Below are 57,671 nucleotides of genomic sequence, written 5' to 3'. Positions count from 1 at the left end.
GTAATTCCGGCGATGCCCGCGTATTCTACGAGCTCGACCAGCTGCACAAGAAGCTGAACACTCCGCCAGATCTTAGACTGGAATTAATGAACGCGAATACAGAACTCATCGTTCAGAGGGACGACTTGTATTTGGAATTTGTAACACTGCACAATACGCTTAAACGGCATGAGGATGCACTAAGACTGATCGAGGATCGAATCTTCCATCCATGGGAAGGCGGTGAAGGCAAAGTTACCGGGCAATATGTACTAGCAAAGGTGGAACTGGCCAAACTGGCAATCGCCGTCGGACAATATGTGAAAGCAGTAGAGAGTCTGAGAGAGGCAACCGTCTATCCTCTTAATCTGGGAGAGGGCAAATTAGCAGGTGCTCAAGAAAACCACATTTATTATTACCTAGGCTGTGCCTATGAATCCCTAGGCTTAACTAAAGAAGCGGAAGAAGCCTTTGCTGCTGCAGCTTACGGTCTTGATGAGCCTGCGAGTGCGATGTACTATAATGATCAGCCGCCAGAAATGATTTATTATCAAGGACTAGCGTGGAATAAGCTCGGAAATGTTAAAGAGGCTGCACGACGTTTCCATAAGCTGATCAATTATGCAGAGAAGCATTTGTTTGATGATGTGAAGATCGATTATTTTGCCGTTTCGCTGCCTGACTTTCTAGTCTTTGATGATGATCTGAACCGGCGCAATGTTATTCATTGCCGATATATGAGAGCATTAGGCTTACTAGGATTGAATAGGGTACCAGAAGCAGCCGAGGATTTCCGGAAGGTGCTGGAGCTGGATCCCAACCATCAAGGAGTATTGTTCCATGGGGAGGTAAATATATGAAACTGCTTACACTCAAGCTTAAATCGGAAGCGAAGCCCATTCATTCGGGCAGGTTGGGAGATTGCAAGGGAATTAATCCTAAGGGTGAGAGTTTTGGTTTTACGAATTACTATATGACAAAAGACGGGCGACCGGCTATACCTGTTGTGGGAGAATTTCATTTCTCACGTTTCTCCTCTCTTCACTGGGAGGAGGAACTGCTTAAGATGAAGGCAGGCGGCATAAACATCGTCGCGACCTATGTGTTCTGGAACCACCACGAAGAGGAGGAAGGTGTCTTCGAATGGGGAGGAGAGCGTGATTTACGCCATTTCATTGACTTGTGTTCAAAAATCAGGTTACCGCTCATCATCCGGATTGGTCCTTTTTGCCATGGTGAAGTGCGTAATGGAGGGATACCGGATTGGGTGTTTCACAAGCCGCTTGAAGTTCGCTCAAACGACCCTGAGTATCTAGCACTAGCGCGCAGGCTGTACCGTGAAATCGCGAAGCAGGTGAAAGGCACCTTGTTCCAGGATGGCGGACCGATTATTGGGATCCAGCTGGAGAATGAATATATGCATGCCGGAGCCCCACTAGACGCATGGGGATATAAGACAGGCGTGTTTCTGAGCGCAGGAAAAGAAGGCAATCAGCATCTTGCTGAGCTTCGCAGGCTCGCTGAGGAAGCAGGTATGAAGCCGATGTTCTTTACGGCCACAGCGTGGGGCGGGGCTGCTGTTCCAGAGAGCGGAACGCTTCCGATGCTTGCTGGTTATGCATATACACCGTGGATTCCGAATCAGCCGCCGAGCGGAGAATACATTTATCGGGATTTACATGCGACTCCTATGGAGTCCGTGGGGTACGATACGCTCCAGTACCCAGTCGCATACTGTGAGATGGCTGGGGGAATGCAGGTAAGCTACACGGCTAGGCCGAATGTGTCTCCAGACAGTGTGGAGGCGATGACACTGGTGAAGCTGGCAAGCGGAAGCAATATTCTAGGCTATTATATGTATCATGGGGGATCGAATCCTAAGGGTAAACATACGTATTTAAACGAACACGGACTTCCCAAAATCTCTTATGACTATCAGTCTCCACTAGGTGAATTTGGCAGAGTCGGAGAATCATACGATCGTATTCGGACACTTGCACTCATGCTGGATGCCTTTGGCGAGAGTATTGCCCCCCTCGGAACGGAGCTGCCCCCAGGTCAATCCGAAATCCTCCCTGAAGATACAGAAACGATTCGTTGGTGTGTACGCCAAAGGGATGGCAGCGGCTTTCTATTCTTGAACAATTTTCAGGATCATGTGGAGACGAAGGAACATTCCGATGTACGTATTGAGCTCGACACGGGCAGAGGCGTTGCTGCATTTCCTCGTGAGGGCGCGCTTACGATGAATCGTGGGATGGGCGCGGTCCTTCCGTTTCATATGACCATACATGGTATCCGAATTGTAACCGCTACCGTACAGCCGCTGACCAAGCTGGATAACGAAGCGTCGCCGCTGGTTGTCTTTCAGGCACTGAATGACATCAAGCCAGAGCTCGTGTTGGATAAACAGACAGCAGTTCGCATATCTGAAGAAGGCGGACAAGTAATTGAGGAGGAATCGGTTTGGATTATAAGGCCTGCCGTAGGCAAGGAATATACGATCGATGTTCTGAAGCCGAATGGAGAAACCGTTAAAATCGCAGTATTCTCCAGGGAAGAGGCGCTTCAGACGTATAAGCTTGACCTATGGGATCAAGAGAGGCTTATGGTCAGCAGCAGCCGATTGTATGTAAAAGACGGGCGTCTCGTCTGCAGCTCTGAAGGAGCAGAGCATTGGCAGGTTGCCGTCTATCCTGCATTATCGTCTGACCTGCAAACTACGGTTGGTTCTATTACCTCTTCCTCTCTAGGCAGCTTTGACCTAATTGAAGTGAACGTACCTTCTTATCGTCCGATGGTTGAGATCACTTATCCATCTGACAAGCATGCCGTATTACAAACAAATACCGATTGGCCAGAGCAGATCGGTGACGTATTCTTATCTATTGATTACAGTGGTGATGTAGCAGCAGCATATCTGAAGGATGATTTGCTTACAGATCATATTCAATATGGTGAGGCGTGGCCTATTGGGTTAAAACAGTTTCGTAATGAGCTGGAATCCGCTTCTCTTACATTGTCCATAACGCCTCTGCGAGAAGGCACAGTTCATACCTTTGTTAATCAAGCGCTTGTGGAAAGGTTCGAAGGAAGGGAAATCGCTGAATTCCATCTCATTGAAGCGACTCCGATTTATGAGGCAGCCTTGACTCTTTCATTTCATCGTTAAGGAAGTGAACTCAATATGATTAACATTAGAAATGATCTGCCTCGGAAGCTTACGATTACGATGTGGGATTTCTCTTGGTATACGATGACGATGCCGGGTGAGCCGTATAGCGACTTAAGCGCGCGCTTTAAAGAAGCGGTGGAACGAGGATACAACACGATTCGGATCTGCGCTATGCCGTTCATGCTGTTCACAAGTGAAGGGAAGCGCCCTGGTCCATTGAAATTCGGTAATCTAGGAAAAGTCGGTCAGCGCACGCGCTGGTACAATTGCCGCGGTGGAGCTGAGCTGGACGGTCATGCTCATCTGCTGGAGCTGTTCAAGCAGGCACAAGCTCATAACTGTTATATTATGTTATCCTCCTGGGAGTATCAACAGAGCCCTAGCTTCCTAGCCCATCCCGAGCTGCGGGATGAGCTGGCTGCGATACCGCCAGAGAAACGGTTCATGGCTATCGCCGCTTCGATGAATCAGTTAATTCAATTCGTTAAGAAGGAAGGCTATGGCAGTCAAATTGTTTATGCAGAGCTGCATAATGAGGTGGAGTTCGGACAACTGACAGCGATCGGAACCAGCCAAGGGATATCAGATACGAATACGCCGGAACTTGTGGAAGTGATGCAGCCATATATTGAAGAGGCCGTAGATTATCTGCGCGAATGTCATCCAGATCTATTGATAACCGCAAGCTATACGCTGAACGAAGCTTATTCAAAATGCGATGTTGCACGTAACCTTCAGGTTGCTCATTTTCATTTATATATTAAAGGCGTGCTGAACGAGCTGATGGATTTGGCCGGTCTGAACGAGGATAAGCCGTTTCCGAATCCTTTTGTACAGTCGTTGCTTAGAGAAGATGCTCCACCCATTGAAGAATGGACACTTCCGGTAGGACAGGAATGGCGGATGGAAGGTAATCCGGTCGGGATGAAGCTAATTTATCTGCATGACTGGGCGGATACAGACAAATGGGATTTATTCCTATATGAGCACTATGCGGCACAAAAACTCGCAATGCTGCAAAAAGTGGACCTGCGATTTGATGAAGTTCATGACTGGGTACGGCGTAACGGTATTCCGGTTGTCATCGGAGAGGGTTACGTAGGATATACCCCGCTATACGCAGGGTTTGAAGAAGGACCAGTCGGAAAGTTTATCGCTGAATATGCGATCCGTAAAGGGATGTCCCTTGGTTTCTGGGGAATGACATTGTGCTCTAACTGCGCGCCACATCATCCGTTCTGGGACGACATCCCTTGGCAGCAGAAATGGAATCGATTCATATTGGAATATAATTAAGAAGAGAACAGGATTATGGTCAATTTGTAATTAGTTCAAGTAGGAGGAAGCTCCTCAAGGCAGCCAATGATTTAATTGGCTGCCTTTATTTTTTTAGAGAATAACCAGGAAGAGCCAGTAAGGATATCATTGGGATAATATAACAAATATATATTATATAAATAAAATTATAAAAATTATTAATATTTGATGAAGATTATACAAACTTAATACCTTTTAACTATTTAAGATGTTAAACTTTATAAGCTGACTGATAGCAAGGTGAACTGCGTCATTCCCTGAGAAAGTTATATTGATTTTGGGATAGACAGAGTTCTAGGAAACGGAAACAATATAAACCCAAAGGGCCCTTGGGTGAATAGGAAACAATCATATTTTCAGAGGACATGCGCACTTACTTGAGGATCGGTCAGATGTATTGAATTGTAATGGAGGAAAGATGAAATGCAGAAGCTACCCATTTTTACTGTAATCGCATTGTCAGTTGTTCTGTTAGTCGGATGTGGCAATGAGGTCACAAACATTAAGGATGACAATCCGACCGAGGCCAAGATGGAGTCAAATAGTAATGTGGACTCCGTCACTTCTACCGAAAGCGAGGGAACGACAACTACAGAAAACGTAAGTGAGGAAACTGAAAATTCAGACGATATTTGGACTTATTACAATGATGCGACCTGGTCAGACGATTTTAATGGTGTGGTAACAACGATCGAGAAAGTCGTAGTTTCAGACAAAGCACCTAAGGATGGAGATACAGAAGATTTAACTGCGTCCGCAGTAGGAATCAAAATGAATATCGAAAACACTACGGATAAAATATTTACTACGTATCCGGATCAAGCAGAGCTTATCACATCTACTGGGGAACAGGTCGATGCCAATATGTGGTTGTCAGATAATTTAGGAGGGGAGATCGAAGAAGGAGTTATCAAAGAAGGTAATGTAATATGGTTCCTAGATCGTGGAAACGCAGAAGATATTGAGTGGGTTAAGATCAAGTGGTACATTACTGAAGGTGACGGGTTTGGATCCAACGATCAAAGAGAAGAATATTCAGTTAAACTGCAGTTAAAGTAGAATCCAAAGTGACTGAGCATCGGTTAAGGAAATAGGGGGAAGTTTTGAATGTTTGCTATGGGTCTTATAGCTGGTATTTTCGGTATTATTGCTTCAATTGTTGCATTGATGATAGGCGGGGTGGATGCAGCGTTCTCAGATAGCGGAACATCAAGCATTACGGGTTTAGCGATTTCGGCCATGATTTTTAGTATCCTAGGAATTATTGGATCTGCAATGGCAAAATCAAAACCTAAAATTGCAGGAATCATCATGTTAGTGAGTGGTATAGCAGGATTTATAAGCATCTCCATGTTTTTCATTCTCTCCGGCGTACTCTTTGTTGTTGCCGGGTTTATGGGGATTTTGAGTAAAAAGAAGAGTGTAAATATAGAAGCATAGTTTTAATTGATCTGTGTAGCCTTAGGGAGAACTTCCTTAAGGCTGTTTTTTATCGTATTTCGGAGACTTTGTGTTTTCTTGACAACGTCTTGGCAGGGATAAAGTCTCTCTTTGGCGAATGTTTTTGGAAGACAGAGGGGGTGACTTCATGAAAATGGACGGAATAGATGAGTTAAGCAATAGCAGGTTACATGAGATTAAAGAAAATGTTCGTAATCTTGAAAATAATCGCTCTGTTTCTTTTGATGAAATGTTTAACTCGTCTTTCATGACAAGATTCACAAATTTTGAGAGTATAGATGAATTCTTTAATCAAAGCGGATTTAATGCTGACACAGAGGAGGATTTTGAAGCTATTCATCGAGAAGAGCTGGATGCTTATGTATCGAAGCAAACGAAATTTGATAGCTGGGAAGAGATGGTTGGCAAAGCAACGGAGGAATATATTTTTAAGCTGTTAGGCTTCTGAGAAGGAGAACGACTAAAATGATTCAGTCCATTGTACATATCGCTTTGGTTGTAAAAGATTATGATGAAGCGATTGAATTCTATACAAAAAAATTAAATTTCACGTTAATTGAAGATACTTATCAACCAGAGCAAGATAAACGATGGGTAGTAATTTCTCCTCCTGGCTCTGTTGGTACGACAATATTACTAGCTAGAGCATCTAAACCGGAACAAGAGCAGTTTGTTGGTAACCAGACTGGTGGCCGAGTATTTCTCTTTCTAAACACGGACGACTTCTGGAGAGATTATAATGAAATGGTCTCCAAAGGAATAGAATTTGTTAGAGATCCCAAAGAACAATCATACGGAATGGTTGCCGTGTTCAAAGATTTATACGGAAATTTGTGGGATCTTCTGCAAATGAATGAAGATCATCCTATATCCAAACGCGTTAAGTAATTCTTAAATCCAGGTGTGAGAAACACAAGAAGACCTATTCCTTGAGAATGGGTCTTTTTTTGATGGATTGTAATCTTTGATGTAGTGGGATAATATGTTAATTGTATATATCTTAAAGATATATGATGTGTGAGGAGGGGCATATGAAAAGAATCAATACTAGTCATTTTGCGATTCTCGGCTTACTTCGGATTAAACCGATGAGCGCCTATGAATTGGTCAAGTTCTCGAAGGAAAGCATCGGCCTATTTTGGAACGAATCCTATGGACATATTCATAAGAGCATCAAGCAACTGGAGCTAGAAGGTTATGTGTCGGTTGTGGAAGCAGCAGAGACCGGTAGGCGCAAAATTGTCTATGGTATAACGCAAGAGGGATGTAATCAACTTGATTCTTGGTTAACTCAACCTCCGATGGAACCTGTGATGAGAAATGAATTACTGATGAAGCTCTTCGTCTCCGATAAACGGAATGTGCCGCAATTAGTCGCTTTTCTGAAGGAAGAAATAGAAGCGAGTGAGGGATTAACCGCGATGCTCGCAGGAATTAAAGCGAGTGTTCCTGGAGCAGATCGTAAACAAGCCCAGCTCTGGTTATTGACTCTCGACTATGGTGAGCGATATCTGCAAATGACCATCGAATGGTGTCACCATGCACTTGCAATATTAAACCATCCACATTGGAGGCATATTGATGAGTAAAAAACGACTCAATTGGATCCCCATCCTGTTGATCACCATCATGGTTGCCGCTTGTGCGCCTCTATTGCTATGGTTCAGAAGCAGTCCGCTCCTCGCTTTAGAAATATTCGATAGGGCTGTATACAATCTGGAGATTAGTTATCAGATTACGGTATTGTTGTTAGCTATGATTATGATCGGCATTGTATATGGAATCGCAGGTAAAGATGGTCTTACGTATTTAAGTCTTAGAAGGCGAGATGGAATTATTCGGCCGGAACCTTGGATTGGAATTAAGCCAAAAGTAACGGAGTCATGGAAAAACTTAGGTTTCAACTTCGCGATTGTGATTACACTGGTGACCATTGTGGTCATATACTTCCAACTGGGGTATGGGGAAAGCATGAGTTTAGAGCTATATCCTGGGGTCATATTAATTCTTATCTTTTCGCTTATGAATGCCTTCTCTGAAGAAATCATCTTCCGGTTTTCATTTGTAGCTGTTGTTAGCAGATATGGCTTCTCACCGTATATAGCGCAGGGATTATCAGCATTGACCTTTGGTATTGTTCATTATTTCGGAAATCCAGGGGGAATAGTGGGTGTATTGATGGCTGCTTTTATCGGATGGTTTTTGGCCAAATCAATGTTAGAAACGAAGGGGTTCTTCTGGGCGTTAGCGATCCATTTCTTACAAGATGTCGTGATTTTTAGTGCTTTATTTATGAAGTAGGTGCATAAAGCTCATTCCTGCCCTATTTGAGTTCTCATAATGATATAATAGATCAATCTTTATTACTTACGTGGATGCGACGTTGTTGCAGCCATAGCAATTTAGCTTAATGAGTCAGGTCAAAAAGAAGTATGAGAGGACTAACTATGTACAATTGGATGAAAATCCTCATGATCGGAGGCATTGCCGCGGCCGCTTTATTGATCTTCGTAAATCGGATCGAAGCCCCTTCCACTAACGCCGCGTCGGAAGCGTATTATGTAGCGCTGACCGGCAAAGATTCGAATGATGGCTCCAAACAGTCACCATGGAAAACACTGCAGCATGCAGCGGATACGGTTCAGCCGGGCAGTACGGTCTATGTTCGAGGCGGTGTGTATAAGCAGAAGCTGAACATTTCACGTTCTGGTTCCACAGACAGCGGATCGATCACTTTCGTTAGCTACCCGAATGAAACGGCAATTCTCGACGGTACCGGACTCGATGTCAACGGGCAGGAAGGGCTGATCGAAATCGATGACGCCAGCTACATTACGATTCAAAGTTTGGTCGTCCGAAATTTCAAGACATCAGAGAAGGATCAAATGCCAATTGGTATTTTCGTTCATGGTTCGGGATCGAATATTAAACTCTTGAATAATAAGGTCTATGCGATCAAACATACGGCTGCAGTCGCCAGCGATCTGAGCGGAAGAGATGCGCACGGGATTGCCGTCTACGGGAATGAAGCACCCGATGCGATTACGAAGGTGATCATTGACGGGAACGAGCTGTACGATCTTGTGCTCGGGTCCAGTGAAGCACTCGCGATCAATGGGAACGTGGATACATTCACGATTACGAGCAATAGTGTTCACGATAGCGATAATATCGGCATCGATGTTATCGGTTTCGAAGGTGTCTCACCTGACGAGCGTTATGATCAAGCACGCAACGGCATCATTAGCGGGAATAAAGTATATAACATTACGGCTAATTATAATCCGTCCTACGGCCACACCTTGCCGAACAAGAGTAATTCTGCAGGCGGGATCTATATTGATGGCGGCAAAGACAGCATCATCGAGCGTAATTACAGCTTCGGCAACGATATCGGCATCGAGCTGGCCAGTGAGCATTACGGGAAAGCAACCAGCGGAATAACGGTGCGCAGCAATGTTGTATACAACAATCGCTACACGGGAATTGCATTGGGCGGATATGATGAGGATCGGGGTTCAACGACAGACAGCACGATTATCAACAATACGTTCTTCAACAATAACACCTTGAATGACGGCAGCGGCCAAATGCTGCTGCAGAACTACACGCACGACAATGTCATCATGAACAACATTTTTCATGCTGGGCAATCGGATGTCTTCCTATCTAACGAATACACGAGCAACTCTGGCAATGTCGTCGACTATAATTTGTATTATAGTCCGGTGGGTACAGATGATTCAATCTGGACATGGAAGGGCAAGGAGTATGCTGGGCTAGAGTCATACCGGAAGGCTACCAACAATGATAAACATTCCATCTTTACCGATCCCCAATTCGTAAATATGCAGCTTGAGAACCTTCACTTGCAAAAGAGTTCTCCTGCAATAGATGTCGGTATGACACATATGTCGATCGAGAATACGCTGGACATCGATGGCAACAATCGGATACAAGGAGATATGGTAAACATTGGGGCTGATGAATAGAACAAAGTCAACATTAATAGTCGCTAATTGAGCGACTTTTTTTATTTTCTGTATAATTTATTTAGCAGCTTGATGTCTTCTATAAGTAAGTATGCTTAAAATTTATGTAATCTTTAGATTCAGTTAAGACTTTATAAAGATCTTCCGGTTATAAATGGTATAGGAGGGATTATTATTTACACGATTCTGATTGCTGACGATGAATCTGAGATTGTGGAGCTGCTTCAGCTCTATTTAGAGAAAGAATACAACATCGTAAAAGCGAACAATGGTAATGAAGCTCTACACATGGTTCAAGCTCAATCGGTCGATCTCATTATCTTAGATGTTATGATGCCTGAGCTTAGTGGGTTGCAGTTCCTGAAGATCATTCGCCGGGATTGTCACATTCCCGTGTTGCTCTTATCGGCAAAAAGTGAACACCATGATAAAATTCTGGGACTTGAGCTTGGCGCGGACGATTATGTATCCAAACCTTTTAACCCGCTAGAGGTGGTTGCTCGTGTCAAAGCCATGATCCGAAGAGTACATCAATTTGATGGATCTACAGGAGAAAAGGAGACGAGCTCAAATCTTACCCTCGGTAATCTTGTTCTGGATACAAATGCATGCATGCTGTATGTGTCGGGACAGCAGGTATCCCTGACATCTACGGAATATAAAATTCTGAAGCTTATGATGGAATCACCAGGGAAGCTCTTTACTCGTAAACGCATATATGAGGCGGTGTGGGAGGATTATTATGTGCACGAGGATAACAGCATTATGGTACACATCAGTAACATTCGAGAGAAGATTGAACGGGATTCGAAGAAACCCGAATATTTAAAAACGATTAGAGGATTGGGGTACAAAATGGATGCGTCTGTGGAAAAATAGAAATAAGCGTCCGCTGCAAACTTCGCTCGCATTTGATTTCTTTCGATTTTTACTTATTGTTGTATTCATCGCATGCTGTGCGTATATGTTTATACAGCTCGACATTTCAAATCAGCTGAAGGAGTATCAGCTTGCTGATCCCGATCTGGAGGTTGAAGCCAGCGTCTAGGTATCGGATATGGAGTCTGGACCTGAAACAAAAAAGCTCCTACATAGCGGTGGTTGGCTTGAACTGTTAGACATAGATAAAAGCATCGTGAAAGTCATCGGATCTAAAAAAGATGAAGTGAATCGTTACACAGAAGAACAATTATTTACGCTTCTCGAAAATGGAGTGAATGGTCCCTATTATTCCTCTCTCACCCGTTACCAGGACGCGGATTCCACATATTGGCTGCTGCTTAAGATCCCTCGAGATCGAATTAACATTACGGTCAATAGTTTTCCGTTTATGTCCCAATTAAGTGAGCCTCTAGCATTGTACATCATGCTGGGTATCATCTTTATTCTGATACTTATTCTAGGCTACAGTTACACCGTCGCCAGGAGAATTCAAAAGCCGCTGAAGACCATTAGTGAAGGGCTGAATGAAATGATTCGGGGCAACTACAATACGAGAATTGAAGTCGATGCAGAGGAAGAATTTAAACAAATGGGTGAGAAGTTCAATTATATGGCGGATATGATTGAAAAAACGACAGAAGATAAGCGATTGGCTGAGGAGAGCAAACAGCAGATGATCATGGATCTCTCCCATGACTTGAAGACACCAATAACAACGATTCAAGGATACGCGCAAGCCTTGTACGAAGGCCGTGTCGATGATGCTGAACGACAGAGAAAGTATTTGACGTATATTTACAACAAGTCGACGCAAGTGACGAAACTAATTCTGAACATGGTAGAGCTGTTAAAAACAGATTCGCCAGACTTTCTACTGAAGACCGATCGATACGAGCTTGGCGATTTTCTGCGAGAAGTCATTGCGGACACGTATGGCGAAATTGAGAAAAAAAGCTTCAATTTGCAATTTCAGGTTCCGAATCATGCGGTATACGCACGATTTGATCCCGAGCTGCTGGCACGTGTCGTTCACAATATCATCAGTAATGCGCTGATGTACAACAATAATGGAACCCTATTAAGAATCGAAGTTATTCCACAAGAAGAGTTCGTAATGATCGAGATTGCAGATAATGGAGTAGGCATTCCGAATGAATTACAAACGACGATTTTCAACCCTTTTGTGAGGGGAGATAAAGCCAGAACAGCTACTGGCGGTACGGGGCTTGGCTTAGCTATTGCAATGAAAAATACTGAGCGGATGGGCGGAAGACTGACGCTTAGCAGCAATGACAAAGAGATGACAGTATTCAAGATTGAGATTCCTAAATGAAAATACGCGTGACCGACTTAGATGGAGGGGGTAAGTTGCTTCAAACAAACAAGATGATACGCTTTTGTATTGGCGTGATCTCTATTCTGCTTATCGTTTTCCTAAGCTATAAAGTGCAATTTGTGTTTATACCTTTGTTTTCGCTGTTCAATGTTATAATCGTGCCGCTAATGCTGGCAGGTTTCTTATATTACTTGTTAAGACCTTTGGTGCAATGGATGCATCGAAAATGGGGGAACCGTACACTTGCCATCTTAATGATCTATCTTGTGTTTTTGATCGTTATCATCGGCTTCATCATTGGTGTGTGGCCCTCAATTCGCGTACAGCTGCATGAGCTCATCCTTAATATACCTGACTTGGTTACGAAGCTGACGGTTCAGCTTCAAGAGCTGGAAGACAGCGGGCTGCTATCAAGTATTCTGCCTGAGGGTAATGAGCTGATGTCACGTGTAACCCATATCATTAACCAGGGAATGAACTTGCTGGGTGCCTACTTGTCGAGCCTATTTACATTCTTCTCCAATTTCATACTTGTATTATTTATTACGCCGATCCTTCTATATTTTATGCTTAAAGAGGGAGGAAAGTTTGGAGAGAAAATCGTAGCATTTCTGCCGAGACGTTTTCGGGAGGATGGGCAGGAATTGATTGAAGAGATCGATAATTCACTTGGAGGCTTTATCGTAGGGCGCGTCATCACCAATATAGCACTCGGAGTCTTAATGTATATTGGGTTTATATTTATTGACCTGCCCTATGCGCTTCTATTAACGGTTATTGCGGTTATCGCGAATTTTATCCCATTTATAGGAGCGATCATATCCGCTGTTCCTATCCTTATTATTGGATTTATCCAATCACCGTCGACAGCGATATGGGCGCTAGTTATTATTCTTGGTGCTCAGCAGATCCAAGATAACATCCTCGCACCTTATATATTTAAGAAGTCAATTAACATTCATCCCATTACAAGTATTGTAGTCGTACTGGTGGGTCAGGATATAGGAGGTCTGATCGGCGTCATTCTCTCCATTCCGGTATATACGACAATCAAAATTATTGTTTTGAAGCTGTACGCTCTCTTTGTGAAGGAGAAGTGGGAGAAAGCGTAGTTCATATTCCAATCAAGAGGAGAGAAAAATGATGATTCAAACTTCGGAGGGAAAAGTATCTATTTCTAATCAAGTGATTACCAAAATTACAGAAAAAGCCTTGCGAGATATAGAGGGAATTAGGGTAGTGACGGGTGGTTTAAACGATATTCTGAGTCAACTAAGCAGCAGTAGACAATCTAAGGGAATAACGATTCATCGGTTAGACGCAGTCACCAATGTTGAGCTGCGAATTATTGTAGATTACGGAGTGAAGATTCACCAGGTATGTAGAGAGCTGCAACAAAGAGTGAAGAATTTGATTGAAAATATAACAGGCTCCTCAATCGGCGAGATTTTTGTAAAGGTAGAGGGGATTGCATTAGATTAGATTGAGGGATTACAGCTATTCGACTGTAGTATGGATTATTAGCGGCGGGGTTGCAGTTTAATGCAACGCCCGCTTTTTTTGTCGAGAAATATTAATCCACAAGAGAAGAAGATACGGACTTTAAAAGTCCATAGCTGTGTCCAATGTTTGACATAATCAGATTACAAATGTAATATCATAGCATGACTACAAATGTAGTCTACTGATTTCATCTGTTGTCCCACAAAGCCGTTAGTTATTGTGGTTGCCAAGTCATGCGAAGGGGGCGGTTAGAGTTACATGGGCGCTAATGCATTACAAATCATATGAAATGGGGATTAAGTAATGAGAAATGTACAAAGGATCCGGGAGCTCACCGCTTTATATGCTAAACCGTCTGTTTTACTAAGCATATTTCTTGTTCTTCTGCTGTTGAATGGGTGTGGAGGAGGAAAGGACACGGCAATAGTAGATAGTGTACAAGGTACGGATGCTAATACTTCTATATCAGTCTCTGCAGATGAAAGCTATGCCGACTTAGAAGAAGAGTATGATACGAGAGTCGGTGTATTTGCATGGGATACAGGTTCCGGCAAGACGGTCTCCTATCGTGCAGATGAACGGTTTGCTTATGCCTCAACCTTCAAAGCGCTGGCAGCAGGAGCAATATTGCTTAAAGAATCGGAGGAGGAGCTGGACAAGATCATTAAGTATTCCAAAGAAGATGTAGAGGAGAATTCCCCGATAACAGAGAAGCATGTAACTACGGGGATGAAGCTCAGTGAAATTATGGACGCAGCTATTCGCTTCAGTGATAACACTGCAGGCAATCTGATGCTGAAGGAGCTGGGCGGACCGAAAGGCTTCGAGACTGTACTTCGAGAAATCGGGGATACCGTTACGATGGCTGACCGCTATGAGACCGAGCTGAATGAGGCCGTTCCAGGTGATGACCGTGATACCAGTACTCCGAGAGCCTTGGCAAATTCTCTTCATCATTTTATACTTACAGATACACTTTCCGAGCAGGAAAGAACGCTTCTGACCCATTGGCTCCACAGCAACACAACAGGGGATGAGTTGATTCGTGCAGGGGTTCCTGAAGGGTGGAACGTAGGAGACAAGACAGGTGCCGGAAGCTACGGAACAAGGAACGACATTGGCATCATATGGCCTCCAGATCGTGATCCGATTGTTCTTGCCATAATGACGAGCCGCGATGAAAAAGACGCCGAGTACGATAACTCGCTTATTGCGCGAACGACAGAGCTTGCAGTTCAGGCTCTAAACCACATGGACAGTGGTTCCTCGAAGTAAGGACCACAAGAGAAGGGAGCGCAGAATTTGTTTGCCATTTTTACTGTCGCTTGTATAGTTTCTTCCATATCAGCTGGCGGAATTCTGCTGTTAAAATTCATGTTTCACCGTCAGCTTACGACGAAGTGGAACTACTATCTATGGTTTCTGTTGTTAGCTGCGTTAGTTATTCCTTTTATACCAAGTTCATTATTAAGTTCCGGAACATTCTTTAATGAATTCGGCGGTGCTTTATCTGCAAATCACAGCGATGAAGCAGCTCAAGAACCGCTCTATGTATCCTCCAATGCAAATTTACTTCAGGACTTTACGGTATCTGTGGGTCGTTTCGCACCTGATTTATTTCAGACAGTAGTGATTTGCATTTGGGCTAGTGGAATCCTGATTCTAGCCTTCGTTTTTTTCATTTCCTGGATCAATATAAGACGTGTAACCACGTTGTCTGAGCGAGTTGTCAATCGGGAAATCTTGAATATACTGGAGCACTGCAAAAGAAAGCTTTACTTAACAAATGAATTGCGCATTCTGGAATCGCCACTCGTACAGTCACCGATATTAACCGGGTTCTTTAAGCCTTGTCTTGTGTTTCCATCCGGATTTACCGAATGGCTGACCGAAGCTGAAGTGAAATATATTATCTTGCATGAACTGCATCATTTAAGAAGCAAGGATTACCTTACCAATTATCTGTTTGTTGTATTCCAGATGCTATACTGGTTCAACCCGCTTATCTGGCTGGCCTTCAGAAAGATGAGATTGGATCGTGAAATTGCCTGCGATCAAGCGGTACTCAAATTGCTGGATGAAGAGCAGCATACTGGCTATGGACTTACCATCCTCCGTTTTGCCGAGCGGGGGTCTAAATCTCCTTACCTGAATCTAGCCAATCAGCTAGTCAGTCCAAAAAGCCAGCTGAAGCAAAGGATCGAGAAGATTGCCAATTTCGCAGCAGAATCCAGAAGCAACCAAAGAATTAGCATTGCTATTGTCATTTTTACCGTCGTATTTATATTGTGTCAGCTTCCTCTTGTTTCGGCTGTTGAGTATGATGATTCCCGTTATTCATTTAAAGAGGCCGAGCCTGTTTATGAGGATTTAAGCCGTTATTTTTCCGGATATGAAGGAACGTTTGTACTATATGATATGCAGCAAGATGAGTATCAGATCTATAACAAGGATCACAGCACAAGGAGGGTATCGCCTGACTCTACTTACAAGATATACAGCGCCTTGATTGGCCTTGAAACAAAAGCTATTTCAGAGCAGGATACGAGAATAGCATGGAACGGTCACAAGTACCCATATACCGAATGGAACAGAGACCAAACGATGCATACTGCTCTGCAGGATTCAGTGAACTGGTATTTTGAGAACATGGAGTCCAGAATCAAACGCAGTGAGATACAACACTATTTGAATCTTATCCAATATGGAAATACTAATATTTCTGGCAATTCTGAGCCTTACTGGCTGGAATCTTCACTTAAAATATCAGCGGTTGAGCAGGTTAAGCTGCTGCATGCGATGTATACAAATCAGCTCGGTTTTGACCGCAAGCATGCTCAGGCAGTTAAGAAAGCGATTCACATAGAAGATAAGGGCGATAAGGCGCTATTCGGTAAGACAGGAACAGGCACGGTTAATCAGAAGAATACGAATGGCTGGTTTATTGGTTATGTTGAGGATGAGGACAACTGCTACTTTTTTGCAACCAATATCCAGGATCATGGTCGTTCAAACGGCAGTACAGCCTCACAAATAACGTTACGGATATTAGAAGACAAAGGGATATATTAGTTAGAAGGATGTGACATCGTTGACGAAACAGGTACCAAAAATATCGGAATCCGAGTGGGAAGTCATGACAGTACTATGGGAAAGGGCTCCAAGAACAGCTGGCGAAGTCATCGATGCCTTGCAGCAGCGAACAGACTGGAAGCCCAAAACAATCCGAACACTGCTGGACCGGCTGGTCAAAAAGCAGGCAGTATCCATTAATCAGGATACAAAAGTATATACGTTTGCACCATTATTCTCTCAGTATGAATGTCAGCAGGCAGAGACGCAGTCCTTCGTTAAACGAATATACGGCGGTACAATGAAATCAATGCTTGTTCATTTTTTTGAAGACAATGCTGTATCAGACGAGGAGATTAAGGAGCTGCGCAGCTTATTGAACGAGAAAACGGATAAAAAGAAATAAGAGCACACAAAGCCGCGTAGAAGCGGCTCTTTGTGCTTTACTTTTGAACTAATGATGCTCACCGCTGTTGTTAGTGCCGCTGGTCGAGTTATTCTGTTCCGCTTCGGGCACTTCGACATCTCCCACGATGAGCTGCACAGTAGGCATGACTTCAGAACCTTGAGAAGAGGCCATCACTTGAAAGTAATATATACCATCCTGTGGTAAGACGATATCGGCTGTAAACATCCCATTATTGCTATGGATCGGTTCGATTGTTTCATGAAATGGCTCCTCCCTGTCGTCAGAACTCCATATATGAAACTGAATTACATCAGGATTATCTACATTGATGTCTCTCTGAACAAGTTTAGCAACATAGGACTGGGGTACACCTATCTGGATTGATTCTGGAACGGTAATTTCCGCTCTGAGCACATTTTCTTGCTTATACTTCTGAGCTGCATCTGCATCTACCGATGTACAAGCTGATAGTAACAAGGTCAATAGGATATAAGAGTAGATTAAGGACGACTTTTTCTTCATTATATACCGCCTATTCTTTGAATTACGCGTTAAAGAACTTTTTAAGCACAGGAACCCTTTTAATGATAAAGAAATCAATAAGACCAACAACGATGAGTGACACACCTACTAATGGAAAAAGAATCCCGAACACTGCAAGAATGATGAGCAGTCCTTTAATCTTGCCTGGACTTACGGAACGGGGAGCGCCCATCTTACCGTTAGGTTTACGCTTCCACCACATCAAAAAGCCAGTAAATACAATACCTGCAATGCCTATACATACAACAAGCCCTATAATTTGGTTTAATAAACCGAATTCTAACCCTTTATGGAGCGTAATTCCCCAGGCCATTAATTTGCCAATGGGCTCATAGTTTTCATACCGATAATCAGCAAGGACTGCACCGCTGTACTGATCAATATGAACCGTTGCTTCATCTCGAGCCTTAGGTGGAAAAACCGATAAAGTATATACACCTTCAGGTGTTTTTGGAAAAATGACTTCATAAGTCGGATAAATCTCAAGGTTACTAGCGATACTTACAACTTGATCTATGGATAGCTGGACTTCTTTTACCGTTGATGCAGGAACATCTAGATTCTCAGCAGCCCATGGAACATCTGCGATATCTTTAGTTTTTAGCCCACTTGAAGGAGCATTTCCAACCCAGATGGACGGCGGATATCCGACTCCTGTATTTGTCGCAATGGTCTGCACTTTGGTCCCCCAAAATCCAGACCATAAGAGACCTGTAATGATAAGAAAAATCATCGCCGCCGATATCCAGAAGGCGGGAACAGCATGTAAATCCCTTAATAATGTTTTTCTTGTGGTCTTAAATCGGGGGATGAGTATACCTCTCCATTTACTCTTATCTCTAGGGAACCATAGGTAAAGCCCTGTGAATACTAAAATCAATGCCCAGCATGCTGCTAATTCAACAATACGATCCCCTGTCGTGCCTAGCATCAACTCACCGTGAAATTCTTCGATCCGATCCATTAGTCTGCTTTTATCATTCATATCTCCTATAATTTCAGCAGAGTAAGGATCCACAAACACGGTATACGTTTCATTGTTTTGGTTGATTTTTACTTCGGCAGATCGTGTCGCTTCCTCGCCAGGACGGTATTTTACGACCCTTGCATCTGGATAGTTGCTCATCACTTTCTCAATGAGTAAGGAAGGAGGGAGCTTGCTGCCTTCATCATTTACAACGTATAAATCACGATACATCCATTGTTCCATTTGAGGTTTGAATAAATATACAGATCCTGTAACTGCTAAGATAAAAATAAATGGGGCGAAGAAGAGTCCTGCATATAAATGCCATCTCCATAAGGTTTGGTAAATGGATGCGTTTTTTTGCTTACCTGTCACTATTGCTTGTTTAACGCTGCCTTTCATTAAGTTGCTCCTGTCCCTATATAATTTTTAACTTAACTCAAGCTATTATAGTTGAATTGATAAGCTGAGAGTATGACTCCAATGGGCTATTCAGGAAGTATGTTTAAATCGTGAATCAGATAAAATTAAGAATATTGTCCATGTAATCAGAGGATGTTGAATGGCTATGAGCGCTTAGCTTCTATATAATAAAGCACAAATTACGAGAAAGAGAGGAATTTGGATGAGCGCCAGATTACGTATCCCATTGGAAGAATCATGGATCTTTCAGGCAGATTTAAAGAACGAGGGAGAGGAACTAAAATGGCATGAAGGCGGCCCGCCTCAAGGAGAGAACGTCATGATTCCACATACGTGGAATGTTCAAGACGGACTGCAGGAGTTTCGGGGTACAGGGTGGTACAGTTGTAGCTTTTATGCTCCACCTGAATGGGAGAACAAATTAATTCGTTTGCAATTTGACGCGGTTTATCGTGATGCGGCTGTATGGGTAAATGGGCAAAAGGTGGGGGTACATATCAATTCTGGTTACACCTCATTTGTATTAGATATCTCAAATGCTGTCTCCTATGGAGAAAACAACAGGATCGTTGTATCGGCAAATAATGAAAATAGTCAGACAGCCCTTCCCGTAGGCAACAGCTTTGATTGGGCGGATGATGGCGGAATAATTCGTGGAGTATCCCTTATTGTTAGCGGACGCAGAGCAATGGATTACAGCAAAATACAGGCCGTTCCTGTAATTAGTGATGAAGCAAACGGGCGTAGCTGCTCTTACGGTTTAATATCAGGAGAGATTCGTTTATGGGAAGAAGAACAGAGTGAGTCGAACAACAGCACTTTTGGACTTAAGGTAACAGTAACCAGTGAAGAGGGCTCCACAATTTCAGAAACATGGGAATTAACCAGCAATGCAGGCATATTACGCTTTGAAAATTTAAAGGTGGAGGGTCCCAAGCTGTGGCATTTTGATCATCCTCATTTGTATAAGGTTAATCTTGCTTTGTACTTGGATGATGAGCTTTCCGATGAGGAATCCATAGAGGTTGGCTTCAGAGAAATTCAGTCAGATGGCAATACATTACTACTCAATCGAGAGCCAGTCCGACTTATGGGGGTTGAATGGATGCCGGGATCTCACCCGGATCGAGGCATGGCCGAAACGCTTAACGAGCTTGAGGAAATGCTCCGACATATGAAAGAAGCAAATTGCGTAATAACCCGTTTTCATTGGCAGCAAGATAGCAAGCTACTAGAATGCTGTGACCGTAATGGTCTATTGGTACAGGAAGAGATTCCGCATTGGCAAACGCCGTATGATCCAGACGATGAATGGCTTCAGACGTCTATGCAGCATGCCCGTGAAATGATTAATCGACACTATCATCATCCATGTATTTATGCATGGGGACTGGGTAACGAGATAAATGGACAATCTCCCATCACAGTTCGTTATTTTGAAAAATTGAAGGCGCTTGTTCGCGGTTTAGATGACACCCGATTTATTAACTACGTTTCCAATACGGTACATGAGGATCCCTCTACTGACACCACGGGTGTAGGTGATGTTATTATGTGGAACGATTATATTGGGACTTGGCATGGAGATCTAGATCGACCTGCTGTAATCGAAGCCATTACAGAAGCATATAAGAATAAACCTGTAATTGTAGCAGAATATGGACTATGTGAACCAGCTTATGCGGGAGGAGACGAACGACGTCAGGAAATTCTAATAGAGAACACGATAGAATACCGGAAGCATTCTGGTATTGCAGCACTGATATACTTTAGTCTGAATGATTATCGAACACAGATGGGCGAAGCTGGTGAAGGCATGCTGCGACAACGTGTACACGGTTCCATGTATTTGGACGGTACGCCTAAGCCATCATATGAAACCTTACGTCAGTTGGCTTCACCGATCCATGTATCCATAAATTTGTACAATAAAGAAGGAAGTATGGCAGTAATTATAGATACTGCAAATGACATTCCGTCTTACAGAATATCCGGATATACCATAAAGCTTACTGATCCATTTGGTAACTGTTACGAAAAAGATATACCACAATTAGAGCCTGGTGAGCAATGCGTGTTACATTTTATGGATGTACCTCATATCGACATGGAAGAAATCATACTGGATGTTCAGAGACCGACCGGATTCTCGGTAACAAGCGGTCCATTGACCAAGTATACGGGACATTTTACAGATCACCATTTGGTTCAGTAATTCGGTCTCTTAACTACTTACAATTATCAACCTTTTGGGATGCTCCGATATTCGGTCGGCGAGCATCCCATTATTTTTTTGAACAATCTTGAGAAATAATAGGGGTCCTTTATACCGACAGCTCCGGCTATTTCCTTCACGCTTTTATCCGATAAGGATAACATTTGTCCAGCTCGCTGCATCTTGAGTCTGAGATAGAACTCAATTGGAGGCACGCCAGTTTCCTTGTTGAACAAGTAAATCAAATGTTGTTTAGATAAGCCTAAATGACGTGCTAATTCCGGAAGCGTCAGAGACTCTGTCATACGATCCGTCATGAATTGCACAGCTTGTTCCAAATAGCGTTCACTTTTATTATCCTGAAGTGTATGCATTAAACTAAATCCTACGTGACTAATTAAATGGCGGATACACTGGGATACATAAATCTGATTGTTCATGGCATACGGTTTATCTGATAACATGTCGTAACATTGTTCAAAGTCATCGACCCACCTAGAATGCAAGTTTAATGTAAAAGGGAGGGGCCCCGCATCTAAAGAATAAGCTCGAATAAGAGATTCTGCGTCTGTCCCTGTAAGGTGCATCCAATAAATGGTCCAAGGATTTTCATGAGATGCACCATATCGATGCGGGGTGTCCGCTGGAATAACGATAAGTTGTCTGGGTTGAACTGGTACGGATTTATTGGTTTCCACCCAGCCTTCTCCTTTGACACAATAGATGAGGATATGAGATTGAGATCCTTTGGGTCTTTGTCTGTAATGAAATTTTGCAGCAGGAAAAAAGCCGATATCACTTATATGGAAGTGACGTGTTAATGCATTATTTTGTAATTCTTTGAGCACAAATTCGGGTTGTATAAAAATCTTTTCCTCTTCAAATCCATCTGACTTCAATTTCCGGTCCGCCTCGAACATATACATCCTCTTCTCTAAGAATATTATTAAATATTATCATGGAATTGTAGAAATCAGTAACTTATAAGCTTCTCTCCAACAAGGCACCAACTTGTTTAGCCATAACTTGTGGTGGATTGGCATCTCATTTTTGATCAAACATTTAATCATATTATTTCGTTTATACTACGAAGGCAATCCTGTATTGATAACGAACTTGAAAGAAGGGATATAAAACTGAAAAAGCCTATTATGTTAATGAGTAATTTAATTCTATGTGGTGCCATATTGGCGGCATGTGGATACAATGAGCCGACAGCTCCTGTTACTCAAGGAAGTGAATTTCAAGAATATACTCCATCAATGGAGACTGATATATCAAGTGAATTGAAATCCCAGTTTCCCGATAATGGATATAGTATTGAACTTGACACAGTTCAAGAAGAACTCTCAGTTCGAGCCCAAATTAACACAGATCACGGAGTTCTTTCCGTTGTTTCAACAGGCACAGAAGAAGTCGGCCATATAACAACGCCGAGTGTTTTTGGAGCTGAAGGAGATGTTACCTTTAGAGGGAAGTACAATGTTGTGCTAAGTACCGACGGCTCTGCACAAGTGATTAAAGAATTTAAAGATCTTATCTTTGTACAGAAATCTGATGAGCCAATCACGTTTGATGTAATTCCTTTTGAGAAGGCAGAGGTATACTTATTAACTCCTGAGTACATGGCAACGAGGGGAACGAATTCATATGTATTTGGAATTAATAAAGAAAATGGAGAAGCATTTCCCATTACTTTTAATTACGGCAAAAATGTAAGAGAAGCCATTAATTACGCAGTAGATCACTTCCCGCAAAATGAAAGCGAAAAATTGGTTGTAATGACTAGAAATAATGAAGGAGAGAATCAAGAGTCTGAAATTAAAAAATTCACATTTACCTTGGATTTAGATAATAAACAATTCATCTTAGAAACGGATACATAGCTATATTAACAAACGCCGGACTAGACTAGCGTACGATGAAACTTTGGATTTAGCATTTTCGGGATGCGAACAGCCGGATAATATTCTGGCAAAATATAAGTTTGCGAATGCTTCTGGACCATGGTTTATCAAGCGATCGAAGACTGACAATTGACAAAGGTTATTCCTATAGATATAATTACCAATAATTTCAAATCATTTAAATGTGCTGATTAGAATTAGTAGAAGCCATGAGACCTTTCAGAGAGCCGTTGGTTGGTGCGAAACGGCAGGTTCGATTGCTTTGAACTCGTCTATGAACAGTTTTCCTGACATGTAGGGGAAACCGGGTTTCCGCCGTTACAAGGATAGATGGTGATGGCCATCGAAGGAGTTCATTTCACCCCAGTGGAATGAAATTAGAGTGGTACCGCGGGTTCAACCTCGTCTCTATTGCAGAGACGGGGTTTTTTTGTTGGCGAAATTCCGGGTTTCGCCAACCCCGCTTGATATAGATATTCCATTAGATTAAGAGGAGGAGCTCAACTGATGAAGCGTAACATTATTGTATTAGACACCACTTTACGTGACGGTGAGCAAGTGCCAGGGGCCAAATTGAACATGCAGCAAAAGGTTGAATTTGCACAGCAGCTAAAGCGCCTGAAGGTCGATATTATCGAAGCCGGATTTCCGGCATCTTCCCAAGGGGATTTTCAAGCGGTGAGGGAAATTGCCCGTACGGTGGGAGATAGCGTGTCGGTCACGGCACTTGGCAGGGCAGTAAAAAGTGATATCGATGCCGTCTACGAGAGCATCCGCATCGCGCAGCAGCCGCTCATTCATATCGTGCTGGGATCCTCGAATATTCATGTGGAGAAGAAATTCAACCGCTCCAAGGAAGCTGTCCTGCAGATGGGTGTAGACGCAGTTCGTTATGCCAAAACCTTGCTGCCGCAGGTACAGTATTCAACCGAAGACGCATCGAGAGCGGATTATGAATATTTGTGGATGATGATCGAATCGGTCGTGAAGGCAGGAGCAACGATCATTAACGTGCCGGATACGGTCGGATATGCGGAACCGGATGAATTCGGCGAGTTGATCCGCAAGCTGAACGAGCGGCTTATGAATCTGAATCCTGAGGTCTTACTTAGTGTGCATTGCCATAATGACTTGGGATTAGCAACTGCCAATACACTAAGTGCAATCAAGAACGGTGCAGGAAAAATCGAATGCACGATCAACGGCTTGGGCGAACGGGCGGGCAATACTTCGCTTGAAGAAGTTGTCATGGCACTCAAGGTTAGAGAAGCGCGTTACCAATGCGGCACGAACATCCAAACCACCGAGCTGCTGCGAACGTCGAGGCTGTTGACTTATTTGACGGGACTGGATGTCCAAGTAAACAAGGCTATCACCGGGGAGAATGCTTTCGCCCATTCCTCGGGTATTCATCAGGATGGCTTGCTGAAGGATAAACAGGTATATGAGATCATGTCGCCGGAAGAAGTGGGGGCAGATAGTATGGAGTTGATATTAACGGCTCGATCAGGCCGCCATGCATTCAAGCATGCGGTGCAGCAGCTGGGCTTCGATCCCGGTGAAGGCGAGGAGCTGGAGCAGCTGTTTCAGCGTTTTCTTGAATTGGCTGACGCCAAGAAGGAAGTATATGATCATGATCTGTTCTATTTGGTATCGGAGCATCGAGAGCAATCGGCAAGCAGCCGGCAGCTCTTTGAACTGCTATCGTTCCAAGTCGTAACAAACGATGAGTGTCCAACCGCAGCATTCACGCTGCGCAAAGGCGATTCGGTAATGAGGGGCAGCGCCGTCGGCGATGGTCCCATCGACGCTTTGTTTCGCGGGATAAAAGCACTGGCAGAGCTGGACGTCAGCTTGAAGCACTATAAGATCAACAGCATTTCTAGAGGCACCGAAGCGGTTGGACGGGTCAACATTCAGCTTGAATATGGCGGCAAGACCTATGCCGGCCGCGCGATGGATACTGATATTATCAAAGCCAGCGCTCAGGCGTTCTTGAACGGAATAAACGCTGCGCTGCTGGATACGGTATACGCTCAAGAGGATTCCGCGAGCGGTGAGGTCATGTTATGAAAATATTTGTAGCTGGAGCTGCAGGTGTAATTGGACGGTTGCTTCTACCCAGATTAGTGCAGGCTGGACATGAAGTCATTGGAATGACCCATAGACCGGAGCGCAAGCCATTCATTCAAGCAATGGGGGCAAAAGCGGTCATTGTTGATGCATATGAACGGAATGATATTCTAGCTGTTATCGTGGAAGAACGTCCCGATGTTGTCATTCATCAGCTTACTTCGCTTAGCAATTGGGATCTCGAGGAGAATGCCAGGATACGAATAGAAGGGACCAGAAATTTGGTGGATGCAGCCAAGGCTGCAAATGTTAGCCGATTCATTGCACAAAGCATCTCTTGGGCTTATGAGCCAGGTGATCATCCTGCTTCGGAAGAGGTTCCCTTGGATGTTCAGGCACCTTTGCCGCGGAAATCAACTATTGATGGTATTGTTGCACTTGAAGAGGCCGTAGCTGAAGTGCAGAGCCACGTAATTCTCCGGTATGGAATGCTCTATGGACCTGGAACCTGGTACGACAAAAAAGGAGTTATGGCAGAAAAAGCGCTGCAAAGGCAGGTCCCTGCAACCGACGGAATTACTTCCTTCCTGCATGTGGAGGATGCGGCAAATGCAGCTATGCTGGCATTAGAATGGCCTAGCGGCCCGGTAAATATCGTGGATAATGAGCCTGCTGCTGGAATACAGTGGCTGCCAGTTTATGCTGATGCTCTGCAAGCCCCTTCCCCGGAATATCAAGCGAAAATCGACAGGGGCGCGCGCGGGGCATCGAACTCCAAAGCGAAAAATGAATATGGCTGGGTTCCTAAATACCCGACATGGAGATCCGGATTTGCACAGAGCTTGAGATCACGATCGTATTAAAATCGTGCTAGCGGGGGAAACGAATTCTTTTCTTTTTGGTAACGGATTGAAATTGCTCCTCTAAGTAGATCCCTTATAGCCGTGAGGTTTCCCTGCGAACGATCTATCGTGACATGGATGCAATTAATCAAGCGGGTATCCCAATTGTGTCTTTCGCCGGATCGGAGGGCGGGTATGAGATTATGCAGGGCTACCGATTGGAAAAGCAGGTATTATCTTTGGAAGATTTCTCAGCAATCTGCTCCGCCTTACGCGGAGTGCGTTCCGCGACGGATCATTTGGAAATCGATCGATTAATTGAAAGAATCGGTGCGTTAATGCCTGGGCAAAAAACATTATGTGGATCTCGATTTCAAGCCGGCACCAAACGATAAAGCGCACATGGGCCCTATACATCAGGCGATCAAAGATCGTCAATATGTTTCATTCACATACTTGGATAATAAAGGTACGGAGACGAATCGCAAGCTGGAACCGATGGGTCTTTTTCTCAAGGGATATACTTGGTATTTGTGCGGCTATTGCCTGACTCGAATGGACATCTGCGTATTTCGACTGTCCCGTATAGGAGACCTGAAGATCTTAACAGAACATTTAGTGAGACGAGACTTCACGCTGCAAGATGTTGAAGAGCAGTTTATGCACAGAGTCGATTTCAAAAAATTGCAGGTGGTACTCATTTTCCAACCCGAGATAAAAACCCGGGTGCGTGATGAATTCGGCTTCGACCAAATGATTGTAAATCCTGATGGAACCTTGTCATTAACCACCTATTTTTCATCAATGAAACGAGCGATTCAGAAAATTTTAAGCTACGGATATATGGTAAAAGTGCTGGAGCCCCCGGGATTAATTTCGAACATACAGCATCAAATTCAGATGATGGCTCAGCTCTATGAGCGATGAGAATGAAGAACCTCCTAAAAAAGCTACTAGAATGAATAGCTAATTTTGGAGGTTTTATTTATTGTGAGATACAAAGTTATGTTAATTGTATGGGATATAGCAGATAGCACGAAGGTTGAGTACTCGTTATCCGATCATGGCAAAACTCTAAGCTCGGTGTTAAACGATATGTGCAAATGGGGCTTCACGCATATCGAATTTACGAAACAACCGGAAAACGATTGAATAACATAGGGAAGCGGATATATATATCCGTTCCATATCTTTAAGCAAACTGGCTCATGCACTTACTTACGATAGCCTCGTTTTAAGATAATAACACAAAAGGCAGCGCAGCTAGGACAACTGCCTTTTGTGTATGAATATGACGAATATTTAATGAGAACAAGGTTCTAAGCCATTAAGTAGCCGTCGTAACCGGCCGGCATCCTGCTGCATACACAACACTGTTGCGGATCAATTGCCGGAAGGGCTCTGGCTCGAATGAGCGAGCGTCATGACCTGGCTGCAGGTAGATGATTTTGCTCAATCCAAAACCATTCTCCCACGCAGCGGGGTATCGACGGCCTTGATATTCGTATTCCAGAAATACCTTCACAGGAGCAAAGGGGTCGAACTCAACGACGTAAGGCTCCTCCCCCATAACAAAATCTGGTACTCCTTCAAGCAAAGGATGTGTCGGTTCTATGCCGTGGTAGCTCAAAATCTGATAAGGTGGATGTGTAATGAATTTCGCCCCTATCATCTGTGCTAATTCAGAGCTCCGCTGAAGGGAGATCCCGTTATGAATTACCAGTATGCCTCCCCCTCCTGCAACGAAGGTGATTAACCCTGCGGTTTGTTCGGTTGTCAAATCCCTCAGCCAGCAGTCCGTATAGGAAATAACGACGTCAAATTCATCTCTCGACAGCTCCTTCAAGGAATCATAATCTTCCGTAACGGTTAGATTAGTGGATTCACCGATGATCTGCACAAGCTGCTGACGAGCCGGCTCTAATGGATGCCAAACATCCACACCGTTATCACCTATTAGAAGGGCATTGATTCTTTTGTTCATTGTGTTTTCTCTCCTTTTCATGTCTAAATAATTGAAATACACTAATGATGTCGCAGAACATCGTAAAAAGACGCAGTTATGCGAGATTTTTTTTTGGAGGAATAATTATGGAGCTGGAGACATTGTGGATGGATTATCATGAGCAAATACGTCACTTTGTTCATAAGAGGATTCGTGAGCATAACGATGCTGAAGACATCGTACAGGACGTATTCATCATGGCTTCTCAAGGCTTAGCGCAGCTTAAGGACGAAGAAAAATGTCGCGCTTGGATTTATCAGATCGCTCGTAACCGAATCGCGGACTATTACCGCAGGCATAGAAGGACCGAGGAGCTGACGGACATGGCAGAGCCGGAAAAGGATGAAGCCTGCTATAGCGCCCGGGAGGCGATAGAGGGAATGAAGTCCATCTTACAGAAGATGCCTGACAAATACCGAGAAGCAGTCGAGTTAGCTGACTTAAAGGGAATGCCTCAAAAAGAGCTTAGTGAGTTTCTAGAACTCTCATATTCCGGGACTAAATCAAGAGTTCAGCGGGGCCGTGAGATGATCAAGGCGATGATGACCAGCTGCTGCGAAATTGAAACCGATCGGTACGGCAATATTATCGAGTACCGTGTTGTGAAGGACGAACCTGTGCCGGCAAGAAGAACGAAGAGATAAAGTCTGATACTCAGCTATTATGTAAAAGAAACAAGAACTTGATGGCTCCTCCGATAAGATAATTATCTAACTGATGGACCGGATACAATGTCTAAATCTTGCTGTCTTACTCCGTATTCCTATGTCCCGTTAAAGGTGTGTGATAAATTAATAAAAAATAGATCTTAAAGGAGATGTGAGCTTGTTATGCATACGGTAATTGAACCCAAAATTCTTTACTTTGGCACCTCAGTCGTGCTTATAAGTACGATGAATGAAGACGGAACGCCCAATCTTGCTCCGATGTCCTCTGCCTGGTGGCTCAATCAATCGTGTATGCTCGGTATGAGCAGCAAGTCTCAAACCGTTCAGAATTTGATCCGTGAGCACGAATGTGTACTTAATCTCCCTTCCATTGACTTGATTCCTTCGATTGATCGGCTCACCCTATTAACAGGTCGTACTCCAGTACCCGAATCCAAAGCATTGAGGGGTTATACGTATGAAGCGGATAAATTCGGTGTCGCAGAGTTAACCCCGCTTCCGTCACAACTTGTCTCAGCACCACGTGTGAAAGAATGCCCTGTCCATCTGGAGGCCAAATTTGTGAAGATACATCCATTCGAGCAGCCTAGTTCCCTTGTCGCCATTGAAGTGCATATTGAAAAAGTTCATATCGAAGATTCGCTTCTAATGAATGCGAACTCAAATTATGTCGATCCTTCAAAATGGAATCCAATGATTATGAATTTCTGCGAATATTTCGGTCTAGGCGAGCAACGATCTGCATCAAAATTAGCACCGGTATTCGGACCTGAATCTGTAGAGTAGGCTTGAATTATAGCAAAGGGGGAGACTGGAATGAAGACGATCAAGTGCATGATGGATCACCTGTACTGGGCAGATGAGCAAATAATGGACGCGCTCGAGGAGAGTGAAATGAAGGAAAAGGACCTTCTGAAGCTGGTTCGTCACGTCGCGGTCGCAGAGCAAGTCTGGCTGTCCCGATTACAGGGAAAGGGCAGTGCGCAGTATTCCTTATGGGAAGAAGAGGAAGATCTTACGGCAATCCGGACAATGTTCAAAGAAAACGCCGAGCAATATCGTGTCTATATCGAAGGTCTCGAGGAATCGGAGCTGGACGAGATGATCAACTATACGAACCAGGCGGGAATTCCATTCAGATCGTCTGTCCGGGACATATTGTTACAGGTTCTCTTGCATGGGCAATATCACCGGGGACAGATCAACCGGGCACTTCGGAGTGAATCGGCTGAGCCTGTCCAAGTCGATTACATCACGTTCGTGAGGCTCTAGCACGATCTATTTATTCATTAACCAATCATTAATTGTGAATTTGTTAAATCGTTATTTTCTTACATTCAGAATAATAGGAGATAAAAGCGATGGGGAGATTAGAAATTGTAAAAGCTAAATTTGAAGATGGCAAAATAATATCATTATTAATACAAGAGTCCTTTAAGCGACAAGCTGAGTTATTAAACATATCCGAGTCAGATTACCCAGATTATGTTGCATTCGAGACTGAAGAAATGGCTAGAAATAGAATTGCTAACACGCATGTGAAAATTTTATTTATAGATACTGAGCCTATGGGAACAATTGGTTCGTATATGGTGGATGAAGTCGGATATATTGAAAGACTAGCTATTCTTCCAAGATTCCGCGGGAATGATTATGGTAAACGCTTATTGGAGAAGACAGAAACGGAACTATTCAATAGTGGATGTAAGGTTATCAATTTATCGATTGTTGCGAGTTTTGATAGATTACAAAAATACTATGAGCAAAATGGATATCAGTGTAATGAGAAAAAAAGATATCCATTCTTACCCTTTGATGTGCAATATTTAAGTAAAAACATCAAACAACCAAACTTACGTTAACTACGTTTACTCGGCAGGTATTACTGCTTTTTTAATGTGTCGGTACAAGCTCTTGTCTTAAACCAAGGAGAAGAGCTTGTACCCATTGCCGATTAGGTATATAACTGATTGGTTTGACCTTTTTAACATTAAAAAAGATTTTTGGTAATTTTCTGAGTTAGATGCTCAATTCTCGGTATCATTGCGGCATCATCAACTAATGAAAGTTTATGAGTTTTAAACAGTTGAATTTTCTTCAACTGATAATAATCGTTTAGAATTTGTTGAACAGTTAGTTGGTTTAACATTAGATATTTAATATCTAACATTCCTCTCAAAATTTCATCCTGCATAATTAAAAGTTTACCGTTCAAATCATTAAAAATCCCTTTTTGAATTCCTTCCTTGTAAAAAGCTAATATTTTATCTTCACGCTGCTTTACAGCAACCTCAAATCGACCGTAACAATCTGGGTAACTAGTTTCGAGTTCTTTAATGAAGACATCCGAGAAGTATACGATTAGAGAGACAGATTGTTCAAACATTTGCTGAAACCGAGCACCGTAACTTTGTTCTGAATCCATCGAATTAAATGTTAAATCATTCATGTATTCTATAAAACCATCAACTATGAACCCGATAATCTCTTCTTTTGTAGAAAAATACTTATATAAAGTTGCTCGGCTTATTTCCATTAATTTAGCTATTTCATCCATTCGAACGGATTGAAGCCCATGCTTACGCAAATAAGGGAGCAACTTCGTTATATACTTAGCTCGATTTTGATACTTCTTATCCGGCTTATTTACATGGTTGTTCAGATTATATTCCCCCTCAACTCTATTATAACCTGAATTATAGCCATGTATATAATTAAGATACAAAGTAGACAAAAAAGATATAATTTGTTTACCTTGTAAAAATAATGTGATATGCTGTTTCTCGAAATTAATTAATCCATAGAGAGGATAATTCAAATGAGAACGCAGAAACTTGGAAACAGTGATCTTTTCGTTTCATCGATCGGTCTGGGTATGATGGGAATGTCTCCGGGTACCTATGGGACTATAAATGACGAAGAGTCAATTAAGACTGTTCATCGGGCCTTGGATCTAGGTGTAACGCTTCTTGATACAGCTGATACTTATGGCAATGGACATAACGAGGAACTACTGGGAAAGGCACTAAAAGGTAGAAGAGAGCAAGCTATCGTCGCTACTAAGTTTACGTTCGGACCGAATTGGGAGTTTATCGGAGGACACCCTGATTACGTAAAGAAAGCAATTGATGAAAGTTTGAGACGCCTCAATCTCGATTACATCGACTTGTATTATCAACATCGTGTCGATCCAAACGTTCCGATTGAAGAAACAGTAGGTGCGATGGCTGATCTAGTTAAAGCGGGCAAGGTTCGCTATTTAGGACTTTCAGAAGCAGATCCGGCTAACATCCGTCGAGCACATTCGGTGCATCCAATTTCTGCTCTTCAAACGGAATATTCTTTATGGAGTCGAGATGTGGAAGAAGAAATTCTGCCTACTGTAAAAGAACTGGGCATCACATTTGTGGCTTATAGTCCTCTGAGTAGAGGGTTCATCACAGGTGAACTTCGAAACTTTGAAGATTTTAAAGCTGATGATATGCGTCAATATTTACCGCGCTTCCAAGGTGAAAACTTCCAAAAGAATGTTGATATCGTGGACAAACTTAAAGAAATCGCGCAAGAGAAGAATTGCTCAGTTGCACAACTAGCGATCGCTTGGACGATATCTAAGGGAGCCGTACCAATTCCAGGTACGAAGCGCCGAACATATTTAGAAGAAAATGTAGGGGCAATTGAAATTGAGCTTACTACAGAGGACATAAAACGAATTGACGGTGTTAGCCCAACTGCGTTTGGTGGGCGGTATTGATCGGGATTATATTTATGATTACCTGTTTCAGGGTGATTTTGTCTACAAAATGCAGTAAGATAGGACATGCTTCAATTGTATACAGAATAGATAAGGACCTCTCACCATGATGGTGAGGGTCCCTTTTTTTGGATTGATATAAAGAAGTGAAATTCCGTTAAGTGATTGTAAGACCTCCACTTGCATATCCCGCAACAGTTGTAGCCACATCAATTCCGGCAGTGACTGATGCTGAGAAAACCATAAGCAGTCGGTCACCGGCGGTAACAGGAATACTCAGCCCTGTAGTTAAACCGCTGGATATCGTGCCCAGTGCCAGGACGCCGGTCAGTGGTGGGGCCAAGGTTACCACTGCACCCGGTACAGCTGTAAAGGTGTTATCAGGTGTAGTCGAACGGAATAATTGTGCTGTAATAGTTACTGTAGATCCAACCAAGCTAAGTCCAGCTGTTGTACTGAAATAAGCGGCCAGTGAAGTAATCGTTCCTGCACGGGGTGCCGAGAAGGCAAAGTTAAGCAAAGTGCCTGCTGCGCCTGTGAGATCAATAATCCCTCCGGTAACACTTACCCCTGTAGAACTGCTGCCAAAACCAACTAAGCTGGAGGTATTCAATAGTCCACCTAACACAGTAGTCAATGCAGCTGGAAGTCCTGATGCATAAGGAATGATTGATCCAGAACCTGCCGCTCCCGTGGCTCCCGTTACACCTGCTAAGCCCGTAGCTCCAGTTACCCCTGTTGCACCAGGTAATCCGGTAGCTCCAGTAACTCCCGTTGCACCAGTTAAACCGATAGCTCCAGTTTCTCCAGTTGCACCTGTTGAACCAGTGGCCCCGGTTACTCCTGTTGCACCAGGTAAGCCCGCAGCTCCAGTTTCTCCTGTTGCACCTGTTGAGCCAATGGCCCCGGTTGCCCCCGTTGAACCTGGTAATCCGGCAGCTCCAGTTTCTCCAGTTGCACCTGTTGAGCCAGTGGGCCCGGTTACTCCCGTTGAACCTGGTAATCCGATAGCTCCAGTTACTCCTGTTGCACCTGTCGAGCCAGTGGGCCCGGTTACTCCCGTTGAACCTGGTAATCCGGCAGCTCCCGTTTCTCCTGTTGCACCTGTCGAGCCAGTGGGCCCGGTTACTCCCATTGCACCAGGTAAGCCCGTAGCTCCGGTAGCCCCAGTTACGCCAGTAGCTCCAGCGATGCTTGGAATTTCACCCAGCAATTCAGAAGAAACCAAACGATGGGCTGCTACCAAAGAGCCTGTACTGCTCTTACCCCATACGGATACTTGAATAGGATCATTCAGCGTCGCAGTTGTAGTAAAAGTAAACTCGAACGCATCAAAATTAGCAAAATAGTCATTGTTCATTACTTCATTTGGTGCAATGTTAATTGACTCACTGACATACAAAGTCCTCATTCCACCATCCATGTAATACCCTTGAATGAGTACAGATGAAGCTGTTATATCGCTGCGGTTATCAATGCTGATGGTAACTAACTGAGTCGGTCTTACGCCGTTTACAGCATTATTCTCTATCGGCCCTGTTGATAAAAAGCTCATCGTTACATCTCCTCTTTTGAGTAGATTTTGTCTGTTAGATGTCCTTAAGTGTTTTTTCGTGCACTACCACACGATGTGCTTCAACCAATTGTCCAGAAGCTTGTTTACCCCACACGGAAACTCCTACTTCTTCCAAGCCTTCCATGCTTGTTTCAAAAACAAATTCATACGCATCTAAATCCGCAAAATAACTTCTAGTCACTACTTCGTTAGGTGCAATACTGATGACTTCATTCACATACAGTGTTCTCGATGTACCAAGCGCATACCCCTGGACGGATACGGTTAGAGAGTCCACTGCAGCACGACTTACCAATCTAATTGTGACCTGTTGTGTCGGTCTAACCCCGGAAACGGGATTGTTTTGTACCGGCCCCGTTGATAAAATAGCCATTTCCCCATCCCACCTTATATGACCACTTATACTAGCTGTATTTGCTATTAAGCCACATAACAGTATTATTCAAAGAATAAACCAGCGGTGTGGACTGAAATACTGGAATATTTGAATATCCGCAATTGAGCGGAGACTTCAATAATGTGACATCTGCAGGGAATGATATCAATTTAGAGCACTCTGTGAGAAGCCCAACGCGATTTAATTAGCTATGATATAAAGACAAGGAGGTAATGATATGCACGCTTGGGAAGCAATAGATAAGACGCTGACATATATTGAGGAACATTTAACAGAAGAGATTCGTACAGAAACGCTGGCTGATGCAGCCTGTCTTTCACCGTTTTATTTTCAACGATTATTTAAGCGATTAGTAAGAAAACCGGTACAGGAATATATAAAACTCCGCCGCCTGGCCAAAGCAATAAATGCACTGAACAATCCAAAGCTACGAATTCTGGATGTTGCATTAGAATACGGATTCTCCAGTCATGGAAACTTTTCGAGAGCATTTAAGGAGATATATCAAATGACTCCCGAAGAATATAAGAGGGATCTGCCGCTCTTAAATACCTTCAACAGACCGGAAATTTCAGCTCATTATGTGCTGGTTGATGAAAATGTCCCTTTGATCGTAGGGAATATGGTTATAGAAATTCAAAAGAAATTACTGAAAGAACCTGAAGTATACTTTGGCTTAGAAGCAGAAGTAAATATTGCAAATCAGATTCCAGTTGGTGAAAGTACGGGGATTGATATTCCGGGACAGCTGTGGAGAGCATTTCAATCCCAGAAAAATGAGATAGCAGATTCTATTAACGGTGATGTTGAAATGGCAATGTCTCATATGGCGAACCTAGAAAAAGGAACCTTCCTTTACTTTGTCGGTGGATTAGCCACATCAACGAATAGAAGTGTAAGTGATGATATCGTTAAACAAATTCTTCCTGCTGGCGAATATGTTGTATGTAGGATTGAAGCAGAGTCCTTCGAAGAGCTTGTTACCACCGCATTGAATCAGGCAAATAAATATTTGTTTGAGACGTGGTTGAGTAACCATGAAATCGAAACACATCCGTTCTCTGCCGAAAAATATTACAAGGAAAATCCAGAAATGAACTGTATGGAAATTTGGGTGCTTCGTTTGTGATGCTAGATAAAATAGTTACAAAAAAGTTAAGAAATTATAACAAATTTTCAGTATTTATTTTTGACACTTCAGCATGTGGTAAGTAAATCCAACTAAAAAGATACTAAATGAAATATAGATATATTGACCTAATATAATTCAGGTTGATATTTAATGTTAAAGATATATTTAATTCTGATATTTAGCTAATAATTAGCCTTAATATATAAAAAAACATTTAGTTCATAGATTTTTTTGTAATAGTTGTTGTAGTTATATTCTACTATGTAAAGTGTGGGTGTTTTAAGTCCTAAGTCCGATGAAATTTAGCTATATACTAGAATACAATGAGTTCAGTTTATGGCTTTTGAAGGATTTAAAACTTAACAAACCTATTACATCAGGAGGTTCTACAACATGAAGGTTACAAAAATGATACTATCTGGAGCTGTTGCATCTGCATTGCTCTTCGGCTCAGTAAGCCTGCCAGTATTCACAAGCCAATCTTATGCAGCAGCAACAACCAAAGAGGTGCTATACGGAGTTAACCTGCGAGAGACAGCAAGTACTTCTTCTTCTGTTATTCGATTGCTTAAAAAGGGCGAGACAGTTACCCTGCTAGGCACTTCCGGCTCTAACTGGATTAAAGTTAAGGATACAAAAGGAAACACGGGATATATTTCGTCCTCCTCTAAATATACACAAACTGTAAATGGAAGCAGCTCTTCAAGTAATGAAAGCAGCTCCAGCGAAGGCTCTGTTTCAACTAACACCAGCTCAACGGTAGAGAAAGTCATTTCTGCTGGCATGAAATATCTGGGAACACCGTATGAATACGGTGCATCACGCAGCAGCACAAATACATTTGACTGTTCTTCTTTTGTGAGACAAGCATTCATTGATGGAGCAGGAATTACCCTGCCTTCAGATTCTCGTAAGCAAGGAGCTTACGTCAAAAATAAAGGAAATGCAAAATCCAGTATTTCTTCCTTGAAACGTGGAGATCTGATGTTCTTTATGTCTTATAAAGGGACAAGCAAATCAGCTTATTCCGGTATTAACAAGAGCTCAGCTACAATTACACATGTTGGAATTTATCTTGGTGACGGCAAAATCCTGCAGACTTATTCAGCTGAATCCGGCGGAGTAAGAGTCGACTCCATTGAAGGAAAGCATTGGGAATACCGGTTCCTATTCGGTGGCAGTGCATTGTAATCATGATCTTAACATACTAGCCTTTTCCTTAGGGAAATGGCTTTTTTATTGGTTTAGGAACGGAAACGGGTCATAAGTTGTATTTTCTTATTGCGTATTCTAACATTGAGCATAACAAAGGCTACAATTTCATAGCTGATTTCATTAGGAGAGTGAGTCATCGTGAGTATATCTGAACGTATTTATGGCAGCACAGAACGATTAATTTTAAGGCAATTCTCAGAACAAGATATTGAGCCCTTTTATTCGTACCGCACTAATCCGGTTGTGGCTAAATTTCAACCATGGGGAAACTATCAATATAACGATGCAGTATCGTTTGTTAGACAGCAAATAACAAATGTGCCAGGTCAGCCCGGTACCTGGTTTCAATTTGCCATTGTTTTGGTTGAAACGAATCAATTCATTGGAGATTGCGCTCTACATACACTCTTGGATGAGCCTCGAATTGTTGAAATTGGTTTTACGCTCGCTGAAGAGCATCAAGGAATGGGCTATGCCGGTGAGGCGATTAAACTTTTATTCAACTTTGTGTTTGAACAACTTCATAAACACAAGGTTATCGCGTTTACCGATGTTAGAAACGAAGGCTCAATTCGTCTACTTGAACGGGTGGGTATGAGGAGAGAAGGTCATCTTTTGGAAAACTATTACTCAAATGGACAATGGGTCAACGAGTATCAATATTCGTTACTTCAGTCCGAATGGATTAATTTGAAAAAATAAAAAAAGCGCTACCTAAACTGATAATGTCATAAACCTTTAATTCATAACAATTGACCGTGAGCAGATCAAAGACCCGCTGACGGTTTATTATGCCTTGGGAGCAGGATTATGTCTCTGTGCGTCGTTATACGATCGAAAATGGTTTTATGGACCGGAAGGATGATTGAAGCTTGTATTGGATAAAAGGATAACAGGAGGTAAAACATGCTGACACTAGTAGAAATAAGCGAAAATTTGCTGCAGGCAGAAATGGAGATTTTGAACTCGGATCCGTATTTTAACCGTGTATCGTTCGATTCCGAAGTAATGAGTCCGGAGGATCTGGCACGAGATAAAGAAAACGGTGCGAGGCTAGGGGCTGAACGGTTTCTGGTTCGGGAGGGAGAAGGGTTTGTCGGAATATTAGAGTTTATAATGTTAAACCCCAGCGATAATTGCCCTTGGCTTGGTCTGCTGCAAGTGGATAAAAGGCTGCAAGGTCAAGGATACGGTTCTCGAATACTTGGGCTTTACATGGAAGAGATGAGGAGACGGAACGTCGCTGTATTTCGAATCGGTGTTCTGGAAGGAAATGATTCGGCGCTTGGTTTTTGGCGGCAACAAGGCTTTGAAGATGTAATCACGGCTAGAACTGTGGTCAATGATCGTGAGAAAACAGTATTCGTAATGGAGAAAAAAATAAATGAACAAGGACAATATTAGACCCATTGAAAGTATGATGTTAAGCGTACTGGAGATTCGTTTCAATGACCTGAAAAGGTCTGCAGGCTGGTCATTCAATCGCGAGGTCATCAAATGAAGCCCATATTCTTTGGTATTGCTTCGGCCTTCTTTTTTGCTTTTGCATTTGTTCTTAATGCTTCTATGGAGCTATCGGGCGGAAATTGGGCTTGGAGCGCTTCGTTGAGGTTTCTTTTTATGCTTCCTATATTGCTGTGCATCGTATTCATTCAAAAGAAATGGCTCCCTCTATGGGCTGAAATGAGGAGACAACCGAGAGCCTGGCTTTTGTGGAGTACGGTAGGTTTTGGATTGTTTTACGCACCTATATGTTTTTCAACCGCATATTCACATGGATGGCTTATCGCAGGTACATGGCAAGTGACCATCATCTCAGGTATACTGCTTACTCCTTTTTTTAGCGAGAAGGTATCCTCTGAAAAAGGATTAGTAAACATTCGATACAGAATCCCTATTCAAAGTCTCTTCATGTCGTTATTCATCCTGTTGGGAATAATCTTAATGCAAATCGATCAAGCCAAGACCATATCATTTCATCATCTCCTTCTAGGAACAATCCCCGTTCTGATCGCGTCATTTGCTTATCCTTTGGGGAATCGTAAAATGATGGAACTATGTGAAGGGCGCATCGATACGATTCAGAGAGTACTGGGAATGACGATTGCAAGTCTGCCTGTCTGGTTGATCCTATCCTTGTACGCCCTGTCTAGCACAGGATTGCCGAGTTTGGAGCAGAGCCTTCAATCCTTACTGGTTGCTCTGTTTTCCGGTGTTATCGCTACCATCTTATTCTTCAAGGCTACCGAGATGGTGCGAAAAAACATGCGAACGTTGGCGGCAGTTGAAGCTACTCAGTCGATGGAACTACTTTTTGCATTAATTGGAGAGATATTGTTTTTATCACTTCCCTTACCCTCTCTGCTATCTTGGTGCGGTATAATCATTGTTATGCTTGGAATGATATTGCATAGTTTTGCTGCTAATAGAATGAAGTGAAGGCTATAGACAACTAAATAAGCTTAAGAACTCATGCAGTACCTGAAGAATACAAGCAGGTACTGCTATTTTTTTCTTAAGTCTTACTTATTGGACTTAGATATTACGAGTAAAGATACGTCCCCATTGTGGAATAAAGGAATAAATGTCTAATGGATACTTAATGCTAATTTCATGAAGATAAATCCGTTGTTTTAGATAATTACAAGGAAATAAAAAGTTTTTTATACTCAAGTGAACGAATTCGTGAACCTCTTCGTAATATATTTGATTCTGCTGATGTGGTCATACAGCAAACATAAATCAAGGAAAGGAGCAGTGACTGCAGTTGGATGAGCTTAAGCAAATAAAACGCGCGCAGCGTGGGGATCGACAGGCGATGGCACAGCTGCTGCAGACCCACTACTCCTTCTTAACAAAGTATCTCATTAAAATGACGATGAATCCGGAGCAGGCCGAGGATGTGGCGCAGGAAACCATGCTGAGGTGTATTGAGAAGATTCATCAATATAACGGAAGATCGAAGTTCTCTTCCTGGTTGATTACGATCGCTACCCGGATTTATATCGACCAGATGCGTCGCACCAAGGTAGAGAAGCAGTGGAGGGACCGGGAGCAGGCATTCCGGCGAACGGAGTGGCAGATGAAAGCTCAGCAGGAGGAATGGACTGATGCGATGCAGGCTTTGTCCAGACTGGGATACGAATGGCGACTTCCGATCTTGCTCAAACATTACTACGGTTATGCCTATGATGAGATTGCCGTCATGATGGACATTCCGCCGGGGACGGTTAAGTCCAGAATCCATCATGGATTGCAGCAGTTAAGAAAGGAGATGGCGACTGATGAAAAGGAATAAAGGAACGCAGGAACGATCCGCCAATCTGAATGAGCAGGATCCTACGTATGGCGAAGGCTTCCATGAAGTATCCGCAGAGGATCAGGCTCTGATTGCCGAGCTAGTGCATGGGTTCGACCAGATGGAGCTAGCCATTCGCAAGCCGGAGCCGCCGCCACTGCATGAGCTGGAGCAACTTGTCGCAGCGGAGCAGCAAAGGCTCCGCAAACGCACAGGACTGGAAGTTGCCCTGTTTTTGATCATTGCTCTGGCTTTAATAGGAAGCAATATGCTCTTAGCATCCATGAACATCGTTATATTTGTCGCCATCCAGGGGCTGGTCTTCGTTGGGGCGATCGCGTTTGCTGTACGATTTTTTTATCGTTCAAAAAAGAAGGTGAGATCCGGCCATGCATAAAACAAATCTAGAAACGGTTCCCGTGTGGGCCTTATTACTCGTCGCCTGCATCCTGCTGATTCAAAGCCTATTTTTATTCATCCATTCCCGCCGTCATACGAAATACTACTGGATCTGGGGAATCGTGGGGCTGATCCAGGCTCCGGGACCGCTTATTGCGTATTGGTTTGTTCATATTTATTGGCCTAGGAGAAAAGAACATCTGAAGAGAGGGAAAGATCGCAGTAAACCAAACAAGTAAAAGGGGGAAACACTCATGGATACAATGTCAAGCATACCTTGGAATCTGATTATGCCTATCATCGTCCTGCAGCTGATTTTGGCTGTGGTAGGATTGATATCTTTATATAAAGCGGAAGCAACTCGCGGACCCAAATGGTTGTGGGTCATCATCATCTTGTGTGGTAACATTCTGGGCTCCGTTGCTTATTTTGTCTTCGGAAGGAAGGATGTCTCATGACCCAAACATTGCTGCAGGTAAGGGATTTATCCAAGCGCTTTAAGGAGCGCGAAGTTGTCAAAGGAATATCGTTCAGTATTAATGAAGGCAGCTGCGCCGCTATACTCGGTCCAAACGGTGCCGGCAAAACAACCACGATCAATATGCTGGCTGGATTACTCCAGCCGTCGGGAGGTTCGATTGAGCTACTGGTAAACGGAAGCCCGACTATGGATCGGCGACCATACATCGGCTTCTTACCTCAAATGCCTGTGTTTTATCCCTGGATGACCGGTGCTGAATTTCTGCTCTATGCTGGGGAGCTTGCCGGTTTGACAAGCCATGAGGCCAAGAAGGAGATGGGAGAATGGCTAGAGGCAGTAGGCATTTGGGATGCGGGGAAACGCAAGATCGGCGGTTATTCAGGCGGCATGAAGCAGCGTTTGGGGCTTGCTCAGGCACTCATTCATAAACCGAAGCTGCTCATTCTTGATGAGCCCGTGTCAGCGCTCGATCCCACAGGACGTAAGGATGTACTGACTCTGCTTCAGCGCATTCGCAAAGAGACAACGGTCTTGTTCTCCACGCATGTGCTGCATGACGTTGAAGAGGTTTGTGATGAAATTCTCATGATTCGGAGTGGCGATATTGCCCTCCAAGGAAGTCTTGACCATGTCCGCCAAACTTACAGCGAGCCAGTGATCAGTCTGGAGGTGGGTGGAGACGAGGCATCGCGGTCCTGGTTAACCGCTGTCTGCAGCAAGGATTTTGTCATCCATTCCGAGATTTCTGGAGGACGTGCGAAGATGAGGGTGGCGAACGTGGAGCAAGCTTCCCTTGCACTCATGACTGACGCTGTATCTCACTGCATCATGATTCGTTCGCTTGAAGCAGGCCACAGCACACTCGAAGACTTGTTTATGAAGGTGGTGCAATCATGAGGCAGTTCTTCTTGTTTTTTCGTAAAGAAATGCTGGAGATGAGACGCAGCTATAAATGGCTGTGGGTGCCGCTCGTGTTTTTGATGCTGGGGATCATGCAGCCATTGGTGACGCGTTTTATGCCGGTGATATTGGAATCCGCGGGCAATATGCCCAAAGGCATGACGATCACCATCGAGCTTCCTTCTGGGACGGAAGTGATGGGGCAGACGCTTAGTCAATACAACTCAGTCGGTCTCATGATTCTGGTGTTGTCCATCATGACCCTGATTTCAGGAGAGCGTCAAAGCGGCGTCTCGCAGTTGATATTTGCGAAGCCGGTGTCTTACTTATCCTATACAGCGGCCAAGTGGGCAAGCATGCTGTCTCTCTTCACCGCGTCTTTCGTGCTAGGCTACGCGGGGGCCTGGTATTATACCGTGCAGATCATCGGAAGCGTTGATACCGCGGCAGCCTTAAGAGCAGGCCTTCTCTATTTGCTGTGGCTCTGGTTTACCGGATCGCTTACGCTGCTTATGAGTTCTCTAATGAATCCTGCAGCAGGCATTGCCTTCGTCAGCTTAGGGGCGGCAATACTGCTGTCCATGGCTTCACAATGGTTGCCACGGTTTACAACCTACAGCCCAGGTTCTTTACCGCAAATTTCGACGCAGTGGCTGCAGACAAGCGGTGAACCTACGGCTGCCTTAGGCGCGGCAATCCTTTGTTTGATGTGCATTATCTTCTTTTTCTTGATCGCAGCTTATCAAGTGAAGATAAGGAAATCCAAAGTATAACGGACACTAGATGCCGTATATGTCTTGATAATAAATAGAAGAAGGAGCGATATTTTGAATTCATCTTACATCGAAGTTCGTGACATCAATAAGAGCTACAACACACAGAACGTATTAAATGGAGTTTCCTTCTCGATCGAGAAGGGGAGTATAGTCGGTCTGCTTGGTCCAAACGGCTCTGGAAAAACGACGCTCGTGCGCTTAATGAATGGCGTTATCCTTCCGGACTGTGGCACAATGTGGTTGAATGGTTACGATCCGGTCACCGATGGAAATGCCATCCGGCGTCTCAGTGGCGTGGTTACAGAGGGAGCAGGACTCTATCATGAGATGAGCGGTATAGATAATTTACGATTTTTCGCCAAACTATACAACTGCTATGATGAACAAAGAATCCGAGAATTGTTACAGCAATATGGCCTAGAAAATGCTCAAGATAAGAAAGTCGGAAGCTACAGTACAGGCATGAAAAAGCGTTTGGCCTTGGCGAAGGCACTTCTCCATCAACCGGAGATTTTGTTTCTGGACGAGCCGACAAACGGTCTCGATCCGGAAGGCATCAAGCAAGTCGTGAGAGACCTGAAAGCGATGAATGAAGCTCATGGCACGACGATCATCCTCTGTTCGCATGTGCTGCAGCAGTTGGAATCACTGTGTCATTCGTATATTTTCTTGAGCAACGGCACCATACTGGACACCGGGACGAAAGAAGAGCTGGATAAGAAGCATTTTAAGACGGTGCAGCTTCGGTTAACAACTGGTTTATCTATAGAGGAAGATAGGTACCATGGTTATCCCGTTCAACGAGTGGGGCCCAGCGAGATCCTGCTAGAGCTTCCTTCAACCGATTTAATATCGACGGTACTCCGTCAAATATTGGAAGAGACATGGGTGCACACTGCAGAGATCATGAATCGTGACTTGGAATCCCTGTATTTTCAAGTGAAGGGTGAGAAATAATGAATTGGAGTCAGATTAGAGCCATCGCTCAGAAGGATATAAAGGCCATCACAAGCAACGTACAAGTATTGATCGGGATTATAATACTTCCACTTGTGTTCGGCGTACTGTTACCAGGAGGGTTAATCTTCGCAATGAAATTGGTGAACATTGTCGATTCTGATTTAGTCAACATGGTACAGAAGGTCGTTACGCAGTTGCCTACAGGAGACAAGAAGGAGTTAATTACGCAGCTGTCTACAATAAACCACCAAATCATCTACATTTTCGTCAACTACATGCTTGGACCATTCTTCATGCTCATTCCAGTGCTGAATTCTTTAATGATCGCACTGAACAGTCTTGTCGGAGAGAAGGAGCGCAGAACGCTAGAAAGCCTACTGTTCGCTCCGATCGAGGTGAAAGACCTGTTCATGGGCAAATTAGTCGGGACCTTCATCCCCACCTTCATCGTCACACTGGCCAGCTTTGTTCTGTGCGGTATTATCATCAACGGGCTGTCATACACCATGTTCGACGGTCTGATCTTCCCGAATCTATCCTGGGGTATTATCCTGCTGTGGGTGACGCCGATGTTTACCGGATTAGTTATCCTGATCAGCATCTTTATCTCCGCGCGTTCCAAAGGGTTCCAAGAAGCACAGCAATTAGGAGGAGTCGTCGTACTGCCCATCGTCGGAGCTGCGATCTCCCAAATTACAGGGATCGTGTTCCTAAGTTCACAGATCCTGCTTGTCACTGGTTTGATGCTGTTCATTATCAATATCCTTTTATTGCGCCGGCTAACAAAAATGAATCAACGGAATGTGTTATTTGAGCGTCAGGTTCATTAAAATTAAAGAACCAGGAACGGCTGCCTTTTGTGTTGATGGATAAAAAGAGGACTTAGATGAAAACTTTGCTTCTAATAGGGGATGATGACAGATATGAACTCATTGGCTCGCAATAAAGACTTGTTCAGTCAAATCAATTGTCTTACGAAGATTGTTACGTTGAATCCTATTACAAATCATATTTTTATGGAAGCACCTGACCTAAAACTAACAGATTATTATATAGGTGCAGGATGCATTGCCCAAAGCATTTGGAACTATGTATGTGGGTTACCTGTAAATTATGGGATCCATGATATTGATTTTGTTTATTTCGATTCTGATCTTTCATATGATAAGGAATGCGAGGTCATCGATATGGTGAACCAAAGGTTCGGAGATCTTCCTATAAGACTTGATATAAAAAATCAATCACGTGTCCATTTATGGTATGAGAACCATTTTGGGTATCCAATAGATCCATATTCTTCGCTTGAAGAAGCCATAAACACTTGGCCGACAACTGCTACAGCGATCGGGATGCGAAAAGATGAGAATGGAGAATGGAGCATATATGCTCCGTTTGGTTTGAATGATCTATTCTCTTTAATTGTAAGAGCGAATAAAGCCCAAATCACAAAAGAGATTTATGAGGGAAAAGTAGATAGATGGAAGGGAAAATGGCCAGCCTTAACTATTATCCCTTGGGATTAATCGGCTACAGATGAGCTGGCTAGAGAGAATCTTTATACTAAGCTGCGAGGAGTACTTAAATTGTAAACTATTGTTTCAAAAAAAGACTTTGCCGTCCTGTTGAGACGGTAAAGTCTTTTTTATCTATACTGGCAATGATAATTTCATTCTGTTATTGTACAATCTGCCAAACACCTAGTTGACTAGGCACATTGCCTTGCGTCCACCACTTCGCTTGGTAAGTAACGCCTTCATATAGGACACGATCTCCACCAAAGTAAGATTTGCTCGCATTCCATACTGGCGTTATGCTGCTGAGCAGCTTCCATGCATCCGAATTATCAGGTTGATTGCCTTGCGTCCACCATTTCGCTTCATATTCATTGCCTTGGAACACAACAAGGTCACCGCTTGTATACACTTGTGCAGGATCCCACTCTGGTAATTCTCCGGCTTGTTGTTCTTTTGTTTTCAATGTAATAGTATTGCTCGCTTCCGATACATTGCCTGCCGCATCAACTGCCTTCACAACGTATGTGTACTCTGTGTTCGGCTGCAACCCGCTGTCTGTTGCCATTGTACCTGATACGGTCTGAACTTTAACCCCATTACGATAAATTTCATAGTGCTTCACCCCTACATTATCCATAGAGGCGTTCCACATGAGATCAATCGTTGAGGTCGTCTGTCCCATCGTATGCAAGGAGGATGGGGCAGTTGGGGCCGTTGTATCTTTAGCAGGGATTGGCTTGGTTGTCACTGTGATTGCAGTGCTTTCCTCGGAAACATTGCCTGCCGTATCCACAGCCTTTACCGTATACGTATAAGAGGTATTTGCTTCCAGTCCTGTATCAACAACGGAAGTACCTGTTACCGTCTGTACCTTTACACCATTGCGATACAACTCATAATGATGAACACCTACGTTATCGGAAGCTGCGTTCCAGCGCAGTTCAACCGTGTTCGTCGTTTGTACAGGAGATGTCACTGCAGTAGGGGCCCCTGGTGCCGTTGTGTCCTGTGGATCTGGAGTTCCGTTCGTATCGTTAATCAAATTCACATCCACTACCTGATAAAAGGCATTTGCGGTATCCGCAATTTCCCATACACCCAGAATCACATGATAGCCGCTGCGATCTGTCGGCAAGTTAATTTGATGCGAAACCGAGCTTGAAGGCTTGGCTCCACCATCGTTAAACGTCTGAATAAGCTCAAAATCAGAGCGAGCTAAAGGCTTATTTGGGTCCCAGTCCTTCTTGGTTATGTAATACTTCCATTCTTTTGTTGCGTGTTGGGCAGTTAATGTCCAATTTATGGTGTTCTTCCCGCCATGCATCGTTACTTTACTCCAGCGAGTAGCTGACTGCTCATCAAGCTGTGGGAACACACCACCACCTGCGATATGGCCATCAGCAGGTCCACTCGCCGGGAAGCCACCTAGACCTTCCACACTTTGCGGTTCGTATTGCACGGGTCCGCAGCTTGTGTTCTTCTGCTCCTTACATAGAGCCGCACGACTAGAGTGAATGTAACCATGAGCAGATACTTGGTCAACGAACAACATTGATCCAATGACTCCACATACGAGTAACGATGCTGCTTGCAGTACCTTTTTCCTCTTAACCCCTGCATTTAAGTTTAAAGTGTTAAACATTTTGCTAATCATTATCTCTCTCCTTTGAATTTATTGACATCTCTCAGAGACATCAAAAATTATCGGATATTGTAGAAAGATTGTGAAGACACAATTGAAAAATAATCTAAACGACTCATCTGCTAGTCCTATTAATTCAGGCACAAGGGACTAATGAACATTGGTCTCCAAAAGTCTTTGGCGAAATGAATAACTACCAATTTAAATTGGTCAAGATTCCGGTGATTTTGTCTGGCATGATCATACAGACACCGATAAGGTTTTTATTGTGATCGAAGGAGAGGTGTTCTTTGATTTTCGAGCAGGTCAGCTCAAGCTGTAGCCATTTCCTTGCGGAAATGGCTTTTTGATGATTTAGGAATGAAGTCGGTGATTGAGATTTATTATTTGACTAGGAATGCAAGCTAATCGGTAATCGGACTTCACTTGAAGATAAGCAATTAATATAATAACGTTTGACATGTGAAAACTGCCATGATATATTTAGCACGCTAAATGTATTTAAGGAGGCTTATCGATGAAGGTTAGTGTAGACTGTGATATTCGTATGTCCTTGGATAAAGTTTCTTCCCAAATGCGGCGGGATTATAGTGAGAGTCTTAGAGAACTTAATCTTTATGTAGGCCAAGATAATTTACTCTCACGCTTATGGTCGGGTGATGGAATAACACAAATGCAGCTGTGTGAACATTTAAAATGCGAACCGCCTACAGTAACAAATATGGTTAAATCTCTAGAGCAGAATGGTTTCATACACCGTAAACGTGATAAAGAAGATGCAAGGGTGATGCGAATTTATTTAACGGACAAAGGTAAAGAATTAGAAGAACCCGTTGGAATTAAATGGAAACAGCAGCAAGAGAAATTACTTCATTTAATGTCTGCTGAAGAACGCTTAATACTAAGGGATCTTTTAAAGCGTATGGAGAAAAACTTATACTAAGTCTTCTCTTAAAAATATATTTAGCATACTTAATATTTTATTTAGTACCCTAAATATTCAAAGGGAGTTCTGAAGATACATGGGCTAGAATATCGTCAATATTTTCTTAAACAGGAGGAGTCAATAGTGAATAATAGAATATGCGAAATATTAAATATAGAGAAACCGATTATACAGGGCCCTATGTCTTGGGTTACTAATGCCGAATTTGTTGCAGCGGTAAGCAATGCTGGTGGATTAGGGTTTCTAGGTCCAAATGCCGGTCAGGCTGATATCACTCGTTCACCTGAAATAAGTACAGAAAGAATGAGAATTGAAATACAAAAAATAAAATCTTTAACAGATAAGCCATTTGGAGTACCCCTGATTATAAATCGTGATTTAGCTTACACGTGGCCCTTATTGGAAACAGTTATTAATGAGAAAGTTCCGGTTGTTCTTGTGAACGATGTATTGGATGAAAGAATCTTTAAGCCGTTAAAAGAAAATAATATTAAAATTATTTATAGACCCCTTACTCCTACTATTGAGAATGCAAAAGCAGCAGAGGAATTTGGAATAGATGTTTATGTAGCAACTGGATTTGATGAAGGTGGTACAGTTCCGGAACGAGTTATCGGCACATTTTCGATTGTTCCAATGATTGTAGATGCTATAAATACTCCTGTATTGGCAGCAGGTGGTATTGGTGATGTCAGAGGAGTGCGTGCTGCATTTGCCTTAGGTGCGGAAGGTGTGTTTGCTGGTAGTGTTTTTATTCCAACAATAGAGAATCCAGCAGCAGAAAACGTCAAACAAATGATAGTAGATGCTACAGCAGAAGACCTACTAATGTTCCGTACGTTACCAGCTTACTACCGTTCTTTACCTACTAAATTAGCGAATAAACTTGTTGAAATGGATAAACAAGGGGCTACTCGTGAAGAAACAGCAAAATTGATGCGTGGATCAATTGGAATGCGTATCGGCATGTTAGAAGGTAATACTGACGATGGATACATTTCTATAGGTACTGGAATTACGCCAATTAGAGAAATCAGGACTGTAAAAGAAGTGATTGATTCTTTGATGCAAGACTTTAATTAGAATAAATATTGCAATAGCTAGTTGCTGTGTACATTATTTATTAGGCTCAAAAAGAAATTGGCAGGATATTTATTAAAAATGCTACACTATGGGCGAAGAGTAAATCAAATAAGAAGGTGTAAATGAATGCGGTTTGGAGAATTTTATATAGGACAAGAATTTAAAACCAAGTCATTGAGATTGTCCAAGGATGATATCATCAGATTTGCGTCTGAATTCGATCCCCAATATATGCACTTGAACGAGGACAAAGCGAACCAAGGAAGATTCAATGGAATTATAGCATCAGGAATTCAAACTCTGGCTGTTTCGTTTAAACTCTGGGTTGAAACAGGTAATTATGGTGATGAAGTCATTGCCGGAACTACTATGAATAATATCAAGTTTATAAAACCTGTTTATCCGGGGGACGAATTATATACTCTTGTGAAGGTCACTGAACTGAGGGAAAAACACAATGAAACAGGATTAGTAACTGTTTTACTAACAACGTTTAATGAGAAAGAGGAGGTCGTTTTTGAAGGAGAACTGACCGTTCTAATAAGAAAATAATACAAGCATTTATTCGTAGCAAGGAGGAAAATAAAATGATTAAGGAGGAAATAATCTCCCATTGCTTAACCTACAATGATGTTTATAAAGACCAACCTTTTGATGACAAATGGACCGTTATACGTCACAAAAGGAATAAGAAGATATTTGCAATGATCTTTAAACTAGACGGAAATCTTTGCTTAAACCTCAAGTGTGAACCAAACAAAGCTGATTTGCTGCGTACTATTTATGATGATGTTAAACCTGGTTATCACATGAACAAAACTCATTGGAATACGATTGTTTTGGATCGTAACATGAAAGAGGATGATATCTTCGAGATGGTGCATCATAGCTTTGAACTTACGAAGCCCAAGTCAAAGAAACAGACTTAGCAGATTAAGGTCAACTTAATTAACTAGGAAATGTAGAAGGAAAAGAATATATTCCATTGAAGTCGCTTTATTAGCGGCTTTTTTTGGCTAGTAAAGTCAGTATAATCACCTTTGGCAAAACATGCTATTCATTTTAAATTAGCTGTACACCTTTTTCTAACAATCAATGACGGTGAAATCTGTGATTATGTTGGATTTCATCATAAACGGACATAAAGTAGTAGACTTTGTATTTATATATTGCCTATAATATGTGTACAATCATATTCATCCATAGAAACGAACAATTGAAGAGATTTTGTTGTGAAAGCGCTTCAGTTCTTATCGCAAGTTACTTTGAGAAGCTAGGAGTGCGTAAAGGAATAAATCATGAGATTTGGGGTGAAGAGCAGTGAATTAAAGTGTTGATGTAAATGCCGGGATATAGAAACGTTAAGGTTCAAAAGTATGGAATTACATATTCATATAGGTCTTTCTGAAGCCTTCTCATTCTTAACATCTTATAGGTGCCTCTGCTGTATGCAGAGAATCCGGAAATGGAGGATTTATGAAATTAAATATTCCTAACTCTGCTGCGGATTTAAGACAAATAGCTGATCGTGTGGTGGATTACACTTTTGGCATGGATTTAACTTGGGACTGGCCAGGCGGGGTTGCCTTCTACGGCGTAAGCCGAGCATTTGAAGTGACAGGTAAGCAGGTCTACTTGGAACGAATGGCGGATTGGGTTGATGAATATCTGGAAGCAGGTCTTCCGCGATGGACGGTAAACACGTGCGCTATGGGGCATATGTTAATTACGCTGTATGAGCAGACCAATGACCAGAAGTACCTCGATCTTATTCTCAGCAAGGTGGATTACTTGGAAAACAAGGCACTGCGTTTCGGGGATCGTGTGCTTCAGCATACCGTTTCTTCAAAAAATGATTTTCCAGAGCAATGCTGGGCAGACACACTATTTATGGCCGCTTATTTTATGCTTCGTGTTGGCGTCAAGCTGAAGGAGAAGCGATTAGTTGACGATGCTCTGCATCAGTATTTCTGGCATATCAATTATCTGCAGGATGAGGATAACAGTCTATGGTATCACGGCTACAATCATATTAATCAAGACCACATGTCAGGAATTCATTGGGCGCGTGCCAACGCTTGGGCTGCTTACACGATGTCTCGTGCAGCAAGAGGGGTGCCTGAAGGCTATTTATATCCTCCGATGATGCATATCTGGAGTTCACTTCGAGATCAGCTTGCGGCAATTAAAAAGCTGCAGAAGGAAGACGGACTCTGGGGAACTGTACTTGATTACCCGGAGGCGTATGGTGAAGTATCCGCCACGTCGGGTATCGCTGCCGCCATGGTAATGCAGGACAATCCGCTTCATGCGAAGTACGTTCGAAAGGCTTTAGACGGCGTCCTTGCCAACATCTCCGCGAACGGACGAGTAATGAACGTTTCTGGCGGAACAGCCGTTATGAACGACATTGAAGGGTATCTGCGCATTGATCGGAAATGGGCACAAGGCTGGGGGCAAGGGCTGGGTCTCGCTTTCCTAGCGGCAGTTATTGAGATGGTGGAATCACAGGAGGAAGGCTTAACGACTCAGGAAGGATCGAATCTAAGTCCGAATGAGGTAGAGAAAGAGAAGGAAATTGAAGCAAAGTGATTTCTCAGCAGATGTCTCATAAGTCGCTAAATTTAGCGACTTTTTTCTTTTAATGGTACAAAAGTTGCTATCCCGAGGCCAGGAGGTATAAGCACTTGTGCAAAACCCCCATTGATGCATTAATATTAGGATCAAGAAGGGAAGACTTATAACAATATTAAACATTACTTTCATCAAGGAGTTGAATAAAATGAATAAAAATAATGAAATAAAACGTTCTCCAGATGCAGAAAACATTCTATCTCTGATCGATCGTAAAACTAAGCTAGGCGACTTACGAAAAATCGCAAAGGACATTAAAAAGGATCACGAGCTAGCGATGGAACTGTGGTCCACCGAAGAGTTATTGCCTAGACTATTAGCAATCTTAATTATGGATAAAAAATTACTTTCACAAGAATTGCTAAATAAGCTTGATAAGGATATGCAGACTCACACTTTTGATGAGCGAAATAACTTAATGGATTGGCTAATGGCTAATCAGCTCTCCAAAGACAAGAAGACAATTGCATTGATGGAGTCATGGGAAAATAGTCCTTCTGCTCTTCAAAGGCGAGCTTACTGGTACTATCAAGCGCGATTGAGATGGACTGGACAAACACCGCCTGATAACACCGCAGACTTACTATCTACATTAGAAGCTAATATTACGCGGGAGGAACCGGAAGTTCAATGGGCTATGAATTTCACCGCAGGATGGATAGGCGTTTATGATGAAAATAATCGTGAACGTTGTATTGAAATTGGTGAGAAAACGGGTCTTTACAAAGATGAAGTCGTAGCAAAAGGATGTACTCCCAGCTATTTACCGGAGTTTATCACGATTGAAGTTAACAAACGACAAAATACAATCGGATAACGTTAGACTGAAAAAGCGATCTCATGATAAAGCAGTTCCCACAGCTGTACGACTAAGTAAGCTAACGGAGAACGTTAGTTCAAAACAGCATAGAGCAGTTCGTCAGTCGGCAGATGCTCCTTTTTTGTTAAGATGAGAATTTTATTTGAATTGCTTTTAAAAACATATCAGCAGCTACTGAAAATGATTGATGTTTCTTCCAAACAATATACAATTCTGATTCAAGTCTTGGTTCTAGAGGTTTGAAGCAAAGGTTACTATCTCTAGACGTATTCACTATTTTATCGAGGGCTATTGCATAACCCATGCCCTCTTCAACCATAATCGCAGCATTAAAGGCAAGGTTGTATGTAGTCACGACATTTAATTTGTCAAAACCTTCACCAAACCAATCCAAAAATTCATTTTTAGAATATCTTTGTTGCAAAGGCTGACGGGAACAGATAAGAGGAACATCTAATAAATCCACTGCTTGAATGGTATCTTTGAAAGCAAGCGGACTATTCTTCTTCATAATAATGCCCCAAACATCCTTGGCAGGGATAACGATATGATTGTATTTTGACAAATCAGCCGGTTGAATTAAAACACCAAAGTCTAGCAATCCCTTGTCAAGGCGATCAGTCACATCTTCTTCGTTACCACTATAGAGATGATAACGAATCTTCGGATAATTTAACTGTAGATCTTTGGCTACCTTTCCTATCTGTCTCATGGCATCTGTTTCACCACCACCTATGTACACATCCCCTGCAATTGTATCTTCCATAGAGTTAAATTCAAATTCCACTTTATCGACCAGGTCAATAATTTCTTCCGCTCTTTTCCGCAGGAGAATTCCTTCCTCTGTGAGAGTGACACTGTGACTACTGCGAATGAATAGTTTCTTGCTCAGTTGTTGTTCTAAATCTTTTAATTGTCTTGATAAGGTTGGCTGTGTGATATGTAACAATGCAGCAGCAGCTGTCATGCTGCCTTCTCTTGCTACAGCAAGAAAGTAGCGCAGAACTCTTAATTCCATTTTATAAACCTCCTTTATTTATCTGGTTCAAGTATATAATCTAAAGAAATGTGTTTCAAGCATATCATGATATAAGATATAACTATTAGTATTATCTAAGAAACGCAGTTAAAATAAAATTGTAATTTCAATAGCTAGAAAATTTCGGCAAGACAGTGGAATATGCAGTGGATAAAAATGCCGTTTCAGTGTCGACAGTATGAGATGCATGATTATGTAAGTAATAAATTTAAAGGAGTAATACTTTTGGCTAAACGAAATAATTTACTGATATTCATATTAACGATAGGTGTGTTTGGAATTTTAAATACGGAAATGGGATATATCGGAATATTACCTTCTATAGCTGAACATTTTAATGTTAGTGTATCAACTGCAGGGTTGCTAGTAAGTTTGTTTGCCCTCGCTGTGGCTATATCAGGTCCCATCTTACCGTTATTATTATCAAGAATAAATCGTAAGACGATTATGTTAATTGTACTGGGTGTTTTTCTATCAGGGAACATTGTAGCTATATTTACATCTAATTTCACTACTCTATTAGTTGCGAGGATAATTCCTGCCTTTTTCCATCCGGTCTATTGTTCTTTGGCATTCTCGGTTGCTGCTGCCTCTGTAAGTAGAGAAGAGGCGCCAAAAGCTGTTGCTAAAGTATTTATTGGTGTTTCTGCCGGCATGGTAATCGGGGTACCCGTTTCCAGTTTTATTGATAGTGTATTTTCTCTACAAGCGGCAATGGCCTTTTTTGCTGTTGTAATTGCTATATCGTTCATTGCTACCATATTATTTGTACCCTCAATGCCAGTAGAGGAGAAAATTTCTTACGGAACACAATTAACCATATTAAAAAAATTAATTACGTGGCTCTCCATTGCAGCTGTCATTCTATTGAATGCTGCAATATTTGGAGTATATAGCTATTTAGCGGATTATCTCGGCACAGTTACAAATATGGCGCCTAATACAATCAGCTTAACACTGTTCCTTTATGGCGGGGCCAATGTTATAGGAAGTATGATTGCAGGCAGATTACTTACTAAGAATGCGACTAGATTAGTACTGATGTATCCATTGGCATTAGGAGCAATCTATATTATTTTATTTTTCACAGGACATTTTACTTTACCTATGCTTATCATTAGTTTAGTGTGGGGTATTTTTGGTGGTATAGGAGCTAATATAACGCAATATTGGATTATGTCAGCAGCTCCCAATTCTCCTGATTTTTCTAATGGATTATTTCTCACGGCCGCTAATTTAGGAACAACATTCGGAACAGCTGTAGGTGGAATATTTATATCACAAATGGGTATACGCTACGTTGTAATCGTTGGAATATTATCCGTGATCCTCAGTTTAGCTATGATCTTGTTAAGAATCTTTATATATAATCCGAGCAAAAAGCTAGATGCAAGATGAACATGAAGTTAATTAGATAAGTAGGCATAAAAAAGGCAACCAGACGGTTGTCTTTTTTTGATGAGGAACATCTCCTGAAGAATCCATTTAATAACCCTCCTTTATTTGACTTTAAGTATATAGCTTCAAGAAATGTCTATCAAGCATATCATGTTATAAGATATAACTATTGGTATTATCTAAGTGGCGTAGTTAGAATAAAATTGTAATTTCTATTGCAGAATCACAACGAAAACATCGAAATGGGAGGTAAATACAATGATGAAAAAGAAAAATTTACACTTTGGAGTACTTGCAACAATTCTGACAATGACAGCATGTAGTCCACAGTCAACAGCCCAGGAGGATACTCAGACACAGAGCGCTTCAGCAACCAATTACGGTGCGATGACGGATGTTTCCATTCGTGTAGAACCCATTGAACTCACAGAAGAGTGGGATAAAGTATTCCCTCTCAGCGATGAGGTAAATCACAGAAAAGTGACTTTCGTCAACCATTTTGGAATAACAATTGCAGCCGACCTATATGAGCCAAAGAATTATGAAGGTAAACTTCCTGCGATTGCTGTCAGTGGTCCGTTTGGTGCCGTTAAGGAGCAGTCCTCTGGCCTTTATGCCCAGGAAATGGCCAAAAAAGGATTCTTAACGATTGCCTTTGACCCTTCCTATACTGGGGAGAGTAGCGGATACCCAAGATATTTCAACTCACCTGATGTTAATGTTGAAGATTTCCAAAGTGCTGTGGATTTTCTCTCCGTTCAGGAGAATGTTGATCCTGAGCAAATTGGTATAATCGGTATCTGCGGATTTGGAGGTTATGCGCTTCAGACAGCCGCACTTGATACAAGAATCAAGGCGACAGCCGCAATGACAATGTACGATATGAGTCGTGTTACGGCACTTGGATATAACGATACCCTTGATGAGGAGGGGAGATATCAGGCTCGTGTCGATTATAATAATCAAAGAACAGAAGACTATACAAAGGGCATCTATACCCTGGGAGGCGGAAATCCAGAGAAAGCACCGGATGATGCTCCACAGTTCATCAAAGACTATGTAGATTATTACAAGACTGAGCGTGGCTATCACACACGTTCTGTAAATTCAAATGGAGGATGGGCTTCGACAACTGCAGGTTCCTTAATGAATATGCGTTTATTGGAATATGCTCCTGAGATCCGCAGCGATGTACTTGTTGTTCACGGTGAGGATGCCCATTCTTTATATTTTAGTCAAGATGCCTTTAAGCTTCTCAAAGGTGACAATAAGGAGCTGGAAATTATTCCTGGTGCAAGCCATACAGATCTATATGACCAAATGGAAGTAATTCCGTTTGACAAATTGGATACATTTTTTACTAATGCATTTGCAGATGAGTCATAAGGAACAAGTAGAAGGGAGCAGCTAGCTCCTGTCCTCTCAAATACCCTATACTCGGGTCCATATACGTCGGTTCAAAAGGGACAAGAGTATAGTCCCATTGAAAGTCGCTAATTTAGCGGCTTTTTTAGTTTATCGGTACAAGTCCTTTTCCCGATTGCCGGTAGTGGGTAGTCGTTGACTTGCTGGGTCAGATCATATTTAAGGACAATGGTACACTTCGGCCTTCAGGATACTGTTTGCCTAACGATGATGGGATTGGCAGACGCATCTGATCATACTTGGTTACGAAACGCGTCACCTAATTAAGTTTTAATCATACTTATCTTACAGCCTTCAAAAAGTGAGCTTGGTCCGTAATAAGCTGAATAGATGATATTTTATTGACTAGAAGGTCTATTTAGAAATTCCTGTTGTATGGAGTCAAGTTACCGTTCCCCCTATGAATAATACTTCATAGAATAGAAAATAGAATATCAATTTCATCTATAGAAAGTAGGGGAAATAAACGGTGGATGGGATAGGAAATACAGAGAGTGGTTTTGCGGCTCACGCAGAAGGATTAAATACTACTGCCAGTGGGACAGCGTCTCATTCAGAAGGTTATCAAACGACAGCAAGCGGAAATGCTTCCCATGCCGAGGGAAGCACAACTACAGCAGCCGGTGCAGCATCTCATACGGAAGGATACCTTACGAATTCAACGATCGATACAGCTCATGCCGAAGGTGATTCTACATTAGCTAGCGGCGCTGCAGCACATGCGGAAGGTTATAATACAAATGCTAGTGGAATTGGCTCTCATGCTGAAGGTGGAGAGACACTAAGCAGCGGACTATATGCACATGCTGAAGGTCAAAACACATCTGCCATCGGGCAAGCCTCGCATGCTCAAGGTATGCTTAGCTCAGCGAGCGGTGATTTATCCCATGCTGAAGGTCAAAGCACAACAGCCAGTGGTGTATCCTCTCATGCCGAAGGTGCTAGTACTATCGCAGCAGGAGCAAATTCTCATGCAGAAGGCACAGGATCGACAACGACAGTCAATGGCATTAGCGCTCATGCTGAAGGAGAAGGAAACACAGCGAGCGGCAGAGCTTCTCATGCTGAAGGTGGAGCTCAGGATCCAAGCGGAACAGCTGCTCCTAACCTATCGAGCGGTCCTAGTTCTCACGCGGAGGGGTTGGAACAACCGCCAGTGGTTTTGCCTCCCATGCAGTAGGGGGAACTTTTGATATTACAATTGTCCAAGGCCCACAGGCGATAGGTGACTTCTCCCATGCGGAAGGGAACAGCACAACCGCAATCGGTATCGCCTCCCATGCGGAAGGGATTGGCACTATAGCAAACGGGGAAGCTCCCCATGCGGAAGGGGTCGGCACGGTAGCAGTTGGTATCGCCTCCCATGCAGAAGGATTGAATACAACAGCGTTTTTCAATGGATCTCATATTATGGGTCAGAATGGACAGGCGCGATTTCCTTTTTCCTGGCACT

The 57,671-nt window shown here is 42.8% G+C and carries 64 protein-coding genes, 1 pseudogene and 1 other annotated feature (2 of these 66 running past the window's edge); of the genes and pseudogenes, 56 read left to right on the top strand and 9 right to left on the bottom strand.

From position 1 onward, the window contains the following. From TCA2_RS12305 to blaI, 18 genes are all read left to right on the top strand, one after another. A protein-coding gene (locus tag TCA2_RS12305; RefSeq protein WP_047912001.1) for a DUF5107 domain-containing protein crosses the window boundary here: on the top strand, positions 1 to 839 show its 3' end. 2,494 nt of this gene lie to the left of the window's left edge; 839 of the gene's 3,333 nt are visible here — the last part of the coding sequence; its start codon lies beyond the left edge, outside the window; the stop codon is at positions 837 to 839. Beyond that, on the top strand, positions 836 to 3,151 hold the full coding sequence (locus TCA2_RS12300) for a beta-galactosidase (RefSeq protein WP_047911886.1): 2,316 nt from the start codon (positions 836 to 838) through the stop codon (positions 3,149 to 3,151). The genes TCA2_RS12305 and TCA2_RS12300 overlap by 4 nt, the downstream gene beginning before the upstream one ends. Before the next feature lie 15 nt (positions 3,152 to 3,166). Then, positions 3,167 to 4,450, top strand: coding sequence for a cellulase-like family protein (locus tag TCA2_RS12295; RefSeq protein ID WP_047911885.1), 1,284 nt, complete (start codon positions 3,167 to 3,169; stop codon positions 4,448 to 4,450). Positions 4,451 to 4,894: 444 nt separating this feature from the next. Beyond that, a complete protein-coding gene (locus TCA2_RS12290) occupies positions 4,895 to 5,530 on the top strand; it encodes a hypothetical protein (RefSeq protein WP_047911884.1) in 636 nt (211 codons plus the stop codon). Positions 5,531 to 5,578: 48 nt separating this feature from the next. After that, positions 5,579 to 5,911, top strand: a complete 333-nt coding sequence (locus tag TCA2_RS12285; protein ID WP_047911883.1) for a DUF4064 domain-containing protein — start codon at positions 5,579 to 5,581, stop codon at positions 5,909 to 5,911. A 148-nt stretch (positions 5,912 to 6,059) separates the two neighbouring features. Next, positions 6,060 to 6,380, top strand: a complete 321-nt coding sequence (locus TCA2_RS12280; RefSeq protein ID WP_047911882.1) for a hypothetical protein — start codon at positions 6,060 to 6,062, stop codon at positions 6,378 to 6,380. Positions 6,381 to 6,397: 17 nt separating this feature from the next. Then, entirely contained in the window at positions 6,398 to 6,820 is a 423-nt protein-coding gene (locus TCA2_RS12275) for a VOC family protein (protein WP_047911881.1), read from the top strand. Between the two features lie 143 nt (positions 6,821 to 6,963). Beyond that, entirely contained in the window at positions 6,964 to 7,521 is a 558-nt protein-coding gene (locus tag TCA2_RS12270; protein WP_047911880.1) for a PadR family transcriptional regulator, read from the top strand. After that, complete coding sequence (locus TCA2_RS12265; protein ID WP_047911879.1) at positions 7,514 to 8,233, top strand: CPBP family intramembrane glutamic endopeptidase; 720 nt, start codon at positions 7,514 to 7,516, stop codon at positions 8,231 to 8,233. Before TCA2_RS12270 ends, TCA2_RS12265 begins: the two co-directional genes overlap by 8 nt. 146 nt (positions 8,234 to 8,379) lie before the next feature. Further along, positions 8,380 to 9,924 carry a right-handed parallel beta-helix repeat-containing protein gene (locus TCA2_RS12260; protein WP_238546371.1) on the top strand — a complete coding sequence of 515 codons (1,545 nt, stop codon included), beginning with the start codon at positions 8,380 to 8,382 and terminating at the stop codon, positions 9,922 to 9,924. A 171-nt stretch (positions 9,925 to 10,095) separates the two neighbouring features. Next, on the top strand, positions 10,096 to 10,803 hold the full coding sequence (locus tag TCA2_RS12255) for a response regulator transcription factor (RefSeq protein ID WP_047911878.1): 708 nt from the start codon (positions 10,096 to 10,098) through the stop codon (positions 10,801 to 10,803). Continuing rightward, positions 10,784 to 10,972, top strand: coding sequence for a hypothetical protein (locus tag TCA2_RS27580; protein ID WP_047911877.1), 189 nt, complete (start codon positions 10,784 to 10,786; stop codon positions 10,970 to 10,972). Before TCA2_RS12255 ends, TCA2_RS27580 begins: the two co-directional genes overlap by 20 nt. Before the next feature lie 87 nt (positions 10,973 to 11,059). Next, entirely contained in the window at positions 11,060 to 12,199 is a 1,140-nt protein-coding gene (locus tag TCA2_RS12245) for a cell wall metabolism sensor histidine kinase WalK (RefSeq protein WP_238546370.1), read from the top strand. Beyond that, a complete protein-coding gene (locus TCA2_RS12240) occupies positions 12,196 to 13,314 on the top strand; it encodes an AI-2E family transporter (protein ID WP_370510349.1) in 1,119 nt (372 codons plus the stop codon). Before TCA2_RS12245 ends, TCA2_RS12240 begins: the two co-directional genes overlap by 4 nt. Positions 13,315 to 13,342: 28 nt before the next feature. After that, positions 13,343 to 13,684, top strand: a complete 342-nt coding sequence (locus TCA2_RS12235) for an Asp23/Gls24 family envelope stress response protein (protein WP_052511951.1) — start codon at positions 13,343 to 13,345, stop codon at positions 13,682 to 13,684. A gap of 324 nt (positions 13,685 to 14,008) precedes the next feature. Beyond that, positions 14,009 to 14,980, top strand: coding sequence for a class A beta-lactamase (gene bla, locus TCA2_RS12230; protein ID WP_047911874.1), 972 nt, complete (start codon positions 14,009 to 14,011; stop codon positions 14,978 to 14,980). Between the two features lie 27 nt (positions 14,981 to 15,007). Continuing rightward, positions 15,008 to 16,777, top strand: a complete 1,770-nt coding sequence (locus TCA2_RS12225; RefSeq protein ID WP_047911873.1) for a BlaR1 family beta-lactam sensor/signal transducer — start codon at positions 15,008 to 15,010, stop codon at positions 16,775 to 16,777. A gap of 19 nt (positions 16,778 to 16,796) precedes the next feature. Further along, complete coding sequence (gene blaI / locus TCA2_RS12220) at positions 16,797 to 17,183, top strand: penicillinase repressor BlaI (RefSeq protein WP_047911872.1); 387 nt, start codon at positions 16,797 to 16,799, stop codon at positions 17,181 to 17,183. A gap of 48 nt (positions 17,184 to 17,231) precedes the next feature. On the opposite strand, the gene TCA2_RS12215 is transcribed toward blaI, so the two are convergent. Both TCA2_RS12215 and TCA2_RS12210 read right to left on the bottom strand, forming a co-directional pair. After that, positions 17,232 to 17,708 (bottom strand): FixH family protein, encoded by a 477-nt coding sequence (locus TCA2_RS12215; protein WP_047911871.1) that lies wholly within the window; start codon positions 17,706 to 17,708, stop codon positions 17,232 to 17,234. A 22-nt stretch (positions 17,709 to 17,730) separates the two neighbouring features. After that, positions 17,731 to 19,098 (bottom strand): PepSY domain-containing protein, encoded by a 1,368-nt coding sequence (locus TCA2_RS12210; RefSeq protein WP_047911870.1) that lies wholly within the window; start codon positions 19,096 to 19,098, stop codon positions 17,731 to 17,733. A gap of 223 nt (positions 19,099 to 19,321) precedes the next feature. Between TCA2_RS12210 and TCA2_RS12205 the strand changes: the two genes are divergently transcribed. Then, entirely contained in the window at positions 19,322 to 21,334 is a 2,013-nt protein-coding gene (locus tag TCA2_RS12205) for a glycoside hydrolase family 2 protein (RefSeq protein ID WP_047911869.1), read from the top strand. 26 nt (positions 21,335 to 21,360) lie between these two features. Here TCA2_RS12205 and TCA2_RS12200 read toward each other — a convergent pair whose 3' ends face one another. Further along, positions 21,361 to 22,233: an AraC family transcriptional regulator gene (locus TCA2_RS12200; protein ID WP_238546369.1), complete on the bottom strand. Its 873-nt coding sequence runs from the start codon at positions 22,231 to 22,233 to the stop codon at positions 21,361 to 21,363. A 258-nt stretch (positions 22,234 to 22,491) separates the two neighbouring features. Between TCA2_RS12200 and TCA2_RS12195 the strand changes: the two genes are divergently transcribed. The 6 genes from TCA2_RS12195 to TCA2_RS26935 all read left to right on the top strand — a co-directional run bounded on the left by TCA2_RS12195 (position 22,492) and on the right by TCA2_RS26935 (position 27,308). Continuing rightward, positions 22,492 to 23,220: a hypothetical protein gene (locus TCA2_RS12195; protein WP_047911867.1), complete on the top strand. Its 729-nt coding sequence runs from the start codon at positions 22,492 to 22,494 to the stop codon at positions 23,218 to 23,220. Between the two features lie 199 nt (positions 23,221 to 23,419). Then, positions 23,420 to 23,654, top strand: a binding site (T-box leader). A gap of 94 nt (positions 23,655 to 23,748) precedes the next feature. Next, positions 23,749 to 25,314: a 2-isopropylmalate synthase gene (locus TCA2_RS12190; RefSeq protein ID WP_047911866.1), complete on the top strand. Its 1,566-nt coding sequence runs from the start codon at positions 23,749 to 23,751 to the stop codon at positions 25,312 to 25,314. Continuing rightward, complete coding sequence (locus TCA2_RS12185) at positions 25,311 to 26,177, top strand: NAD(P)-dependent oxidoreductase (RefSeq protein ID WP_047911865.1); 867 nt, start codon at positions 25,311 to 25,313, stop codon at positions 26,175 to 26,177. The genes TCA2_RS12190 and TCA2_RS12185 overlap by 4 nt, the downstream gene beginning before the upstream one ends. 113 nt (positions 26,178 to 26,290) lie before the next feature. After that, positions 26,291 to 26,551: a hypothetical protein gene (locus TCA2_RS27575; RefSeq protein WP_238546368.1), complete on the top strand. Its 261-nt coding sequence runs from the start codon at positions 26,291 to 26,293 to the stop codon at positions 26,549 to 26,551. Further along, positions 26,517 to 27,083, top strand: a complete 567-nt coding sequence (locus tag TCA2_RS12180) for a YafY family protein (protein WP_238546367.1) — start codon at positions 26,517 to 26,519, stop codon at positions 27,081 to 27,083. Before TCA2_RS27575 ends, TCA2_RS12180 begins: the two co-directional genes overlap by 35 nt. Positions 27,084 to 27,161: 78 nt before the next feature. Continuing rightward, the gene (locus TCA2_RS26935) at positions 27,162 to 27,308 is read left to right on the top strand and encodes a winged helix-turn-helix transcriptional regulator (RefSeq protein ID WP_370510354.1); all 147 of its coding nucleotides are present in this window, start codon (positions 27,162 to 27,164) and stop codon (positions 27,306 to 27,308) included. Positions 27,309 to 27,483: 175 nt separating this feature from the next. Here TCA2_RS26935 and TCA2_RS12175 read toward each other — a convergent pair whose 3' ends face one another. Then, complete coding sequence (locus TCA2_RS12175; RefSeq protein ID WP_047911864.1) at positions 27,484 to 28,140, bottom strand: ThuA domain-containing protein; 657 nt, start codon at positions 28,138 to 28,140, stop codon at positions 27,484 to 27,486. A gap of 107 nt (positions 28,141 to 28,247) precedes the next feature. On the opposite strand from TCA2_RS12175, the gene sigZ reads away from it, so the two are divergent. From sigZ to TCA2_RS12155, 4 genes are all read left to right on the top strand, one after another. Beyond that, positions 28,248 to 28,805 carry an RNA polymerase sigma factor SigZ gene (gene sigZ, locus TCA2_RS12170; RefSeq protein WP_047911863.1) on the top strand — a complete coding sequence of 186 codons (558 nt, stop codon included), beginning with the start codon at positions 28,248 to 28,250 and terminating at the stop codon, positions 28,803 to 28,805. Between the two features lie 186 nt (positions 28,806 to 28,991). Next, the gene (locus TCA2_RS12165) at positions 28,992 to 29,615 is read left to right on the top strand and encodes a flavin reductase family protein (RefSeq protein WP_047911862.1); all 624 of its coding nucleotides are present in this window, start codon (positions 28,992 to 28,994) and stop codon (positions 29,613 to 29,615) included. A gap of 30 nt (positions 29,616 to 29,645) precedes the next feature. Further along, positions 29,646 to 30,101, top strand: a complete 456-nt coding sequence (locus TCA2_RS12160) for a DinB family protein (RefSeq protein ID WP_047911861.1) — start codon at positions 29,646 to 29,648, stop codon at positions 30,099 to 30,101. Between the two features lie 89 nt (positions 30,102 to 30,190). Then, positions 30,191 to 30,691: a GNAT family N-acetyltransferase gene (locus TCA2_RS12155; protein WP_047911860.1), complete on the top strand. Its 501-nt coding sequence runs from the start codon at positions 30,191 to 30,193 to the stop codon at positions 30,689 to 30,691. A 128-nt stretch (positions 30,692 to 30,819) separates the two neighbouring features. On the opposite strand, the gene TCA2_RS12150 is transcribed toward TCA2_RS12155, so the two are convergent. After that, on the bottom strand, positions 30,820 to 31,428 hold the full coding sequence (locus TCA2_RS12150; protein ID WP_274359997.1) for a TetR/AcrR family transcriptional regulator: 609 nt from the start codon (positions 31,426 to 31,428) through the stop codon (positions 30,820 to 30,822). Positions 31,429 to 31,647: 219 nt separating this feature from the next. Between TCA2_RS12150 and TCA2_RS12145 the strand changes: the two genes are divergently transcribed. Continuing rightward, positions 31,648 to 32,583, top strand: coding sequence for an aldo/keto reductase (locus tag TCA2_RS12145; RefSeq protein WP_047911859.1), 936 nt, complete (start codon positions 31,648 to 31,650; stop codon positions 32,581 to 32,583). Positions 32,584 to 32,740: 157 nt separating this feature from the next. Here the strand turns inward: TCA2_RS12145 and TCA2_RS12140 are convergent, their stop codons facing one another. Together TCA2_RS12140 and TCA2_RS12135 are read right to left on the bottom strand one after the other, a co-directional pair. Next, a complete protein-coding gene (locus TCA2_RS12140) occupies positions 32,741 to 34,138 on the bottom strand; it encodes an exosporium glycoprotein BclB-related protein (protein WP_047911858.1) in 1,398 nt (465 codons plus the stop codon). A 34-nt stretch (positions 34,139 to 34,172) separates the two neighbouring features. Beyond that, on the bottom strand, positions 34,173 to 34,532 hold the full coding sequence (locus TCA2_RS12135; RefSeq protein WP_047911857.1) for a hypothetical protein: 360 nt from the start codon (positions 34,530 to 34,532) through the stop codon (positions 34,173 to 34,175). A 241-nt stretch (positions 34,533 to 34,773) separates the two neighbouring features. Here TCA2_RS12135 and TCA2_RS12130 point away from each other — a divergent pair, with 241 nt between their 5' ends. The 15 genes from TCA2_RS12130 to TCA2_RS12065 all read left to right on the top strand — a co-directional run bounded on the left by TCA2_RS12130 (position 34,774) and on the right by TCA2_RS12065 (position 45,240). Next, positions 34,774 to 35,685, top strand: a complete 912-nt coding sequence (locus TCA2_RS12130) for an AraC family transcriptional regulator (protein ID WP_047911856.1) — start codon at positions 34,774 to 34,776, stop codon at positions 35,683 to 35,685. Between the two features lie 396 nt (positions 35,686 to 36,081). Then, positions 36,082 to 36,879, top strand: a complete 798-nt coding sequence (locus tag TCA2_RS12125; protein WP_047911855.1) for an SH3 domain-containing C40 family peptidase — start codon at positions 36,082 to 36,084, stop codon at positions 36,877 to 36,879. 162 nt (positions 36,880 to 37,041) lie between these two features. Further along, positions 37,042 to 37,605, top strand: coding sequence for a GNAT family N-acetyltransferase (locus TCA2_RS12120; protein ID WP_047911854.1), 564 nt, complete (start codon positions 37,042 to 37,044; stop codon positions 37,603 to 37,605). A gap of 89 nt (positions 37,606 to 37,694) precedes the next feature. Next, positions 37,695 to 37,772: a DUF2087 domain-containing protein gene (locus TCA2_RS26930; RefSeq protein ID WP_152557734.1), complete on the top strand. Its 78-nt coding sequence runs from the start codon at positions 37,695 to 37,697 to the stop codon at positions 37,770 to 37,772. A gap of 37 nt (positions 37,773 to 37,809) precedes the next feature. After that, complete coding sequence (locus TCA2_RS12115) at positions 37,810 to 38,307, top strand: N-acetyltransferase (RefSeq protein ID WP_047911853.1); 498 nt, start codon at positions 37,810 to 37,812, stop codon at positions 38,305 to 38,307. A 93-nt stretch (positions 38,308 to 38,400) separates the two neighbouring features. Then, the gene (locus TCA2_RS12110; protein WP_047911852.1) at positions 38,401 to 39,342 is read left to right on the top strand and encodes a multidrug resistance efflux transporter family protein; all 942 of its coding nucleotides are present in this window, start codon (positions 38,401 to 38,403) and stop codon (positions 39,340 to 39,342) included. Positions 39,343 to 39,670: 328 nt separating this feature from the next. Continuing rightward, the gene (gene sigY / locus TCA2_RS12105) at positions 39,671 to 40,201 is read left to right on the top strand and encodes an RNA polymerase sigma factor SigY (protein WP_047911851.1); all 531 of its coding nucleotides are present in this window, start codon (positions 39,671 to 39,673) and stop codon (positions 40,199 to 40,201) included. Continuing rightward, a complete protein-coding gene (locus tag TCA2_RS12100; RefSeq protein ID WP_047911850.1) occupies positions 40,188 to 40,598 on the top strand; it encodes a YxlC family protein in 411 nt (136 codons plus the stop codon). The genes sigY and TCA2_RS12100 overlap by 14 nt, the downstream gene beginning before the upstream one ends. Further along, positions 40,591 to 40,839, top strand: a complete 249-nt coding sequence (locus TCA2_RS12095; RefSeq protein WP_047911849.1) for a hypothetical protein — start codon at positions 40,591 to 40,593, stop codon at positions 40,837 to 40,839. The genes TCA2_RS12100 and TCA2_RS12095 overlap by 8 nt, the downstream gene beginning before the upstream one ends. 24 nt (positions 40,840 to 40,863) lie before the next feature. Further along, on the top strand, positions 40,864 to 41,058 hold the full coding sequence (locus TCA2_RS12090; RefSeq protein WP_370510353.1) for a PLD nuclease N-terminal domain-containing protein: 195 nt from the start codon (positions 40,864 to 40,866) through the stop codon (positions 41,056 to 41,058). After that, positions 41,055 to 41,978 (top strand): ABC transporter ATP-binding protein, encoded by a 924-nt coding sequence (locus tag TCA2_RS12085; protein WP_047911847.1) that lies wholly within the window; start codon positions 41,055 to 41,057, stop codon positions 41,976 to 41,978. The genes TCA2_RS12090 and TCA2_RS12085 overlap by 4 nt, the downstream gene beginning before the upstream one ends. Then, positions 41,975 to 42,754 (top strand): ABC transporter permease, encoded by a 780-nt coding sequence (locus tag TCA2_RS12080; protein WP_047911846.1) that lies wholly within the window; start codon positions 41,975 to 41,977, stop codon positions 42,752 to 42,754. The genes TCA2_RS12085 and TCA2_RS12080 overlap by 4 nt, the downstream gene beginning before the upstream one ends. A 54-nt stretch (positions 42,755 to 42,808) precedes the next feature. Beyond that, positions 42,809 to 43,714 carry an ABC transporter ATP-binding protein gene (locus TCA2_RS12075; protein ID WP_047911845.1) on the top strand — a complete coding sequence of 302 codons (906 nt, stop codon included), beginning with the start codon at positions 42,809 to 42,811 and terminating at the stop codon, positions 43,712 to 43,714. Beyond that, the gene (locus tag TCA2_RS12070; RefSeq protein ID WP_047911844.1) at positions 43,714 to 44,547 is read left to right on the top strand and encodes an ABC transporter permease subunit; all 834 of its coding nucleotides are present in this window, start codon (positions 43,714 to 43,716) and stop codon (positions 44,545 to 44,547) included. Before TCA2_RS12075 ends, TCA2_RS12070 begins: the two co-directional genes overlap by 1 nt. Before the next feature lie 93 nt (positions 44,548 to 44,640). Then, complete coding sequence (locus TCA2_RS12065; protein ID WP_238546366.1) at positions 44,641 to 45,240, top strand: nucleotidyltransferase family protein; 600 nt, start codon at positions 44,641 to 44,643, stop codon at positions 45,238 to 45,240. Positions 45,241 to 45,391: 151 nt separating this feature from the next. Here TCA2_RS12065 and TCA2_RS12060 read toward each other — a convergent pair whose 3' ends face one another. Next, positions 45,392 to 46,885: a lytic polysaccharide monooxygenase gene (locus tag TCA2_RS12060; RefSeq protein ID WP_047911843.1), complete on the bottom strand. Its 1,494-nt coding sequence runs from the start codon at positions 46,883 to 46,885 to the stop codon at positions 45,392 to 45,394. 173 nt (positions 46,886 to 47,058) lie between these two features. Here TCA2_RS12060 and TCA2_RS27565 point away from each other — a divergent pair. The 7 genes and pseudogenes from TCA2_RS27565 to TCA2_RS12030 form a co-directional block, all read left to right on the top strand. Further along, positions 47,059 to 47,192: pseudogene (locus TCA2_RS27565) on the top strand (cupin domain-containing protein); the annotation flags it as partial. 198 nt (positions 47,193 to 47,390) lie between these two features. Further along, positions 47,391 to 47,816, top strand: coding sequence for a MarR family winged helix-turn-helix transcriptional regulator (locus tag TCA2_RS12055; protein ID WP_047911842.1), 426 nt, complete (start codon positions 47,391 to 47,393; stop codon positions 47,814 to 47,816). A gap of 126 nt (positions 47,817 to 47,942) precedes the next feature. Next, positions 47,943 to 48,902 (top strand): nitronate monooxygenase family protein, encoded by a 960-nt coding sequence (locus TCA2_RS12050; RefSeq protein WP_047911841.1) that lies wholly within the window; start codon positions 47,943 to 47,945, stop codon positions 48,900 to 48,902. A gap of 126 nt (positions 48,903 to 49,028) precedes the next feature. Then, complete coding sequence (locus TCA2_RS12045) at positions 49,029 to 49,454, top strand: MaoC family dehydratase (protein ID WP_047911840.1); 426 nt, start codon at positions 49,029 to 49,031, stop codon at positions 49,452 to 49,454. A 35-nt stretch (positions 49,455 to 49,489) separates the two neighbouring features. Then, on the top strand, positions 49,490 to 49,831 hold the full coding sequence (locus TCA2_RS12040) for an MmcQ/YjbR family DNA-binding protein (RefSeq protein ID WP_047911839.1): 342 nt from the start codon (positions 49,490 to 49,492) through the stop codon (positions 49,829 to 49,831). Between the two features lie 547 nt (positions 49,832 to 50,378). Beyond that, complete coding sequence (locus tag TCA2_RS12035; RefSeq protein WP_081872462.1) at positions 50,379 to 51,494, top strand: glycoside hydrolase family 105 protein; 1,116 nt, start codon at positions 50,379 to 50,381, stop codon at positions 51,492 to 51,494. 190 nt (positions 51,495 to 51,684) lie between these two features. Continuing rightward, positions 51,685 to 52,353 carry a DNA alkylation repair protein gene (locus TCA2_RS12030; RefSeq protein WP_047911838.1) on the top strand — a complete coding sequence of 223 codons (669 nt, stop codon included), beginning with the start codon at positions 51,685 to 51,687 and terminating at the stop codon, positions 52,351 to 52,353. A 127-nt stretch (positions 52,354 to 52,480) separates the two neighbouring features. Here TCA2_RS12030 and TCA2_RS12025 read toward each other — a convergent pair whose 3' ends face one another. Next, entirely contained in the window at positions 52,481 to 53,374 is an 894-nt protein-coding gene (locus TCA2_RS12025) for a LysR family transcriptional regulator (protein ID WP_047911837.1), read from the bottom strand. A gap of 246 nt (positions 53,375 to 53,620) precedes the next feature. Between TCA2_RS12025 and TCA2_RS12020 the strand changes: the two genes are divergently transcribed. The 4 genes from TCA2_RS12020 to TCA2_RS12010 form a co-directional block, all read left to right on the top strand. Next, positions 53,621 to 54,793, top strand: a complete 1,173-nt coding sequence (locus TCA2_RS12020) for an MFS transporter (RefSeq protein ID WP_047911836.1) — start codon at positions 53,621 to 53,623, stop codon at positions 54,791 to 54,793. Between the two features lie 258 nt (positions 54,794 to 55,051). Continuing rightward, positions 55,052 to 56,179, top strand: a complete 1,128-nt coding sequence (locus TCA2_RS12015) for an alpha/beta hydrolase (protein ID WP_238546365.1) — start codon at positions 55,052 to 55,054, stop codon at positions 56,177 to 56,179. A gap of 508 nt (positions 56,180 to 56,687) precedes the next feature. Further along, positions 56,688 to 57,398 carry a hypothetical protein gene (locus TCA2_RS26170; protein ID WP_052511949.1) on the top strand — a complete coding sequence of 237 codons (711 nt, stop codon included), beginning with the start codon at positions 56,688 to 56,690 and terminating at the stop codon, positions 57,396 to 57,398. 194 nt (positions 57,399 to 57,592) lie between these two features. Next, positions 57,593 to 57,671, top strand: partial view of a peptidase G2 autoproteolytic cleavage domain-containing protein gene (locus tag TCA2_RS12010; protein ID WP_052511947.1) — the start only. It continues 617 nt past the right edge of the window; 79 of the gene's 696 nt are visible here — the first part of the coding sequence; its start codon is at positions 57,593 to 57,595; the stop codon falls past the right edge of the window.

Source organism: Paenibacillus sp. TCA20, from assembly GCF_000732325.1.
Taxonomy (GTDB): Bacteria; Bacillota; Bacilli; order Paenibacillales; family Paenibacillaceae; genus Paenibacillus; species Paenibacillus urinalis.
This window is presented reverse-complemented; position numbering and strand designations above follow the sequence as displayed.

Bases quoted from the DNA above. Each gene is read 5' to 3' on its own strand.
- TCA2_RS12175 (WP_047911864.1), bottom strand. From the start codon at position 28,140: ATGAACAAAAGAATCAATGCCCTTCTAATAGGTGATAACGGTGTGGAT.
- TCA2_RS12090 (WP_370510353.1), top strand. From the start codon at position 40,864: ATGTCAAGCATACCTTGGAATCTGATTATGCCTATCATCGTCCTGCAG.
- TCA2_RS12275 (WP_047911881.1), top strand. From the start codon at position 6,398: ATGATTCAGTCCATTGTACATATCGCTTTGGTTGTAAAAGATTATGAT.
- TCA2_RS12135 (WP_047911857.1), bottom strand. From the start codon at position 34,532: ATGGCTATTTTATCAACGGGGCCGGTACAAAACAATCCCGTTTCCGGG.
- TCA2_RS12100 (WP_047911850.1), top strand. From the start codon at position 40,188: ATGAAAAGGAATAAAGGAACGCAGGAACGATCCGCCAATCTGAATGAG.
- TCA2_RS12025 (WP_047911837.1), bottom strand. From the start codon at position 53,374: ATGGAATTAAGAGTTCTGCGCTACTTTCTTGCTGTAGCAAGAGAAGGC.
- TCA2_RS27575 (WP_238546368.1), top strand. From the start codon at position 26,291: ATGGATGCAATTAATCAAGCGGGTATCCCAATTGTGTCTTTCGCCGGA.
- TCA2_RS12065 (WP_238546366.1), top strand. From the start codon at position 44,641: ATGAACTCATTGGCTCGCAATAAAGACTTGTTCAGTCAAATCAATTGT.
- TCA2_RS12160 (WP_047911861.1), top strand. From the start codon at position 29,646: ATGAAGACGATCAAGTGCATGATGGATCACCTGTACTGGGCAGATGAG.
- TCA2_RS12045 (WP_047911840.1), top strand. From the start codon at position 49,029: ATGCGGTTTGGAGAATTTTATATAGGACAAGAATTTAAAACCAAGTCA.
- TCA2_RS12205 (WP_047911869.1), top strand. From the start codon at position 19,322: ATGAGCGCCAGATTACGTATCCCATTGGAAGAATCATGGATCTTTCAG.
- TCA2_RS12185 (WP_047911865.1), top strand. From the start codon at position 25,311: ATGAAAATATTTGTAGCTGGAGCTGCAGGTGTAATTGGACGGTTGCTT.
- TCA2_RS12030 (WP_047911838.1), top strand. From the start codon at position 51,685: ATGAATAAAAATAATGAAATAAAACGTTCTCCAGATGCAGAAAACATT.
- TCA2_RS12055 (WP_047911842.1), top strand. From the start codon at position 47,391: ATGAAGGTTAGTGTAGACTGTGATATTCGTATGTCCTTGGATAAAGTT.
- TCA2_RS12235 (WP_052511951.1), top strand. From the start codon at position 13,343: ATGATGATTCAAACTTCGGAGGGAAAAGTATCTATTTCTAATCAAGTG.
- TCA2_RS12070 (WP_047911844.1), top strand. From the start codon at position 43,714: ATGAATTGGAGTCAGATTAGAGCCATCGCTCAGAAGGATATAAAGGCC.
- TCA2_RS12165 (WP_047911862.1), top strand. From the start codon at position 28,992: ATGCATACGGTAATTGAACCCAAAATTCTTTACTTTGGCACCTCAGTC.
- TCA2_RS12300 (WP_047911886.1), top strand. From the start codon at position 836: ATGAAACTGCTTACACTCAAGCTTAAATCGGAAGCGAAGCCCATTCAT.
- TCA2_RS12095 (WP_047911849.1), top strand. From the start codon at position 40,591: ATGCATAAAACAAATCTAGAAACGGTTCCCGTGTGGGCCTTATTACTC.
- TCA2_RS26930 (WP_152557734.1), top strand. From the start codon at position 37,695: ATGCCTTGGGAGCAGGATTATGTCTCTGTGCGTCGTTATACGATCGAA.
- TCA2_RS12155 (WP_047911860.1), top strand. From the start codon at position 30,191: ATGGGGAGATTAGAAATTGTAAAAGCTAAATTTGAAGATGGCAAAATA.
- TCA2_RS26935 (WP_370510354.1), top strand. From the start codon at position 27,162: ATGTTAATTGTATGGGATATAGCAGATAGCACGAAGGTTGAGTACTCG.
- TCA2_RS12290 (WP_047911884.1), top strand. From the start codon at position 4,895: ATGCAGAAGCTACCCATTTTTACTGTAATCGCATTGTCAGTTGTTCTG.
- TCA2_RS12240 (WP_370510349.1), top strand. From the start codon at position 12,196: ATGAAAATACGCGTGACCGACTTAGATGGAGGGGGTAAGTTGCTTCAA.
- TCA2_RS12140 (WP_047911858.1), bottom strand. From the start codon at position 34,138: ATGAGCTTTTTATCAACAGGGCCGATAGAGAATAATGCTGTAAACGGC.
- bla (WP_047911874.1), top strand. From the start codon at position 14,009: ATGAGAAATGTACAAAGGATCCGGGAGCTCACCGCTTTATATGCTAAA.
- TCA2_RS12285 (WP_047911883.1), top strand. From the start codon at position 5,579: ATGTTTGCTATGGGTCTTATAGCTGGTATTTTCGGTATTATTGCTTCA.
- TCA2_RS12115 (WP_047911853.1), top strand. From the start codon at position 37,810: ATGCTGACACTAGTAGAAATAAGCGAAAATTTGCTGCAGGCAGAAATG.
- TCA2_RS12190 (WP_047911866.1), top strand. From the start codon at position 23,749: ATGAAGCGTAACATTATTGTATTAGACACCACTTTACGTGACGGTGAG.
- TCA2_RS12125 (WP_047911855.1), top strand. From the start codon at position 36,082: ATGAAGGTTACAAAAATGATACTATCTGGAGCTGTTGCATCTGCATTG.
- TCA2_RS12280 (WP_047911882.1), top strand. From the start codon at position 6,060: ATGAAAATGGACGGAATAGATGAGTTAAGCAATAGCAGGTTACATGAG.
- TCA2_RS12110 (WP_047911852.1), top strand. From the start codon at position 38,401: ATGAAGCCCATATTCTTTGGTATTGCTTCGGCCTTCTTTTTTGCTTTT.
- TCA2_RS12085 (WP_047911847.1), top strand. From the start codon at position 41,055: ATGACCCAAACATTGCTGCAGGTAAGGGATTTATCCAAGCGCTTTAAG.
- TCA2_RS12040 (WP_047911839.1), top strand. From the start codon at position 49,490: ATGATTAAGGAGGAAATAATCTCCCATTGCTTAACCTACAATGATGTT.
- TCA2_RS12145 (WP_047911859.1), top strand. From the start codon at position 31,648: ATGAGAACGCAGAAACTTGGAAACAGTGATCTTTTCGTTTCATCGATC.
- sigZ (WP_047911863.1), top strand. From the start codon at position 28,248: ATGGAGCTGGAGACATTGTGGATGGATTATCATGAGCAAATACGTCAC.
- TCA2_RS12215 (WP_047911871.1), bottom strand. From the start codon at position 17,708: ATGAAGAAAAAGTCGTCCTTAATCTACTCTTATATCCTATTGACCTTG.
- TCA2_RS12270 (WP_047911880.1), top strand. From the start codon at position 6,964: ATGAAAAGAATCAATACTAGTCATTTTGCGATTCTCGGCTTACTTCGG.
- TCA2_RS12130 (WP_047911856.1), top strand. From the start codon at position 34,774: ATGCACGCTTGGGAAGCAATAGATAAGACGCTGACATATATTGAGGAA.
- TCA2_RS12210 (WP_047911870.1), bottom strand. From the start codon at position 19,098: ATGAAAGGCAGCGTTAAACAAGCAATAGTGACAGGTAAGCAAAAAAAC.
- TCA2_RS12260 (WP_238546371.1), top strand. From the start codon at position 8,380: ATGTACAATTGGATGAAAATCCTCATGATCGGAGGCATTGCCGCGGCC.
- TCA2_RS12265 (WP_047911879.1), top strand. From the start codon at position 7,514: ATGAGTAAAAAACGACTCAATTGGATCCCCATCCTGTTGATCACCATC.
- TCA2_RS12195 (WP_047911867.1), top strand. From the start codon at position 22,492: ATGAGTAATTTAATTCTATGTGGTGCCATATTGGCGGCATGTGGATAC.
- TCA2_RS27580 (WP_047911877.1), top strand. From the start codon at position 10,784: ATGCGTCTGTGGAAAAATAGAAATAAGCGTCCGCTGCAAACTTCGCTC.
- TCA2_RS12035 (WP_081872462.1), top strand. From the start codon at position 50,379: ATGAAATTAAATATTCCTAACTCTGCTGCGGATTTAAGACAAATAGCT.
- TCA2_RS12080 (WP_047911846.1), top strand. From the start codon at position 41,975: ATGAGGCAGTTCTTCTTGTTTTTTCGTAAAGAAATGCTGGAGATGAGA.
- TCA2_RS12060 (WP_047911843.1), bottom strand. From the start codon at position 46,885: ATGATTAGCAAAATGTTTAACACTTTAAACTTAAATGCAGGGGTTAAG.
- TCA2_RS12015 (WP_238546365.1), top strand. From the start codon at position 55,052: ATGATGAAAAAGAAAAATTTACACTTTGGAGTACTTGCAACAATTCTG.
- TCA2_RS12295 (WP_047911885.1), top strand. From the start codon at position 3,167: ATGATTAACATTAGAAATGATCTGCCTCGGAAGCTTACGATTACGATG.